Annotated in this window: 51 protein-coding genes and 3 pseudogenes (1 of these 54 running past the window's edge); 29 read left to right on the top strand and 25 right to left on the bottom strand. The window is 70.7% G+C overall.

From position 1 onward, the window contains the following. The 3 genes in view from ABZ807_RS25265 to ABZ807_RS25255 are tightly spaced (at most 13 nt apart) and all read left to right on the top strand, a layout consistent with a single transcriptional unit that may run on beyond the window. A protein-coding gene (locus tag ABZ807_RS25265; protein ID WP_357162747.1) for a hypothetical protein crosses the window boundary here: on the top strand, positions 1–189 show its 3' portion. 411 nt of this gene lie to the left of the window's left edge; the window shows 189 of its 600 coding nt (coding positions 412–600); its start codon lies beyond the left edge, outside the window; its stop codon occupies positions 187–189. Positions 190–199: 10 nt separating this feature from the next. Further along, complete coding sequence (locus ABZ807_RS25260; RefSeq protein ID WP_357162744.1) at positions 200–1,345, top strand: hypothetical protein; 1,146 nt, start codon at positions 200–202, stop codon at positions 1,343–1,345. Positions 1,346–1,358: 13 nt separating this feature from the next. Next, on the top strand, positions 1,359–2,669 hold the full coding sequence (locus ABZ807_RS25255) for a toxic anion resistance protein (protein ID WP_357162741.1): 1,311 nt from the start codon (positions 1,359–1,361) through the stop codon (positions 2,667–2,669). 47 nt (positions 2,670–2,716) lie between these two features. Here the strand turns inward: ABZ807_RS25255 and ABZ807_RS25250 are convergent, their stop codons facing one another. Genes ABZ807_RS25250 through tnpA form a run of 3 tightly spaced genes read right to left on the bottom strand, consistent with a single transcriptional unit; the run spans position 2,717 to position 4,883 of the window. After that, positions 2,717–3,904, bottom strand: a complete 1,188-nt coding sequence (locus tag ABZ807_RS25250; protein WP_357162738.1) for an endonuclease — start codon at positions 3,902–3,904, stop codon at positions 2,717–2,719. A gap of 56 nt (positions 3,905–3,960) precedes the next feature. After that, positions 3,961–4,455 carry a LysR substrate-binding domain-containing protein gene (locus ABZ807_RS25245; protein ID WP_357162735.1) on the bottom strand — a complete coding sequence of 165 codons (495 nt, stop codon included), beginning with the start codon at positions 4,453–4,455 and terminating at the stop codon, positions 3,961–3,963. An 11-nt stretch (positions 4,456–4,466) separates the two neighbouring features. Continuing rightward, complete coding sequence (gene tnpA / locus ABZ807_RS25240) at positions 4,467–4,883, bottom strand: IS200/IS605 family transposase (RefSeq protein WP_357162732.1); 417 nt, start codon at positions 4,881–4,883, stop codon at positions 4,467–4,469. A gap of 23 nt (positions 4,884–4,906) precedes the next feature. Here tnpA and ABZ807_RS25235 point away from each other — a divergent pair, with 23 nt between their 5' ends. Then, entirely contained in the window at positions 4,907–6,139 is a 1,233-nt protein-coding gene (locus tag ABZ807_RS25235; protein WP_357162729.1) for a transposase, read from the top strand. Continuing rightward, entirely contained in the window at positions 6,100–6,894 is a 795-nt protein-coding gene (locus tag ABZ807_RS25230; protein ID WP_357162726.1) for an MBL fold metallo-hydrolase, read from the top strand. The genes ABZ807_RS25235 and ABZ807_RS25230 overlap by 40 nt, the downstream gene beginning before the upstream one ends. Before the next feature lie 59 nt (positions 6,895–6,953). Here ABZ807_RS25230 and ABZ807_RS25225 read toward each other — a convergent pair whose 3' ends face one another. From ABZ807_RS25225 to ABZ807_RS25200, 6 genes and pseudogenes are all read right to left on the bottom strand, one after another. Further along, a complete protein-coding gene (locus ABZ807_RS25225; protein ID WP_357162723.1) occupies positions 6,954–7,181 on the bottom strand; it encodes a TM2 domain-containing protein in 228 nt (75 codons plus the stop codon). Positions 7,182–7,311: 130 nt separating this feature from the next. Then, the gene (locus tag ABZ807_RS25220; protein ID WP_357162719.1) at positions 7,312–7,851 is read right to left on the bottom strand and encodes a DUF1697 domain-containing protein; all 540 of its coding nucleotides are present in this window, start codon (positions 7,849–7,851) and stop codon (positions 7,312–7,314) included. A 109-nt stretch (positions 7,852–7,960) separates the two neighbouring features. Then, positions 7,961–8,095 (bottom strand): annotated as a pseudogene (locus ABZ807_RS25215) (IS5/IS1182 family transposase); the annotation flags it as partial. Between the two features lie 76 nt (positions 8,096–8,171). Then, a pseudogene (locus ABZ807_RS25210) lies at positions 8,172–8,258 on the bottom strand (IS5/IS1182 family transposase); the annotation flags it as partial. A 49-nt stretch (positions 8,259–8,307) separates the two neighbouring features. Then, positions 8,308–8,913, bottom strand: a pseudogene (locus tag ABZ807_RS25205) (response regulator transcription factor); the annotation flags it as partial. Next, positions 8,910–9,830, bottom strand: a complete 921-nt coding sequence (locus ABZ807_RS25200; RefSeq protein ID WP_357162716.1) for a sensor histidine kinase — start codon at positions 9,828–9,830, stop codon at positions 8,910–8,912. The pseudogene ABZ807_RS25205 and the gene ABZ807_RS25200, both read right to left, overlap by 4 nt. On the opposite strand from ABZ807_RS25200, the gene ABZ807_RS25195 reads away from it, so the two are divergent. The 5 genes from ABZ807_RS25195 to ABZ807_RS25175 all read left to right on the top strand — a co-directional run bounded on the left by ABZ807_RS25195 (position 9,817) and on the right by ABZ807_RS25175 (position 13,833). Next, a complete protein-coding gene (locus ABZ807_RS25195) occupies positions 9,817–10,017 on the top strand; it encodes a hypothetical protein (RefSeq protein WP_357162713.1) in 201 nt (66 codons plus the stop codon). The two genes, ABZ807_RS25200 and ABZ807_RS25195, sit on opposite strands and share 14 nt — an antisense overlap. A 72-nt stretch (positions 10,018–10,089) precedes the next feature. Further along, a complete protein-coding gene (locus ABZ807_RS25190; protein WP_357162710.1) occupies positions 10,090–11,535 on the top strand; it encodes a serine hydrolase domain-containing protein in 1,446 nt (481 codons plus the stop codon). A gap of 958 nt (positions 11,536–12,493) precedes the next feature. Beyond that, the gene (locus tag ABZ807_RS25185) at positions 12,494–12,805 is read left to right on the top strand and encodes a hypothetical protein (RefSeq protein ID WP_357162707.1); all 312 of its coding nucleotides are present in this window, start codon (positions 12,494–12,496) and stop codon (positions 12,803–12,805) included. Between the two features lie 196 nt (positions 12,806–13,001). Then, positions 13,002–13,358, top strand: a complete 357-nt coding sequence (locus ABZ807_RS25180) for a hypothetical protein (RefSeq protein ID WP_357162704.1) — start codon at positions 13,002–13,004, stop codon at positions 13,356–13,358. A 136-nt stretch (positions 13,359–13,494) separates the two neighbouring features. Continuing rightward, positions 13,495–13,833, top strand: coding sequence for an Imm51 family immunity protein (locus ABZ807_RS25175; RefSeq protein ID WP_357162701.1), 339 nt, complete (start codon positions 13,495–13,497; stop codon positions 13,831–13,833). Between the two features lie 213 nt (positions 13,834–14,046). On the opposite strand, the gene ABZ807_RS25170 is transcribed toward ABZ807_RS25175, so the two are convergent. Further along, positions 14,047–14,781, bottom strand: a complete 735-nt coding sequence (locus ABZ807_RS25170; RefSeq protein ID WP_357162698.1) for a hypothetical protein — start codon at positions 14,779–14,781, stop codon at positions 14,047–14,049. A 287-nt stretch (positions 14,782–15,068) separates the two neighbouring features. Between ABZ807_RS25170 and ABZ807_RS25165 the strand changes: the two genes are divergently transcribed. Continuing rightward, on the top strand, positions 15,069–16,337 hold the full coding sequence (locus ABZ807_RS25165) for a pectin acetylesterase-family hydrolase (RefSeq protein WP_357162695.1): 1,269 nt from the start codon (positions 15,069–15,071) through the stop codon (positions 16,335–16,337). 539 nt (positions 16,338–16,876) lie between these two features. On the opposite strand, the gene ABZ807_RS25160 is transcribed toward ABZ807_RS25165, so the two are convergent. The 7 genes from ABZ807_RS25160 to ABZ807_RS25130 form a co-directional block, all read right to left on the bottom strand. Then, the gene (locus tag ABZ807_RS25160; RefSeq protein ID WP_357162692.1) at positions 16,877–17,263 is read right to left on the bottom strand and encodes a hypothetical protein; all 387 of its coding nucleotides are present in this window, start codon (positions 17,261–17,263) and stop codon (positions 16,877–16,879) included. Beyond that, on the bottom strand, positions 17,260–18,192 hold the full coding sequence (locus tag ABZ807_RS25155; protein WP_357162689.1) for an AAA family ATPase: 933 nt from the start codon (positions 18,190–18,192) through the stop codon (positions 17,260–17,262). The genes ABZ807_RS25160 and ABZ807_RS25155 overlap by 4 nt, the downstream gene beginning before the upstream one ends. 136 nt (positions 18,193–18,328) lie before the next feature. Beyond that, complete coding sequence (locus ABZ807_RS25150; protein ID WP_357162686.1) at positions 18,329–18,838, bottom strand: hypothetical protein; 510 nt, start codon at positions 18,836–18,838, stop codon at positions 18,329–18,331. Between the two features lie 71 nt (positions 18,839–18,909). After that, a complete protein-coding gene (locus ABZ807_RS25145) occupies positions 18,910–19,425 on the bottom strand; it encodes a heme-binding protein (protein ID WP_357162683.1) in 516 nt (171 codons plus the stop codon). A gap of 40 nt (positions 19,426–19,465) precedes the next feature. Then, positions 19,466–20,191, bottom strand: a complete 726-nt coding sequence (locus ABZ807_RS25140; RefSeq protein ID WP_357162680.1) for a hypothetical protein — start codon at positions 20,189–20,191, stop codon at positions 19,466–19,468. A gap of 2 nt (positions 20,192–20,193) precedes the next feature. Next, complete coding sequence (locus tag ABZ807_RS25135) at positions 20,194–20,973, bottom strand: ABC transporter permease (protein WP_357162677.1); 780 nt, start codon at positions 20,971–20,973, stop codon at positions 20,194–20,196. Continuing rightward, a complete protein-coding gene (locus ABZ807_RS25130; RefSeq protein WP_357162674.1) occupies positions 20,970–21,869 on the bottom strand; it encodes an ATP-binding cassette domain-containing protein in 900 nt (299 codons plus the stop codon). The genes ABZ807_RS25135 and ABZ807_RS25130 overlap by 4 nt, the downstream gene beginning before the upstream one ends. Positions 21,870–22,001: 132 nt before the next feature. Between ABZ807_RS25130 and ABZ807_RS25125 the strand changes: the two genes are divergently transcribed. The 3 genes from ABZ807_RS25125 to ABZ807_RS25115 all read left to right on the top strand — a co-directional run bounded on the left by ABZ807_RS25125 (position 22,002) and on the right by ABZ807_RS25115 (position 25,421). Next, entirely contained in the window at positions 22,002–23,246 is a 1,245-nt protein-coding gene (locus tag ABZ807_RS25125) for a histidine kinase (RefSeq protein ID WP_357162671.1), read from the top strand. Then, positions 23,234–23,923 carry a response regulator transcription factor gene (locus ABZ807_RS25120; protein WP_357162668.1) on the top strand — a complete coding sequence of 230 codons (690 nt, stop codon included), beginning with the start codon at positions 23,234–23,236 and terminating at the stop codon, positions 23,921–23,923. The genes ABZ807_RS25125 and ABZ807_RS25120 overlap by 13 nt, the downstream gene beginning before the upstream one ends. A gap of 73 nt (positions 23,924–23,996) precedes the next feature. Further along, positions 23,997–25,421, top strand: coding sequence for a DUF234 domain-containing protein (locus ABZ807_RS25115; protein WP_357162665.1), 1,425 nt, complete (start codon positions 23,997–23,999; stop codon positions 25,419–25,421). Positions 25,422–25,559: 138 nt separating this feature from the next. Here the strand turns inward: ABZ807_RS25115 and ABZ807_RS25110 are convergent, their stop codons facing one another. Continuing rightward, the gene (locus tag ABZ807_RS25110) at positions 25,560–26,345 is read right to left on the bottom strand and encodes a D-Ala-D-Ala carboxypeptidase family metallohydrolase (RefSeq protein ID WP_357162662.1); all 786 of its coding nucleotides are present in this window, start codon (positions 26,343–26,345) and stop codon (positions 25,560–25,562) included. Positions 26,346–26,669: 324 nt separating this feature from the next. Here ABZ807_RS25110 and ABZ807_RS25105 point away from each other — a divergent pair, with 324 nt between their 5' ends. Together ABZ807_RS25105 and ABZ807_RS25100 are read left to right on the top strand one after the other, a co-directional pair. Beyond that, entirely contained in the window at positions 26,670–27,311 is a 642-nt protein-coding gene (locus ABZ807_RS25105; protein WP_357162775.1) for a hypothetical protein, read from the top strand. 73 nt (positions 27,312–27,384) lie between these two features. Beyond that, complete coding sequence (locus ABZ807_RS25100) at positions 27,385–27,849, top strand: PPOX class F420-dependent oxidoreductase (protein WP_357162659.1); 465 nt, start codon at positions 27,385–27,387, stop codon at positions 27,847–27,849. Between the two features lie 3 nt (positions 27,850–27,852). Here ABZ807_RS25100 and ABZ807_RS25095 read toward each other — a convergent pair whose 3' ends face one another. Both ABZ807_RS25095 and ABZ807_RS25090 read right to left on the bottom strand, forming a co-directional pair. Then, positions 27,853–28,494 (bottom strand): NAD(P)H-binding protein, encoded by a 642-nt coding sequence (locus tag ABZ807_RS25095; RefSeq protein ID WP_357162656.1) that lies wholly within the window; start codon positions 28,492–28,494, stop codon positions 27,853–27,855. Positions 28,495–28,620: 126 nt separating this feature from the next. Continuing rightward, a complete protein-coding gene (locus tag ABZ807_RS25090; RefSeq protein WP_357162653.1) occupies positions 28,621–29,853 on the bottom strand; it encodes a serine hydrolase domain-containing protein in 1,233 nt (410 codons plus the stop codon). Positions 29,854–29,930: 77 nt separating this feature from the next. Between ABZ807_RS25090 and ABZ807_RS25085 the strand changes: the two genes are divergently transcribed. Beyond that, on the top strand, positions 29,931–30,524 hold the full coding sequence (locus ABZ807_RS25085; protein ID WP_357162650.1) for a pentapeptide repeat-containing protein: 594 nt from the start codon (positions 29,931–29,933) through the stop codon (positions 30,522–30,524). A 114-nt stretch (positions 30,525–30,638) separates the two neighbouring features. Next, on the top strand, positions 30,639–31,598 hold the full coding sequence (locus ABZ807_RS25080; protein WP_357162647.1) for a hypothetical protein: 960 nt from the start codon (positions 30,639–30,641) through the stop codon (positions 31,596–31,598). 31 nt (positions 31,599–31,629) lie between these two features. Here ABZ807_RS25080 and dacB read toward each other — a convergent pair whose 3' ends face one another. Beyond that, positions 31,630–33,213: a D-alanyl-D-alanine carboxypeptidase/D-alanyl-D-alanine-endopeptidase gene (dacB, locus tag ABZ807_RS25075; protein WP_357162644.1), complete on the bottom strand. Its 1,584-nt coding sequence runs from the start codon at positions 33,211–33,213 to the stop codon at positions 31,630–31,632. 339 nt (positions 33,214–33,552) lie between these two features. On the opposite strand from dacB, the gene ABZ807_RS25070 reads away from it, so the two are divergent. Beyond that, a complete protein-coding gene (locus tag ABZ807_RS25070) occupies positions 33,553–33,834 on the top strand; it encodes an adhesin (RefSeq protein ID WP_357162641.1) in 282 nt (93 codons plus the stop codon). Between the two features lies 1 nt (position 33,835). Here the strand turns inward: ABZ807_RS25070 and ABZ807_RS25065 are convergent, their stop codons facing one another. Both ABZ807_RS25065 and ABZ807_RS25060 read right to left on the bottom strand, forming a co-directional pair. Next, complete coding sequence (locus tag ABZ807_RS25065) at positions 33,836–34,930, bottom strand: beta family protein (protein WP_357162638.1); 1,095 nt, start codon at positions 34,928–34,930, stop codon at positions 33,836–33,838. Positions 34,931–35,061: 131 nt separating this feature from the next. After that, positions 35,062–35,523: a PepSY domain-containing protein gene (locus ABZ807_RS25060; RefSeq protein WP_357162635.1), complete on the bottom strand. Its 462-nt coding sequence runs from the start codon at positions 35,521–35,523 to the stop codon at positions 35,062–35,064. A 200-nt stretch (positions 35,524–35,723) separates the two neighbouring features. Here ABZ807_RS25060 and ABZ807_RS25055 point away from each other — a divergent pair, with 200 nt between their 5' ends. After that, positions 35,724–36,116, top strand: coding sequence for a cupin domain-containing protein (locus ABZ807_RS25055; protein ID WP_357162632.1), 393 nt, complete (start codon positions 35,724–35,726; stop codon positions 36,114–36,116). Positions 36,117–36,200: 84 nt separating this feature from the next. Beyond that, positions 36,201–37,985 (top strand): glycoside hydrolase family 15 protein, encoded by a 1,785-nt coding sequence (locus tag ABZ807_RS25050; protein ID WP_357162629.1) that lies wholly within the window; start codon positions 36,201–36,203, stop codon positions 37,983–37,985. A gap of 40 nt (positions 37,986–38,025) precedes the next feature. Here ABZ807_RS25050 and ABZ807_RS25045 read toward each other — a convergent pair whose 3' ends face one another. Next, entirely contained in the window at positions 38,026–39,072 is a 1,047-nt protein-coding gene (locus ABZ807_RS25045) for a DNA polymerase ligase N-terminal domain-containing protein (RefSeq protein WP_357162772.1), read from the bottom strand. A gap of 85 nt (positions 39,073–39,157) precedes the next feature. On the opposite strand from ABZ807_RS25045, the gene ABZ807_RS25040 reads away from it, so the two are divergent. From ABZ807_RS25040 to ABZ807_RS25020, 5 genes are all read left to right on the top strand, one after another. Next, positions 39,158–39,943, top strand: a complete 786-nt coding sequence (locus ABZ807_RS25040) for an aldo/keto reductase (RefSeq protein WP_357162626.1) — start codon at positions 39,158–39,160, stop codon at positions 39,941–39,943. An 837-nt stretch (positions 39,944–40,780) separates the two neighbouring features. Further along, positions 40,781–43,960: a hypothetical protein gene (locus ABZ807_RS25035; RefSeq protein WP_357162623.1), complete on the top strand. Its 3,180-nt coding sequence runs from the start codon at positions 40,781–40,783 to the stop codon at positions 43,958–43,960. A gap of 92 nt (positions 43,961–44,052) precedes the next feature. Then, positions 44,053–47,553: a LamG-like jellyroll fold domain-containing protein gene (locus ABZ807_RS25030; RefSeq protein WP_357162620.1), complete on the top strand. Its 3,501-nt coding sequence runs from the start codon at positions 44,053–44,055 to the stop codon at positions 47,551–47,553. Positions 47,554–47,659: 106 nt separating this feature from the next. Next, positions 47,660–54,478 carry a polymorphic toxin-type HINT domain-containing protein gene (locus ABZ807_RS25025; RefSeq protein WP_357162617.1) on the top strand — a complete coding sequence of 2,273 codons (6,819 nt, stop codon included), beginning with the start codon at positions 47,660–47,662 and terminating at the stop codon, positions 54,476–54,478. Next, positions 54,478–55,086 carry a hypothetical protein gene (locus tag ABZ807_RS25020; RefSeq protein ID WP_357162614.1) on the top strand — a complete coding sequence of 203 codons (609 nt, stop codon included), beginning with the start codon at positions 54,478–54,480 and terminating at the stop codon, positions 55,084–55,086. The genes ABZ807_RS25025 and ABZ807_RS25020 overlap by 1 nt, the downstream gene beginning before the upstream one ends. A 122-nt stretch (positions 55,087–55,208) precedes the next feature. Here the strand turns inward: ABZ807_RS25020 and ABZ807_RS25015 are convergent, their stop codons facing one another. Then, the gene (locus ABZ807_RS25015) at positions 55,209–55,691 is read right to left on the bottom strand and encodes a hypothetical protein (protein WP_357162611.1); all 483 of its coding nucleotides are present in this window, start codon (positions 55,689–55,691) and stop codon (positions 55,209–55,211) included. Between the two features lie 269 nt (positions 55,692–55,960). On the opposite strand from ABZ807_RS25015, the gene ABZ807_RS25010 reads away from it, so the two are divergent. From ABZ807_RS25010 to ABZ807_RS25000, 3 genes are all read left to right on the top strand, one after another. Further along, positions 55,961–56,311 carry a hypothetical protein gene (locus ABZ807_RS25010; RefSeq protein WP_357162608.1) on the top strand — a complete coding sequence of 117 codons (351 nt, stop codon included), beginning with the start codon at positions 55,961–55,963 and terminating at the stop codon, positions 56,309–56,311. A gap of 156 nt (positions 56,312–56,467) precedes the next feature. After that, positions 56,468–57,022: a sigma-70 family RNA polymerase sigma factor gene (locus ABZ807_RS25005; protein WP_357162605.1), complete on the top strand. Its 555-nt coding sequence runs from the start codon at positions 56,468–56,470 to the stop codon at positions 57,020–57,022. Beyond that, entirely contained in the window at positions 57,022–57,582 is a 561-nt protein-coding gene (locus ABZ807_RS25000) for a hypothetical protein (protein WP_357162602.1), read from the top strand. Before ABZ807_RS25005 ends, ABZ807_RS25000 begins: the two co-directional genes overlap by 1 nt. Positions 57,583–57,671: the final 89 nt, after the last annotated feature.

Below are 57,671 nucleotides of genomic sequence, written 5' to 3'. Positions count from 1 at the left end.
GACATCCAGCGCCAGCCGGTGCTCTACCACGACCCCGAGCGGCTGCAACGCGACGGCGAGGTGGCGTTCCGGCGCTTCGCCGATTTCGCCCTGGACAGCGTCCGGCTGGTCAACCAGGGCGAGATCGCGCAGTACACCGCCAACCTGGACACCGTCGCCCCACCGAGCCTGCCCGACCTGGGCCGATGAAGGAGTCACGTTGAGATTGCCGAGCATCATCCGGTTCCTGATCGGACTGGTCACGGTGATCGTCGTCTGCGTCGCCGCGGCGGTGCTGTGGAAGCGGTCCGCCGACACCCCGCCCGCCGCCGGCCCACCCACCACCGTCGCCTGTGTGGGCGGCTCGGAGAAGTCCGAGTTGATGGCGGACGCCGAGGTCCAGCGGATCCTGCGCGGAACCTACCGGCTGGACGTCACCTTCCAGCCGCTCGGCTCGTACGACCAGGTGCAGTTGAGCACCGACGTGATCAAGGCCCGCAAGCTGGACTGCCTCTGGCCGTCCAGCGGCAGCGCCCAGGGCGTCTTCGAAGCCCAGCACGCGGGGGCGTTCCCGGACTACCGGGCGGAGAACCTGCTCCAGTCGCCGGAGGTCATCTACGCCGGGCCGCGCGGCACCGACGCGCTGATCCGCAAGGGCATCGTCCAGCGCCGCGGCGAGCGGTACTTCGTGGTGGACATGAAGGGCCTGCTGCTGGACCAGGTGGTCAAGCGCGGCACCTGGGAGGCGATCGGCGCGGCCGACCTGCGCGGCCCGATCACCGTGGCCAGCACCGACCCGGCCAAGTCCAACAGCGGCTTCACCCTGGCCCAGCTCCAACTCAACATCATCGCCACCGCCGACGGCTTCTCCGCGCCCAGCCTCGCCCAGGCCCGTAAGGCGCTGCCGACCATGCGGGCCCTGCACGACGCGCAGGGCCTGCAGTCGCGCAGCTCCGACTCCGGGTTCCGGGAGTGGCTCACCCAGGGCGGCGAATTCAAGGCGCCGCTCTACGCCGGCTACGAGAACCAGATCATCCAGCAGGTGGTGCAGAGCGGCGACAACAGCGCCGCCCTGCTGAAGAACGTCCGGGTGCTCTACCCGGACCCGACCATCTACAGCGACCACCCGCTGCTGGCCCTCGACCCGGCCGCCGGCCGGTTCGTCGACGCCATGAAGGACCCGAAGATCCAGGAGATCGCGTGGAAGCGGTACGGGTTCCGCTCCGCCGTGCAGGTCGGCGCGAACGACGTCGCCGACTTCCCCGGCATCGGCCTGGCCGACCAGATCCGCGCCGCGCCCGCGCCCGCCGCCGACGTGACGCTCGCGCTGCTCAGCTGCATGAAGAACGCCAGCACCTGCAAGTGAAGGGGACCACCTCATGACCGAGGGACTGCAGATCGACTTCGGCAGCATCGTCGGCGGCCCGGCCGACCCGCCCGCCGGCGCCGCCGACGCCGCCATCACCACGGCCCTGGCGACCAGCGCCGAGCCGACCACGTTCGCGTGCAGGGACCTGCTCACCCCGGCGCAGCTCGGCCAGGCCCAGCAGGCCGCCCGGCAGCTCTACCCGACGATGCTCACCAACACCGAGGCGCTGGGCAGCTTCGGCAACCAGGCACTCGACCAGGTCAACGCCCAGGTCAGCCGGATCTTCCGGGAGGTCGGCCGGGTCGACATCCCGGAACTGACCGGCATCATGCACGAGATCAACGACCGGATGCGCAGCTTCCGCCGCAAGTACGACCCCAGCGACCCGAAGGTGCGCGAGACCTTCACCAAGTTCTCCGACGCCATCCGCGGCCTGTTCCGCAAGGGCCGCGACCTGCTGGAGATGCTTTTCGAGGAGGCCCGCACCGTCGAGCAGCAGCTCGACCGGGTCGCCGGGCAGCTCACCGACAAGCAGCTGCAGCTGCGTCGCAACGTGGTGCTCTGCGACGAGCTCTACAAGGCCAACGAGGCGGCCATCGGCCAGCTCGTCGGGGCGATCGCGGTGATGGAGCTGGTCCGCGACGAGGCCCTCGCCGACGCGCAGTCCATCACCGTGACGCCGGGCGCCCCCGACGAGCGGGACCAGCGGGAGCGGCTCTCGGTGGTCACCGAGTTCGTCCAGGCGCTCGAGGTGCGGATCAACGAGTTCCAGCAGCGGCTCTTCGTGGCCTGGTCCACCTCGCCGCAGGTGCGCAACATCCGCACCCTCAACTACGGCCTCGGCCAACGGCTGGCCCTGCTGATCAACCTGACCATCCCGACGATGAAGCTGACCATCGCCCAGTGGGCGCTGCTGCTGCAGGCCAACCAGGCCGCCGACATGCAGCAGGCGGTCGCCGACGGCGCCAACGACGTGCTCTCGGCGTACGCGGCGGCGTCGCGGACGGCGGTGCCGCAGATCGCCCGGGTGATCCAGACGCCGACGGTGCGCCCGGAGACCATCCTGGAGGTCGCCGAGTCAATCGACGCGCAGGCCCGGGGCATCGAGGAGGCGGTCCGCTACGGCCAGCAGAAGCGGGCTGACGTGGTCGGGGCGATCGTCACCGCCAACCGGTCCATGTCGGAGTCCTCGCAGCGGCTCAGCCGTACCGTGGTGGAGCTGGTCACCCGGGCCAAGGAGCCGGTAGCGCTCCCGGCCGGGCCGCAGCTGCCCTCGGCGGTGCTGGAGCAGGCCCCGGCGGTCGTCCCCGCGCCGCGCTGATCGGTGGGGGTCGCCGGCGCGGAGGCCCGCGCCGGCGACCCTCGCCGTCAGCCCCAGATCGCGGTCGCCCACTCCGGGTGGTCGACGAACGGGTTGCGATTGCCCTGCCAGCGCTCGTAGATGCGCTGGTTGCGGCGCTGCTCGAAAGCGTCCGGCGGGTCGAGCTTGTTCCACGCCAGCAGCACCGACTGCCGGCCCAGGTACGGGGCGCTGCCGTTGGCGACGGAGTTGTTCATCTCCAGGTCCGGCCAGCCGTCGTCGCCCTCGTACCGGACCGCCATGTACATGATCATGCGGGCCACGTCGCCCTTCACCGCGTTGCGCGGCTCGAACGAGTCGGCGTCGGTATAGCAGCCCGGGGCCTCGGCGACCGTGCTGCCGTCGGCGTCGAAGTCCTTGTTGCCGCGCAGCGAGTTGACCGAGACGTCCTCGGGGCGCAGGTGGTGCACGTCGGTGCCGGGGCCGGTGGCGGTGCCGAAGTCGCCGTGCGACTTGGCCCAGACGTGCTCCCGGTTCCAGTCGTCCACCCCGCCGCCGTTGCTGGTCTTGGTCTGCGAGCGTCCGGTGTAGAGCAGCAGCACGTTGTTGGCGTTGGCGGGGTCCTGGTCGGTGTCCTTGAGCGCCTCCCAGACCTGGTCGTAGGTGAGCCTGGTCTGGGTCCGGATGATCGAGTGCAGGGAGCTGCGCAGCGCGGTGCCGGTCTTGCCGACCGCGCCGGCGTAGTACGTCGAGTCGTACGGGCCGGCGGTGGAGGTGGGGGTGGGGGAGGCGGTGGGGGTGGGCGACGGCGGGGTGCCACCGAGGCTCATCGCGGTCGGGTTTTTCAGCCCGCCGTGACTGAAGTAGGCGGTCAGCGTCCCCGTCGCGGTGACCTGCTGGCCCCGCAGGCCCGGGTTGGTGAGCAGCCCGAAGCTGCTGCGAAACGCCGTGGTGACCTGGACGTAGAGCATTCGCCCGGTGCTGGTCTCGGTCGCGGTGTCGGCGATGGCGATCGCGGTGTCGGCGGTGAAGTTGGAGGTGATCACCGTGCTGGTGGCGGTGGGTTGACCGATCACGTACCCGGTGACCGTGGCGGTCCGGCCGTCCTGGGCGGCCAGGGCCTGCGCCACGGTCAACGTGGTCGCCGCCGCCGCCGACGTCGCGGCCACCGCCACCGAGGTCAGCAGCGTGACGGCGAGCGCGAACGCCGTGACCAGCCGCCCGGGTCGCGGGCGGGTGATGTTCTTCGTATTCATGGTCGGCGATATTAACGGGCTCGCGGTGAACAGCGGGAGGGCGGCGCGCGAACTTCTCAGTCGGACGTCGCGTCGAACAGCACCGGCCAGGGCCGGGCCGACGGCGCCACCGCGGCCGGCGGCGTGGGCTCGACCGTGGCCAGCACCTCCGCCGCGAGCTGCCCGAACATCGGTGCCGCCGGGTGGGCCGAGCGGCCCGGCCAGGCCGCCGCGGTCCGCTTCACCAGCGGCTGCCCGGCCAGCGGGCGCCAACCGATCCGGGGTTCCCGGCGGGCCAGCGACTCCGGCTCCAGCGCCACCGCGCCCCCGGAGAGCAGCAGACCGAAGATGAACTCCGGATTACTGGCCGGCCGCACCCGGCCCGGCGTGAAACCGTGCCGGCGGCAGACGTCCAGCACGTGGTCGTACCAGCCGGGGGCGGTGGACCGCGGCGCGGCGACCAGGTCCAGCCCGGCCAGGTCGGCCAGGGCCACCTCGCGCGGGCGGGCGAGCGGCGAGGCCCGGGGCAGCAGCACCCCCACCGGTACGGCCACCGGCGGGCCGAAACGCAACCCGACGTGCTCTAACCCGGCTGGTTCTGCTGCTCGATGTACTGGCGCAGCACGGTCAGGGGTGCGCCGCCGACGGAGCCGGCGAAGTACGAGGCGGACCAGAGGCGATTGGCTCGGTGGTAATGGCGTACGAGGTCGGGAAACTCCTGGCGCAATCGACGCGAGGAGACGCCTTTGAGGCTGTTGACCAGTTTCGACAGGGCGACCTTGGGCGGGAAGTTCACCAGGAGGTGGACGTGCTCGCCTTCACCGTTGAACTCCACCAGCTCGCACTCGAAGTCGGCGCACACGGCCCGCATGATCTCCTCCAGGCGGGTCAGGTGCTGGTCGGTGAACACCCGGTGCCGGAACTTCGTCACGAAGACCAAGTGGGCGTGCAAGACGAAAACGCAGTGCCTGCCGGTACGGACGTTCTCAATTTCGACCATAGACCAATGATAGGCTGTCCGATGTGCAGCTTCGGTACAACTGCCGCGTCTGCCCGACGCCCGCCCAGCAGGAAGCGCTGGCGCGGGCGTTCGGGTGCGCGCGGGTGGTGTTCAACGACGGGCTGCGCGCACGCCAGCAGGCGCGAACCGCCGGGCTGCCGTACGTTCCGGACGGCGACCTGTCGAAGCAGATCATCACCCAAGCCAAGCAGACTCCCGAACGGGCGTGGCTGGGTGAGGTGTCCGCAGTCGTGCTCCAGCAGGCCCTGGCCGACCTCAACGTCGCGTACCGCAACTTCTTCGCCTCGCTGTCCGGCAAGCGCAAGGGCCGCAAGGTCGCGCCGCCGCGGTTTCGGTCCCGCAAGGACAACCGGCAGGCCATCCGGTTCACCAGGAACTCCCGGTTCGTGGTGCTGGACAATGGCCGGCTCCGCCTGCCGAAAATCGGGGACGTGCCGGTGCGCTGGTCCCGGAGTCTGCCGGCCGAGCCCAGCTCGGTGACGGTGGTCAAGGATGCGGCGGGCCGCTACTTCGCCTCATTCGTTGTCCAGACCACCGATCAGCCGCTCCCGGAGACAGACTCCGAGGTAGGCATCGACCTGGGGCTGACCCACTTCGCCGTTCTGTCCAACGGGACGAAGGTGACCGCGCCGAAGTTCCTGCGTCGGGCGGCCCGCACGCTGCGCCGGTTGCAGCAGGACCTGTCCCGCAAGCAGCGCGGGACCCAGAACCGCAAGAAAGCCGTCGTCAAGGTCGCCAGGGAGCATGCGCGGGTGGCCGATACCCGGCGGGACTGGCAGCACAAACTGTCCACGACGATCATCCGCGACAACCAAGCGGTGTACGTCGAGGACCTGTGCGTCGTCGGTCTCGGCCGGACCCGGCTCGCCACGTCGGTACACGACGCCGGGTGGGCCAGCTTCACCGGAATGTTGGAGTACAAGGCTGCCCGGTACGGGCGTACCTTCGGCCGGGTGGACCGGTTCTTCCCGTCCACCCGAATGTGCTCGAACTGCGGCCGGATCAACGAGAAGTTGCCGCTCGGCGTTCGATCGTGGGTCTGCCCGTGCGGCAGCACCCACGATCGGGACGTCAACGCGGCCATCAACATGCTCGCGGCGGGACGCGCCGAGAGCCCAAACGCCTGTGGAGCGCAGGTAAGACCGGCATCCGTGCCGGCACCGCGCGGGGAAGCAGGAATCCGCCCGGACGCCGCGTGTTCCACGCGCAGCGTGGAGGGAATCTCCGTCCTCTAGGGCGGAGAGATCGTCAAGACACCGGCCTGTTCACCGGCGCCTTCGACCCGGCCACCCCGCTGACCGTCGACACCGCCCTCGTCGACTCCCTCGTGGACCGGGCCACCACCGTGCTGGTCACCCACACCCACTGGGACCACTACAACGACGTGCCGCACATCGCCGAGCGGACCGGCGCCCGGGTCTTCGGCACGCTGACCGCCTACCACCTGGGCCTGGCGTACGGGCTGCCGGCGGGCCAGCTCAGCCCGGTCTCCGGCGGCGAGATCCTCGAATTCGGCGACCACACGATCGAGGTGGTCAGCTCCCTGCACAGCCGAAACGCCGGCTGGTCCCTGGCCTTCCCCGGCGTACGGGTCACCCCGCCCACCCGGCCCGCCACCATCGCCGACCTGCCCGAGGGGAACACCCTGGCGTACCAGATCCGGGTCGACGGCGGCCCGTCGGTGTTCTTCATGGGGGCCAGCGACTTTGCCGAGCGCAACCTCACCGGCCTGGCCCCCGACGTGGCCATGGTGGCGTTGCAGGCCACCACCTCGACCGCCGACTACGTGCCCCGGCTGATGGCCGCCCTGGACCACCCGAAGGTCGTGGTGCCCGTGCACTGGGACAACTTCGAGACCCCGCTGACCAACCCGCCGACCGTGCACCCCACCGACCGGCGGCGCCTCGACGACCTGGTCGCCGCGGTCCGCCGGGCCTCCCCGCGCACCCGGGTGCTGGTGCCGGAGTACGGGACGGCGTACCACTTCTGACCGGCAACGGCGGCGGGGCCGGGATCACGTGGATCCCGACCCCGCCGACGGCGCTCGGGTCACTTGGCGAGCGGCTGGCCCTGCTTGTCGCGGAACGCGCCGACCAGGATCATGATGAAGTCGATGAAGGTCCAGATCCCGAGGCCACCGAGGGTGACCAGCTGCAGGATGCCGGTGCCGACCTTGCCGACGTAGAACCGGTGCACGCCGAGCACACCGACGAAGAAGCAGAGCAGCAGGGCGACAACCCAGGACTTCTGGGTGCCGACGGAAACAGGAGCGGTCACTGCGGTCCTTTCACAAATGAAACAGTCGCGGGAGCGTATCGAGGGGCACCGACGGAAAGCAAGATCGAAAAGTCCTGATCGGCCGGACGGACGAGCAGCCCGGACCGATGTGGTGCCCCGGCGGCCCCGGTCAGGCCGCTGTCAGGTCCCGCAGCGCCCGGACCGACTTCCAGTTGCGGGTCGTGGCCACCACCCCGAACTGCTTCTCCAGGTAGGCGTTGGTGAACTTCGACCGGCCGTACCCGCCGTCGGGGAAGTGCAGGTGGACCTCCCGACCGGCCACGGTGAACTCGACGTTCTCGCCGCCGGGCACGGTCAGCGCCGCCACCTTCGCCTTTGCTGGCACCGTGGCCAGGAAGGCGACCAGCAGCCGGGTCGGGTCGTCCTGCCGCCCCGCGTACGGGCTGGCGTCGACCACTGCCGCCAGCTCCGCGCCGCTGCGTACCAGCACCGGCACGGTCAACCCCAGCTCGCCGGCGAGCGCCTGCTCGATCCCCTTCGCCAACTTCTCGGTGTCGGCGGAGCCGCTGCCGAACACGACGTTGCCCGACTGGAGGTAGGTCTGCACGTCGGCGTGACCCAGGTCGGCGACCAGGCGGCGCAGGTCGGCCATCGCCAGCCGGGTGGTGCCGACGTTGACGCCGCGCAGCAGCCCCGCGTACCGGATCATGCCGGCTCCCCGGCTGCGTGAGCGGTCGGGATTTCCACACTGGCCACCGAGCCTCCTCACCCGTCTACGTCTGGTGCCGCCCAGCCTAGGCCGTGTTTCCTAGCGGGGGTCAGAGCCATGCGTTGATCGCGGCGAGGTGGAGGGTGGCCTGGTAGCGCAGGGCGCGCTTGTCGAACCTGGTAGCCACGGCTCGGTGGCGTTTGAGCTGGTTGATGCCGCACTCGACAGCGTGACGCTGTCGGTAGACGTGGGTGCGCGCGAATCGCGGCAGATCCGGATACCGGTGGAAGCTGCAGCGACTGCGTGTGGATCGCGTCATGCGCGGGGGCGGCCAATGCCTCGATGCCGTCATGCAGGTAGTCGTAGGCGGTTGACTTGCCGATGCGGTTGTCGCGGGCCAACTGGCTCTCCAGACACGTCGGCCAGACCGGCTTCGTATCCAGCGATCACCAGCTGGGCGCGGTCGCGGGCGGCCAGCTTCGTGAGCAGGTTCCCGATGTGGGTCTTGAGGGTGCCGCGGCTGACGTGCAGCACCGCCTCGATCTCGGAGTTGGACAGCCCGCGGGTGATCAGTGTGAGGACGTCGCGTTCGCGCGGGGTCACGCTGTCCAGCGAGCGGCGGGGCGCGGTCCGGCGGAGGGAGGCGGCGATGAGCCGTCGGGTGACGCTCGGAGCGAGCAGCGCGTCGCCGGCGGCGACCGTGTGGATCGCGTCGATCAGGCGGGCCGGGGTGATGTCCTTGAGGACGAAACCGCTGGCACCCGCGTGCAGCGCCCGATAGACGTGGTCGTCCAGGTCGAAGGTGGTGAGCACGAGGACACGTGCGGCGGGTGTCTCGGTGGTGATCCGAGCGGTGGCGGCGATGCCGTCGAGGTCGGGCATCCGGACGTCCATGAGCACGACATCGGGCCGGCGAGCGGCGGCGAGCGCGACGGCTTCACGCCCGGTGCCGGCTTCACCGGCGACGCTTAGGTCCGGCGCAGCTTCGATGAGCGTGGCGACCGTGCGGCGGAAGCGGGGATCGTCGTCGGCCAGCAGGACGCGGATCGGCTCGCCCGTCATGCCGGAAGCGGCAGGGTCGCGCGGACAGCGAATCCGCCGGCCGGTTCGGGGCCGGCGGACAGGCTGCCGCCGTGCATGGCGACCCGCTCGCGGATGCCCAGCAAGCCGTGCCCGGAAGGGTTCTCGCCGCCCGGCCCCGCACCGTCGTCCACGACTGCCAGCGTCAGCGCGTCGGATGCCACGGTGACGGTGACCCGGCAGTGGGTGGCGCGGGCATGGCGGCGCACGTTCGTCAGAGACTCCCGCAGGATCTGGTACATGGACGCCCGTACACCGGCCGGAACAGACGACAGGTCCCCCTGGTCGATCGTGATGTCGACACCGGCCGCCCGGGTCTGGTCGACTAGCCCGTCGAGATTGGCCGTGGACTCCGGATCTGCGCGCAGATCCTCCAGGACCATGCGGATATCGTTCAGTGCTGTCCGGCTGACCTGCTCGATCATGCGCAGTGCGGCCTCCCGCTCGGTGCCCAGGTGGTTGGCGACCGCCGCCTTCATGGCGATCAGGCTGAGATTGTGGCCGACGACGTCGTGAACGTCCCGGGCGATGCGGAGCCGTTCCTCAGCGATCGCGCGTGCGGTGTGCAACTCCGCGAGTTGTGCGACGTGTCGGCGCCGGATACGGCGGCTCCAGGCCAGTGCCCATGTGGCGGCGATGACCGTGATGCTGTAGACGGCCACGGTCAACGGTGCCGTCGTGAATGACTCCACGTTGCCGCGGGGCGCGACGATCGGCAGCCTGGCGGTGAAGGCGTCCACCGCACCGGGCACCAGGACTCCGCCGAGCGCACCGGCGAGGCCCCAGGCCGCGGCCCGCGCCGAGGACACCGCGACCGGGTAGAGCGCGAACGCCACCGCGTACACCGCGACCTCGGTACCGACCCCGACGACCAGGCTCGCAGCGGTGGCCAGCGCCACCACCACGAACGCCGGGACCGGCCAGCGTCGCCGCATCGCCAGCGGTAGCCCCAGGAAGCTGGCCAGGCACCACACCCACCATCCCGAGATCGGCCGCAGCAGCACGACCGCGGCCATGACCGCAGCCGCGGCCGTTGCGTCGAGCGCGATCAGCGGCCATCGCCGGAACACCATTGATGCAGCGTAGCGACGGAGCGCGGCGGACGCTTCGGACCACGGTCCGATGCGGGACGACGGGCACATTCCCCAGGCTTGGGCGGTGCTCGTTCATGCCCTCATCGCGCTAGCTCTCGCCGTACCGGCGATCCCCGTCTCTGTTCCCGCTCGCGGACCCGTGGTCGACGCCGCCTCGATCGACGCCGTCGTGCGCGCGTATCGTGACGCGACCCGAACACCCGGGGTGGCGGTGGCCGTGACCCACGGTCGCGACGTGGTGCACACCGCCGGTTACGGGCGCACCGCCGACGGCGCGGCCGTCACCGACCGCACAGTCATGGCGGTCGCCTCACTGAGCAAGTCCATCACCGCGCTTGCGATGATGCAGCTTGTGGACGCCGGACGGGTGCGACTGGACGCGCCGGTGCGCGAGTATCTGCCGGAGTTCACGATGGCCGATGACCGGGCGGCCGCAATCACCGTGCGGCAGTTGCTCCACCAGACCTCCGGCCTGTCCGACACGACGTACCGGTCGTTCAGCGGGCCTGCGCTGCACACGTTGCAGGAGGCGGTCGCGTCGATGCGCACGGCGCACCTGGCGGCCGAGCCTGGCACCCGCTTCGAGTACCACAATCCGAACTACCAGGTCGCCGCCCGGCTTATCGAGGTCGTCAGCGGCCAGCCGTTCGACACGTACCTGAAACAGCATGTGTTCGACCCGCTCGGCATGGCCGACAGCAGCACCGGCGACACCGCCGACGACCTCCCCCCGAGTGGTCGCGGCCACCAGATGATCGCGGGCATTCCCGTCGCCCTGCCCGAACCACCCGCCTTCGGCAACGGGTCCGGCGGCGTACTGAGCACCGCACGCGACCTGGCCAACTGGCTCATCGCCCAGAACGACCAGGGCCGCGGCGTCGACGGCACGCCGGTCGTCTCATCGACCGCCATCGCCGAAATGCGCCGCCCGCCGACGGGGAGCTCCTACGCCCTCGGCTGGTATGTAGAAACGACCCCCTCGGGTGTGCCCCTGGTCGAACACACCGGCGGCCTGATCACCATCACCGCATACCAGGCGCTGCTCCCAGCGACCGGGTACGGTGTCGCGGTCCTGGCGAACAGCGGCAGCCAGTACGGTGACGCGGCAGACCTCGGCGCCCAACTCATCGACCTGATCGAGGGCCGACCGGTGTCGGCGCAGACGTCGCCGACGCCGCTTATCGTGACCGATCTCGTACTCCTCCTACTCGCCGTCGGCGTCGTGGTCCTGGCTGTGCGCGGGGTCCGGCGTTCGCGCCGGTGGGCCGACCACCGCCGGCCCGGCCCGGCCGCCGTGGCCCGGCTGGCGCCGTATCTGCTGACGCTGACGCTGACGCTGACGCTCCACCGGGTGGTCAGCTTCCTGTACCGCGGCCAAGACATCTCGTGGCTGCAGACCGTCTACCTCTACCCGGCCTTCACACTGCTGCTGGCGGTCGGGGCGCTGGCGTGCCTCATGGTCGTCGCCGCACGCCTGATCTGGTGGACCCAGCCCGACCGCGCATCCTGACGCCGACCCGCTGCCGGGCAGCCAGGACACCACGTCGTACGTGGCACCGGGGAACGGGAGTTGGCACACGCAAGGGTGTGCGTGCCCCGTGACGAAACGCCATGATGTGTACCGGTGCTGTCAACCAGGTGGCAGCAGACCGCGCGGTGAAACCTAGGAGCCGCTGGCGCGCCAGACGCTGAGCTTTGGAGGCGTATGACGTGCACGACACCCCGCTCGGCGACGGCTCATGGCTCACCGTCGGTGGAGACGGCCGTCCAGTACGCCACAGCATTCGAGGAGTGCCGCTGGATTGAGCCAGCCGCCTGAGCGGGGTTACTTGCGGTTGTCGGCCAAACGTCATCGGCCATGATCAGATGCGCGCTCATCGGCAGATCCGGTCGCTCACCGACGAAGGTCAGCGCCCGGACTGCGGCTACTCCGCACCACGAGTCCCGAGCGGTCAAGTAACCCTGCGCAGCGCTCGGATTGCGGCAGATGTGCGTGTTGCGGGCGGCGCGCATCAATTCGGCGGGCAGGCCAGAAAGCCGGTTGCCGCTGACCGTGACAGCGGTGACGATCTCCCGCGTAGGCAGGATCTGGCGGATGGCCGAGGGGTGATGCTGAGGTGGTTTACCGCCTGGCCGAGTACCGGTGGCCGGTACGTGTCAGCACGGTCGGGTACCGGAACCACCAGTACCGTGTCGTCCGCCCCGCCCGAGTCCCCGGTCTCGCAGGGCTCTACGAAGGGCACCTCGGCGCACAGTTTTGTCTCGACAAGCAGACGGCGACGATGTTCGCAATGGCGTGGGGTCTGGCCGGTCGGTCGCCGCACAGCATCGTCTACCTGCCGCTACGTGCCGCTACCACGCCCGGATGCGGGTGGGGGCGGCCACTCGACCTGGTGTTGCTCCATCACCGTCTCGCGTTGCCGCCGTCGAGGTGGAAGCAGGTCCGCGCCCGCTTGGATCGCGGAGCGGTGGACACGGTCACCTTGCCTGCCGGCGCTTGGCCGAAGCGGCCGGTCGCCGACCATCAACGATCCTGGTACCGCGAGTTTCGCGACGACCTCCGGTGGGAAGTCGCCGCCGACACGTTGATCCTGACCGGCAGCCGGGAGGCGTTCGAGCTACAGGCAGACGATGTCCGCGGGCTGGCCGAGGAGTGTCCAGCGCATCGTGCCCGGACTCCCGACACGCACTGCTGCGCCGAGATCGTCATGGGCAGAACCCGGCACCACCCCGACCGGCGCTACCCCTTCGCAGAACTACACGCCGAATACTGCCGATGAACGCGTCCCCGCAGTTCGCCCGGCCGCGCATGACCAGCGGCAGTTGAGTACGCCTTGACTACGGGGTCGTCGGTGGTCCCGTAACCTCATGCCGGCGCGGGCTCCCGATTTGCCGTTGCCTGGGTACGCTCTGGCCTTGACGGTCTGTCGCGAATTCCGCTTCCGCGGTGATGGCGCGGCCGCCTATCCTCGCGCCATGGCCAGGATCCGCAAGCGGAGGATTCGCGTCGACGATGTCGATTACCGATGGATGGTCCGTCACGTCGACCCCGGTCACGTCGTAGTCAAGGTCTGGCATATCGCAACCAGGCGGGGCACCCAATTGGAGGTCCGGGTGGCCTTCGACGACCCGTGGCTCAACTATGGACCGATCATCACCGCGCCTTCGGACCGGGTGGCCGAGGTGTTCGCCCTGGCCCCGGTCACGCCGCAGTTGGTCGCGGGACTGATCCAGGCGGCGCTCCCCGCAGGCTGGCAGGTTCATGGTGACGGCGGGCCGCTGCGCTTCATGCTCACTCGGGACCGTGAACGGCTGGAGCCCGTGCCCGGGTGACTACCCAACTGACAGGCACGTGACGCGACCACGCGGAACGCGGCATGAGTGAGCGGATGTGCCGCGTCAGGGGTTCCTGCGGTCGAGAGGGCAGTGCGAACTTGTGGCAGTCGCACCGGCCTGCCACCATCCGCTGATGGATTCGATCGACGTGACGGAGGTTGCGCCCGGTGAACATCGCCTCTACCTGGTGGCCGGGACCACCGACGTGGATGACGTGATCTCCGAACTCGGCCACGAGCCCAACGGCGCCTTTTGGGAAGGGATCGTCGAACTGCTCGTCATGACTGAGACTCCCGCCCTTGACGGGCGCTTCTCGTCCGATGCGGAGGCCGGTGCCTTCCTCGCCTACAGCAGCGATCGCGCCGCACTGGACGACCTGGCCGTCCGGCTGCATGCGGTTGCGGCCGACGGCAGTCGTGTGCGGCAACTCGTGGAACTCGCCAAGACTCACGGCTTCGAGTTCGACGACTGAACCGGCAGGATCCGCCGCTGCATCCTGAAGATTCTTCGGCACTACCGGGCGGCTTCGAACGCCCGGCCAGCGGCAGAAGCGGACGTCCAACACCCTTGCCAGTCTTCTGCCGAGCGCATCCCGTCAGGCTTACCGGTCGCACGAGGTGCCGGCGGGCACATCTGACCACCGCCACCTCGCCGGCGAGTGCGAGGGAGCCGGTGTCCGTCGTCGTCAAGGGTGGGATCCCGTCCTTACCGTGGTCTCGGCGGCGGCCAGCAGGGTCCTGAGCCGGGTGTGCGGGAAGTGCTCGCCGGTTTCCGTCGGCGGTGTCACCCGGGTGCTGTAGAAGTCGGTGTCGTGGTCGTCGTCCTGTTCGGCCCACGCGTTGCCTGCTTCGTCGTGGCGCCAGACCACCTTCTGGCCGCGGAAGTCGGCGCGTTCGAGCCAGTCGGCGCCACTGGGCCAGTAACCGTCCCAGTCCGGGGGCCGTAGTGCGGCGTACGCCGCGTTGACGCTGGCAACGGCACGGTCCACGTCGTCGTCGTCGAAGACCGCGGTGAATCGGCACAGCAGAGTCATCGGCACCCCGGGGTGGGTCAACTGCGGGTCCCGCACAGCGATCGCCTGGCAAATCAGATCGAGTTCCGACCAGCGCAGCGCGTACGGGTGCCAGTGCGCCAAATCGTCCCAGCCCAGTTCGGCCGGCTCGGCGGAGTCGGGACCGGTGATGCCGAACTCGTACGCGCCGAGCCGGGTGTCGACGCCGAGCAGGACTCGGTGACCGCCTCCGACGTCGAAGGCGACGTCGAGCGCCGTGTCCTGCTCGTCATCGTCATCGTCATCGTCGAGCAGGTCTTCGAGGGCGCCGAGCCGGTCGGCGCCCGGGCCATCCTCCGCGGCGAAGGTGTACCGCGCCCAGAACACCGGATCGTGCAGAGACTCGCGCAGGGATACCGGAATGCTCACCGCGGAATCATCGCCCGCCGGCACGACATCCGTGAGGCCGGGCCGGCTGCCGTGACCGAATGCACCCGGATACTTTCCGCTCGTCCGCTCGTCGGCACAACCGATCGTCCGCGCAGCCCACGCTCGCTCGGCGGCATGTGCGGATGTTGGCGTGGGCGCCGGTGCTGGCGATGTGGCGCGCGGTGGGGGAGGGCGCCGTGCGGACTACATCGGAGGGATGACGCGGGCCGGAGAATACATCCGGTGACCGATGTGCCGCCGAGGGGGTCTGCCTAACCTCATGTTCCATGACCGAATACCTGAGCCGTCGAGGGATCGCCGTGCTGCTCGCCGTGGGCGTGGCGGTGTCCGCCGCCGCCTGCGACGACGCGCCGACCTCGACCAACGCCGTCGCCACAGCCTCCGCCGGCGCCCCTGACCAGGCGGCGGCGCTCGCAGACGCGAAGAAGTTCGCCGCCTGCATGCGTGAGCAGGGCATCACCGACTGGCCCGACCCGACGGTCCAGCCCGACGGCGGCATCTCGCTCGGCATGCCCGCTCAGTCGGACTCCAAGGTGAACGCGGCGCGCGACGCCTGCCAGCACTTCCTCGGCACGGCCGGGCCGAACGCCGCACCGCACGCCGACCGCGACGACGCCGCCGCGGCGGGCTGGGAGACAAAGACGCCGGGCGGCGACTGCGAGTGCGCTGACGGGTCGAAGTACAACTTCTACGTCCGGACCAGCGACCCGAAGAAGCTGGTGTTCTTCCTGGACGGGGGCGGGGCGTGCTGGTCGGCCGCGACGTGCGCGAAGGACAGCGGCAACCAGTACCAGACCACAGTCGAGCCGCCGGACCAGGGCGGCATCTTCGACGCCAAGAACGCGCGCAACCCGTTCGCCGGTTACTCGTTCGTGTACGTCCCGTACTGCACGGCGGACGTGCATCTCGGCGACGCCGACACGACGTACGCCCCCGGGCTGACCATCCATCATCACGGGTACGCCAACGGCACCGCCGCCCTCGCCCAGCTGGTCAAGTCCTTCCCGCAGGCCACCGACGTGGTCGTAATCGGCGGCAGCGCCGGCTCGGTGTCCGCCCCGCTCTACGCGGGCCTGGTGGCCGATCGCCTGCCCACGGCACACGTCACGTCGATCTCGGACTCGTCGGGCTCGTACCCCGACGTACCCCAGATGAACAAGGTCCTGACCGGCAAGGCCTGGAACGCGAAGGCCCTCCCCGCCGACCCGAGTATGCCGGGGTTCTTCATCGCGACCGCCGAGCGCCACCCCGACATCGTCTTCGCCCGCATCGACCACTCGCAGGACGAGAACCAGAAGTTCCACCTCACGCTCGCCGGCACCCCGTCCGACGACGTCGCGACGCTGCTCCGGACCACCGAGGCGCAGATCGAGAAGGCCGGCGTAACCCTGCACACGTACACGGAACCCGGTGACGACCACATGGTCGTGGACAACGAGGATTTCTACACCGAGAATGTGGATGGCGTGGCTCTGTCAGACTGGGTCGCCGGGCTGGTCGCCGGGAAGCCCGCAGCCGATGTCGGCCGTGGCTGACCATTCGGCGAACCCCTTCGCGATGCTCTGACCTTTACCGGGCCAGTCTGGCCGCGTGACAAGAATCAACGACCAATCTGGCCCTGTGATCGTCACCGCCCTCGAAGCAGGTCCGCGATGGTGTCAGCCCGCCAGCGGACCTAGGTGGACCGGAAATCGCGCACTTGCAGGTTTACGACCCCATGTACCAGCTGACCGGGCTCATGGTTTGGCGGCCCGGCGAGGACACCTTCGCTCGCCTCGATTGGTCGTAACTACGACGCGCTGTTCTCGGCAGATGCGGAAGCCGAGCGGCTCGCGGTACTCGGGGGCATCCGCCACGTACGGTTACCGACCGTGGCCGTCGCCAGAGCCCACAGTCGGCAAGGTGGCCGATCGCTGGAGGCAGGCCGACCTGGTGCAGGGTCTGCGCTTCGAGCCGTACCTGGCTTTGTACTTGTGCCGGTACGCCGACAACGCGCCGACGGCCCAGGCCAGGGCTTACTGGTCAGCCCGCTATGAAACACGGCCTAGGCCTCGCGTCCCCGCTCGGCACCGCCTCAGAGTTGGCGGACGGCGGCGGAGTTCAGCCGGAAGCCGACCGTCCGGTCGACGAGCCGGTCCACCAGTTCGGCCTTGCGCAGCCCGGCCACGCCGCGCAGCCCCAGCCGGGCCGCCAGCGCCCGCAGGTCCTTCGCCGGCCACGGGGTCAGGTACGCCGTACCGTCCGCCCGGCTGGTCATGGCGGCGAGCGCCGTCACCGCCCCGTCGAGATCGGCGGCCGGGTGTGGCGCCGGCGGCCCGGCGGCGGTGACGGGAGGCGCGACGGGCAGGACCGCCAGCCGGGCGCGGCCCTCGGCCAGCGCCGCGACGTCGGCGGCCGGCAGGTCGGCCAGCAGCTCGGCGACCCGCGTCAGCACCGAGGCGGCGAGAGTGCCGTCGGTCACGCCACCACCTCCGCCGGTTGCAGGTGCGCCATGAACTCGGTGGTGATCTGGCGCAGCTCCTCCTGGACGGCCGGCGCCGTCACCCGGTTGCGCAGCACCGCCGGCACGCCGCGCGGGGTGTTGGCGGCGAACAGCGTGACGTTCTCCCGCAGCATGGTCGGGAAGACGGGCAGGCCGAGCTCCCGCACCTGGTCCATGTAGCCCTGGTGGGCGGCGATCGGCCGCTGCGCCATCAACTGGATCATCGTGAAGACCACCCCGGCGATGCCGGGGGCCACCTTGTGGTGCCGGCGGATGGTGGCGAACCGCCGGGAGTCGGCGTTGTACCGGTCGACCAACTCCCGGACGTTGCCGCAGAGGTAGTCGATGCCGAGGGTGGAGAGGTAGTCGGCCTTCGCGGGGATGAGCAGGTGGTCGCTGGCGATGATGGCGGACTGGGTGACCACGTTGAAGTTCGGCGGGCAGTCGATCAGCACCAGGTCGTAGCCGCCCAGCGCCTCGTCGTGCAGCCCCTCGGCGAGCGAGCCGCGCACCCGGAACAGCTCCACGTCGTACTCGTCGCCGTCGGCCACGCCCCGGGCCAGCGCCAGGTCGATGTCGGTGAGGCCGAGATGCGAGGCGATCAGGTCGAGTCGCCCCGCGCCGGTGAGGTGGGCGTTGGCCGGGCCGGGGGAGACCACCAGCTCGCCCAGGGGCACCGCCGGGGTGTCCCCGCGCAGCCCGTCGTACCAGCGCTTGACGGTGCGCCCGTCGCGCAGCCGCTCCCGCCAGTCGTCGGGGTCGTAGAAGCTGAAGGTCAGGCTGGTCTGCGGATCGAGGTCGATCAGCAGCACCTTCATCCCCCGGTTGGCCAGCTCCGCACCGAGGTTGGCGGTCAGGGTGGTCTTGCCCACCCCGCCCTTGTAGTTGATCACGGACACCACGTACATGCCGCCGGCACCTCCCCAGACGGGAACGGTAGCGGGCCGGGTGGATCGGCAGTAGACCGCCCATGACGGAAGCCGATACCGTCGGCCGATGCGACCGGTCAAGGCCAGGAAGGATCAGGCACCGGGTGCGCCGGGGTCAGGACTCCCGGTACGCGGGCAGGCCCAGCGCGGATCGGACCTCGTTTGCCTCCCGGGAACCGCTGTGTGCGGCGGCTGCCCGAATCTCGCGCATCAACTCCTCGGGGCCCGTCGTCCGTCCCGCCCGCCGCCAGTGCTCCAGCGCCATGTCGTTCTCGGCGAGCAGCGACGCCATCGGCGCCCGGGCCTCCACCGGCCAGGGCGTCTCCCGCAGCCCGACCGTGTGGGTCGCGTTCTTCGTGGCCACCTCGGCGGCCAACTCCCGTACGGTCCGCCACGGCTTCCCGGCCTTCGTTGCGTCCTCCAGCTTCTCCAGCGCCACGTTGTACGGCCGGACGATCCGCAGGTAGCGCTGCTGCGCCTCGGCCCGGCCAAGCGGAGCTGGAGTGGTCGGGCCGGCGGCCGTGCCGCCCCGCCACGCGGGCACCTGCTCCTGCCGCTCCGTCCGCTCGCCGGCGCAGCCGGTCAGGACCATGAGCAGGGCAAGTGTTGTCGTCCAGCGACGCACGGGGCGGTCCTCCGGGTGACGGGGGCGGGAACACCGGAGTGTAGGGCGGTACGGCCTTCTCCGCGGCCCGGTCACTCGGCGACCGGAAGCACCACCTCGTTGCGGCGCAGGAACCAGGGCTTCCACGGCGGGTCGAAGCGGGCGTAGCGGATCCCATCGACAGGGGTCAGGCCCGCCGCCGTGACCGCCCGGCCCAGCGCGGTGGCCCGCTGGCCGAACGCCTTCTCGCTCCACCGGCCGGAGAAGCGGACGGCGGCGGCGAGCTGGGCGGGGATCTCCCGGACGGTGATCCGGGGATCCTCCGGCTCGGGTGCGGTGGCGGCGGTGAGCGCGGCCGGCAGCACGAACCGCACCAACCAGCAGCCGGGCCGTTCGCCCTCCTCCTGCACCACCGGCGCGGTCATGCCCACCTTCCGCCGGGACCGGTTCGCCCCGGAGAGGTACGCGGCCAGCGGCCGGAACGCCGCGTTACCCGCCTCGAGGAACGCCCCGTCGACGCGCATCTCGGCGGCCAGGTGGGCCGAATACCGGCGCAGCTCGAAGCCGGGGTGCCTGGCCACCACCCGGTACGGCTGCTGCTCGGTCATCGACCACGCTCCCGGGCGTCAGGGCTCCTCCCCAGCCACGCTACCGTCCGTCACCGGTTTCCTCCCGGTGAAGCGGAAGCCGGGCCAGCCGCCAGTACTGACGCCCGTCCTCGTCGCGCACCACCACCCCGAGCCGGGCCAGTTCCCGGCGCAGGTCGCCCGCGTCGTCCCGGCGGTTCGCGTCGACCGCCCGCTGGCGGGCCCGCAGCAGCGCGTCCCCGCCGGCCGGCAGCCCCGGCAGCCCGTCCACCCACCGCCGGTACGCGTCCCGGTGCGGGTCGGCCTCCGTCCACGGCCAGCCCTGCCCGGTGAACGCGGCGCGCAGCCGCTCAGCGCCCAGGTCCGACTTCTCCCGGGCCAGTTCCGCGCCGTCCGGGTCGAGCAGCACCAGCGCCTTCCCGTCGACGAAGACGGTGGCGACCGAGGCCCGCGCGAGGTCCCGGCCGTGGCCGTCGCGGTGCAGCCGCACGCCGATCCGGTCGACCGTCACGGTGAGCCGTTCCCGCGTCCCGACGTACGCGACGAGCAGGCCGGCCAGCGCCGGCACCGCCATTCCACCAGCGAACGCCTGCTGTTCCGGCAGCCCCGCCAGCAGCACGAACCAGTGCTGGAACGGCACCCACGGCAGGTCGGCCAGCCAGCCGGCCACGACGGTCAGCGCCGCGCCCAACCCCGCGCCGAGCAGCGGGAACCCGGCCCACATCACCACCAGCTCCCCGACTCCGCCGTCGACGACGATGGCGTCGCCGGGCCCCTCGGCGCGCACGGTCACGCCACCTCGCGCCGCAGCGTGCGCACCAGCCCGGCGGCGAGCGGCACGGCCACCCAGACCAGCAGCGACACCGCGAGGCGCCCCCACTGACCGGCGGTCACCTCGGGGCCGAACAGCGGCTCCATGGTCGCCGAGGTGTCCAGCCAGCGGGCCAGTCCGCGTAGCGCCGCGACCATCGCGGCGAGGATGGTCCACACCGTGGGCAGCAGCAGGTAGGACACGATCGCCAGCGGGGTGTTCAGCAGCAGCAGGCCGAAGGCCGCGCCCATCAGCACGTTGGCGACCTGGAGCACGGCCGCGTGGAGCAGCAGGGACCAGTCGAAGGCCCAGCTGCCCGCCCCGCCGGTGACCTGGGCGACCAGCATGCCGACGGTGGCCACCGCCAGGCTGACCACCACCGAGGCCAGCGCGGCCAGCACCAGCGCGGCGAGCTTCGCGACGACCACCCGCTCCCGTCGCGGCACCAGCGCGAAGGTGGTCAGCGCCGTGCGCTGCGACCACTCGGCGGTGATCGACAGGATGCCCAGCACCGGCAGCAGCAGCCCGATCGGCAGCAGCGACGGGGTGAAGAACCCGGTGAAGGTCTGCGCGTCGTCGTCGAGGACGAACAGCTGCACGGCGACGATGGCGGCGGCGATCAGCCCGATGGCGGCCAGCAGCCAGCGGCCGGCCCGGGTGTCGGCGAGCTTGCGCAGCTCGACCCCGGTCAGCCGGGCCAGCGATGGGCCGGCCGGGGCGGGGCGGACGGTGAGGGCGGGTGCGGTGGTGGCGGTCACTTGACGGCCTCCTTCGTCGACGTGCCGGCGGTGAGGGTGAGGAAGAGCTGTTCGAGGCCGCCACTGCCGGCGGGGCGCAGCTCGGTCAGGACGAGACCGGCATCCGCGGCGGCCTGCCCCACCGCGTCGGCCTCGGCCCGTACCACGAACCCGCCGTCGGTGCTGGCGGTGGCGGGCAGGCCGGCCCGGTCCAGGGTCAGCCGCAACGCGCGCGGGTCCCGGGCGCGGACCAGGGTGCCGGCACCGGCCAGCAGTTCGTCCTTGCCGCCCTGGGCGACGATCCGGCCCCCGCCGATCACCACCAGGCGGTCGGCGACCGCCTCGACCTCACGCAGCAGGTGCGAGGAGAGCAGCACGGTGCCGCCCCGGTCGGCGAAGTCGCGCAGCAGGCCGCGCATCCAGAAGATCCCCTCCGGGTCCAGGCCGTTCGCCGGCTCGTCCAGCACCAGCACCCGGGGGTCACCCAGCAGCGCCAGCGCCAGGCCGAGCCGCTGCCGCATCCCCAGCGAGTACGCCCCGACCCGCCGCTTCGCCGCCGCCGCGTTCAACCCGACCAGGTCGAGCTTGGCGGCCACCTGCCGCCGGTCCACGCCCATCGTCCCGGCGGCCAGGGTGAGCGCCTCCCGACCGGTCCGCCCCGAATGCTGCGCCGAGGCGTCGAGCAGGACGCCGATCTCCCGCCCCGGGTTGGCGAGTTGCCGGTAGGGGCGGCCGGCGACGGTGGCGCCGCCCGACGTCGGCGGGGTCAGCCCGCAGATCATCCGCATGGTGGTGGACTTGCCGGCGCCGTTCGGGCCGAGGAAGCCGGTGACCGTGCCCGGCTCGCAGCGGAACGAGACGTCGTCAACGGCGGCGTGCGGGCCGTACCGCTTGGTGAGGTGTTCAACCGTGATCATGCCGTTGAGCCTGCCGGGGCCACCCGGCGCCGCGCTGCGGCCGGTGGTCGAGAGCCGGGTACACCTGTGGCCACGGCGGTCGTCGACTTTGGTAGCTGTCGGCGGGGCCGGACGGCTATCTAGCATTGGTGGGTGAGCACTGTCGTCGTACCCGAACATCCCTGGCTGTTGCCGGGGGCCCTGACCCCCGCGGCCCCGGTGATCCGCCGGACGCCGCGGGACTGGCTGGTCGACGGGCTCGCCTTCCTGCTCTCGCTGAGCTGGGTGCTGCTGTCCTACGGCGACTCACTCGGGCCGGCACCGGAATTGGCGCTGAACGCCGGGCCGTCCTGGCTCAACGAGGTCGACCTGGTGGTGGGCGTCTGGGCCACGGCGGCCATGTGGCTGCGCCGGCGCTGGCCGGTCGCGCTGGCGGTGGCCGCCCTGCCGCTCGCGGTCTTCTCGGTCACCGCGGGGGCGGCCCTGCTGGTCATCCTGTTCACCGTGGTGGTGCACCGGCCGTTCCCGGTGGCGGCGCCGTTGGTCGGTGCGCACCTGCTGCTCACGCCCGTCTACCTCAGCATCCGACCCGACCCGGGCCTGCCGTTCTGGGCGGCGATGGTCTGGACGGCGTCGTTCGTCGGCGGGGTGCTGGCCTGGGGGATGTTCGTCCGGGCCCGCCGCCAGCTGGTGATCTCGCTGCGCGAGCGGGCGCACCGGGCCGAGGCCGAGCAGCACCTGCGGGTGGCCCAGGCCCGGCAGCTGGAACGCACCCGGATCGCCCGGGAGATGCACGACGTGCTGGCCCACCGGATCTCGCTGCTCAGCCTGCACGCCGGGGCGCTGGAGTTCCGGCCGGACGCGCCGCCGGAGGAGGTGGCCCGGGCGGCCGGGGTGATCCGTGCCAGCGCGCACGCCGCCCTGCAGGACCTGCGCGAGGTGATCGGGGTGCTGCGTGCGGAGACCGGCGGGGAGGACACGGCGACGCCGGAACGCCCCCAACCGACCCTCGCCGACGTGCCGGCGCTGATCGTCGAGTGCCGGGCGGCCGGCGTGCGGGTGAGCACCGAGGACCTGGTCACCGACGCCGGGACGGTGCCCGCCGCGGTCGGGCGCAGCGCGTACCGGATCGTGCAGGAGGGGCTGACCAACGCCCGCAAGCACGCCCCCGGGGCGGTGGTCGGGGTCCGGCTGGCCGGCCGGCCGGGCGACGGCCTCACCGTGGAGGTCCGCAACCCGTGGCCGGTGGGGGATTCCCCGGGGCCGTCGATCCCGGGGGCCGGCACCGGCCTGGTGGGCATCGCCGAGCGGGTCACCCTGGCCGGTGGCCGGCTGGCGCACGGGCGGGACGAGGCGGGGGACTTCCGGCTCGCGGCCTGGCTGCCGTGGCCGGCGTGACCGGCGGGGACGCCGCACCGGTCCGGGTGCTGATCGTCGACGACGACGCGCTGGTCCGGGCGGGGCTGTCGATGATCCTCGGCGGGGTGCCGGACATGCGGGTGGTCGGCGAGGCCGCCGACGGCGCCGAGGTGCCGGCCGCGGTCGCGGCGTACGCGCCCGACGTGGTGCTGATGGACATCCGGATGCCCCGGGTGGACGGGCTGGCGGCGACCGAGGCGCTGCGGGCGCTGCCCCGGCCGCCGGAGGTGCTGGTGCTGACCACCTTCGACGCCGACGACCAGGTGTTGCGGGCGTTGCGCGCCGGGGCGGGCGGCTTCCTGCTCAAGGACACCCCACCCGCCGAGATCGTCCAGGCGGTGCGCCGGGTGGCGGCCGGTGAGGCGACACTCTCCCCGGCGGTCACCCGCAAGCTGATCACCCACGTGACCGGCGCCGGGCCGGCGGGTCCGGATCCCCGGCGGGAGCGGGCGCTGCGGCTGCTCGGCGGGCTCACCGAGCGGGAACGGGAGGTGGCGCTCGCGCTCGGCCGGGGCTGGACGAACGCGGAGATCTCCGGCGAGCTGTTCATGAGCGTGGCGACGGTCAAGGCGTACGTGTCGCGGCTGCTGACCAGGCTGGAGCTGAACAACCGGGTGCAGGTGGCGCTGCTGGTGCACGACGCGGGCCTCGTCTGACGGCCGATCTCCGCCTGTCAGGCATACAATCATTTCTGGTTGTATCACCGATGAGAGTATCGGGGCTGAGTGCATGGACGGTTTCGTCGGCCGTACGCGGGAGTTGGCCGTGCTCGACGGGATGCTCGGCAAGGTCCGTCGCGGCGGCCGGGCCGGCCGGCCGGGCCGTGCCCTGCTGATGCGCGGGCGGCGCCGGGTCGGCAAGTCGCGGCTGGTCGAGGAGTTCGTCGACCGCGCCGAGGTGCCGCACCTGTTCTTTACCGCCTCCGCCCAGCCCACTGTCGCCGCGGACCTCGCCCTGTTCGTGGCGGCGGCCGCCACCTCCTCGTTGCCCGGCGCCCACCTCTTCGCGGCCCAGCGCCCGATGACCTGGGACGCCGCGCTCACCCTCCTCGCCGCCGCGTTGCCGACCGACCGGCCCAGTGTCGTCGTCCTCGACGAGATGCCCTACCTGATCGCAACCGATCCCGGCTTCGAGGGCACTCTGCAGAAGGTCTTCGACCGGGAGTTCTCCAGGCGTCCCGTGCTGCTTGTCTGCGTCGGTTCGGACCTGGCGATGATGGAGGCCCTGAACGACTACGGACGGCCGTTCCACCAGCGGGCGACCGAGATGGTGATCCCGCCGCTGAGCCCGGCTGACGTCCGCGACATGCTCGGCCTCACCCCGGCTGAGGCCTTCGACGCGTACCTGGTATCCGGTGGGCTGCCGCTGATTCTCGACGAGTGGCCCGGCGGCGCCTCGCTGAGCGACTACCTCGCCGACGCGGTCACCGACCCGACTTCCGCGCTGCTGGTCAGCGCGGAGCGGGCGTTGGCCGCCGAGTTCCCGACGCAGTCCCAGGCAGGACTGGTGCTGCGGGCCATCGGCTCCGGCGAGCGGACCTTCTCCCTCATCGCCCGGGCTGCGGGCGATCTGCCGCAGGCGTCGCTCAACCGGGCGCTGCGCCTGCTGGCCGACAAGCGCATCGTGGACGTGGCGGTGCCGTTGTCCACTCGGCCCTCCAGGGAGACGCGCTACGCCGTCGTCGACCCGTACCTCCGCTTCTGGTTGTCGTTCCTCGGGCCCCACCTGCCGGAGATCGAGCGCGGCCGGGGCGACCTGACCCTGGAGCGAATCAGGACGTCGTGGACGTCGTGGCGGGGCCGCGCGATCGAGCCGGTGGTCCGGGAGTCGCTGCGCCGACTACCCGCCGGCCACCTGCCGGACGGCACCGCGGTGGTCGGCGGCTACTGGACGCGTACCAACGACCCGGAGATCGATCTGGTCGGTGCCGATAGGGGGCCGGTCGCTCGCCGGATCACCTTCGTCGGCTCCGTCAAGTGGCTCGAGAACCGGCCGTTCGACACCCACGACCTGGGGCGGCTCCTCGCGCACCGGGCCCGGATGCCCGGCGCCGACGAACACGTCGAGCCGGTCGTGGTGTCCCGCGGGGGCACGGCTGTGGACGGCGTCCGGGCCCTGTCGGCGGGGGATCTCCTCACCGCCTGGCACGATTGAACTTTCGTCCGGTTCGGGCCGTACCACTGGCCCAGGATGCGCTGCGGCGATCAGCCGCAGTCGCTGCCGAGCTGCGGGAGGCCTGCCGTGCGAGTTGGTGAGCAGTCGACGGAGACGCACGGGCCCTACTGTGCGGGCTCAGTCGCCGCTGCCCACCCCGCAGTCCGGGGCGGACCAGGCGGTGTGGTTCGCCGTCCGGTCGCTGGTGTTCTCCCGCCGCGAGTCCCCGTGCACGTGGGTGGCGTGGCCGGGGTAGCCGGGGCCGAAGATCCCGCTGAACCCGTGGCTGCGGGCCGTACGGGCGATGGTGCACAGCGACGTCGTCCGGGAGACCACGTCGGCGGCGTTGCCGTAGAGGTGCTGGCTGTCCGACGCGCCGCCGACCTGGCGGTTGCAGGCGGTGCTGCGGAAGCCGCTGTTGACGGTCAGGTCCTTGTCGCCCAACCCCCGGCGCAGCGCCTCCAGCTTCCACATCGTCCGCACCGCGTTGGCCTTGGTCTGGTCGGCCGACAGCGGGCCGCCGCTCCACCCGCCCCGGCCGCAACCGTCGTCCAGCTCCTGGTAGCTGAAGTGCGCCGGCGTGCAGTCGTTGTCCTGCAACTGGTAGAGCTTGGCGAAGGTCTGCGGTCCGGCGACGCCGTCGCTGCGCAGCCCGTACGCCGACTGGAAGCGCTTGACCGCCGCGGCGGTCTCCGGTCCGTAGCGTCCGTCGATGCGCACGATTCCGCCGTAGCCGGCCCAACCGGCGACCCGGATCTGCAACTGGCGCACGTCGTCGCCGGAGCGCCCCTGGTAGAGGTCGCGCTGCCAGGTGTAGCAGCCGTCCGCGTGGGCCGCTGGCGCGGCGACCACCGAGGCGATCGCGGCTCCCGGCAGCGCCAGGGCGAACGCGACAACGGCCCGCTTCAAGGTGTTCACACGCACGGAAGTCCTCCCGGTAAGAGAGCGATTGAATGTTGATCGGGGGTCATCGGCCGGAACGTCCCGCCCTGTTCACCCTGACACCTCGAGTGCCGATTGGTGGCGATTAACGAGAATCGTCCTCATAGCCGGCTCTGCCTGGGCATTAGCTGCGAATTACCCGGAACTGCGAAACGCCCGTTCGGCGCAGACGCAGTGGGACGGAGAGAGACGACGCGGCCGGCATCGAACGTGACGGGGAGGAGCTGCGCGACACACTCCGGGTGATGCCGCGCCGTGATCCCGGCCCGGTAACGTCGGCGCCAGGTGGTGACCGGGGAGGTGGACGTGGCGCGTGGTGGCGTCTTCTGCATCGAGGGGCAGTGGCACCGGGACCTCAACGAGCGCGGCTCCGTGCTGCCCACCCTCGAACTGCTGGAACGGCTCGGCCGGATCCGCTTCATCCACAAGGACGCCGCCACCCGCGACGAGCTCTACTACTTCCTCGACCGCTGGCTGCTCAAGCAGTACGCCGACTACCGGGTCGGCTTCTTCGCCATGCACGGCGAGCCGAGCCGGCTCTGCCTCACCGACTGGGATTCCGTCGAGCTCGCCGACGTGGCGGAGCGGATGGCCGGCCGGTGCGAGGGGCGGCGGCTCTATTTCGGCAGCTGTTCGGTGCTGCGGGCCTCCGATGCCGTGCTGCGCGACTTCCTCGACGTGACCGGAGCGGCGCTGATCTGCGGATTCACCCGGGAGGTGGACTGGGTCGAATCGGCCGCCTTCGAAACCGTGCTGCTCGACGTGCTCGCCAACGGCCAGCGGCACAACGCCGCCGAGCTGCGGATGGGCTCGGCCCAGTGGGCGCCGCTGGCGGCGTACCTCGGTTTCCGGGTGATCTACGCCAACGGCCGTGCCTGGCGGCCGACGGCCCGGCCCCGGGTCCCCGCCCAACCCGCTCCCGGCCGGGTCGCCGGCCGGGCCCGCTGACCCCGACCCCGGGCCGCCCCGCCGCCGGGGCGCGCGCCCCCACGGCCTGGTAGATGCCTGGTAGAACCGACGCATGGCACGCACCATCGCGAGCAACACCCGGGTCGACCGGGACGCCCTGATCGAGTTCATCCGCCCCCGGCACAAGGTCCTGCTGATGACCACCCGGTCCGACGGCCGGCCGCAGTCCTCCCCGGTCTCCTGCGGCGTGGACGCCGAGGGCCGGCTGGTGATCTCCACCTATCCGGAGCGGGCGAAGGCGACCAACATCCGTCGCGACCCGCGGGTCTCCGCGTGTGTGCTGTCCGACGACTGGAACGGGCCCTGGGTGCAGGTCGACGGCACCGCCGAGGTGCTCGACCTGCCGGAGGCCCTGGAACCGCTGGTGGAGTACTTCCGCGGCATCTCCGGCGAGCACCCGGACTGGGACGAGTACCGGCAGGCGATGGTGAGGCAGGGCAAGTCGCTGATCCGCGTCACCATCGACAGCTGGGGGCCGGTCGCCACCGGCGGCTTCCCGGCGCGGCTGGCCGACTGAAGCTCAGTACGCGGCGGTGAACCGCATGTTCTCGAAGCGCGGGTTCTCGATCTCGTCGACGATGGCCACCGCCAGGTCCTCGTAGGTCAGCACCGAGCGCCCCCGCTCGTCGACCACCGGGTGTTCGGTGCCGGTGCGGTAGCGGCCGGTCCGCTCGCCCGGATGGAACTCCACCGGCGGCGGGGAGAGGTACGTCCAGGTCAGCCCGTCGGCCGACGCACGGTAGAGGGCGAGGGCGTCGGCCTGGCCCAGCGCCGCGTCCCGGTACTCGTCGGGGAACTCCGGCTCGTCGAGGAACCGGGTGTCGTTCGGCGTCAGCAGCGTCGCCCCGCCCCCGACGTGGATGAGCCGGGGCGGGTTCGGCACGTCCCGCAGCGCGGTGACCAGGGTCTCCGCCGCGTCCCGCCAGAGCGCCCGCTCCCCGCCGCCGATCGCCACCACGATCACGTCGGCCTCGGGGGCCAGCTCCCGGACGCTGCGCGCCGAGGTGGCATCCCCGGTCGTCACGTGGACCCCGGCCGGCAGCCAGGTGACCGACTCCGGGCGGCGGACCGCCGCCGTGACCCGGTGCCCCCGACCGGCCGCTTCCGTGACGATCCGCGAGCCCGCGGTGCCACCGGCGCCGTACACGACGATGTTGCTCATGCCGGCACTCCGCTGCGCTTCGTGCCGCCACGAGGCACCACCGCGCTGAACCTGACGATTCGCTCGCTGCGCTCGCTCATGCCGTCCAGGCTATGGACCGGCTCGGCCGCCCGTCGGCGGAACGGCTCAGTCGAGCAGGGCGGAGTAGACCAGCTGGCGCAGCTGCGAGCGCAGCGGGTACGCGCTCGACGGCATCAGCTGGGTGAACAGCAACGCGGTGACGTCCTCAGCCGGGTCGACCCAGAACGCCGTGCTGGCCAGGCCGCCCCAGTAGTACTCGCCGACGCTGCTGGGCACCCGGGCCGGCACCGGGTCCTGCACGACGGCGAAGCCCAGGCCGAAGCCGATGCCGTCCAGCACCGTCTCGGCGAACCCCTCCGGCTCGAACGACGCCAGGTCGCCGCCGCCGGGCAGGTGGTTGCGGGTCATGTAGCGCACCGTGCGGGGCGCGAGCAGGCGTACGCCGCCCAGCTCGCCGCCGCGCAGCAGCAGCTGGGTGAACAGGTGGTAGTCGGCGGCCGTGGAGACCAGCCCGCCGCCGCCGGAGAGGCAGTCGGGGCGGGTCAGCGCGGCGGCCCCGATCCGGTCGGCGCGGACGGCCCGGCCGGTGCCCGGGTGCGGGGTGTACAGGGCGGCGAGCCGCTTGGCGTCCGGCTCGTCGACCCACCAGCGGGTGTCGGTCATGCCCAGCGGGGTGAGGATCCGCTCGGTGAAGAACGCGTCCAGGCTCTGCCCGGAGACCACCTCGACCAGCCGGCCCAGCACGTCGGTGGAGACGCCGTAGCTCCAGCCGGTGCCGGGCTGGAACATCAGCGGCAGCCGGGCCATCCCGGCCGAGGCGCCGGCCAGGTCCAGCCCGGGCGGCACTCCCAGGTCGTAGCCGGCGGCGCGGTAGAGCGCGTCGACCACCGAGGTCTGCGCGAAGCCGTACGTCAGGCCGGAGGTGTGGGTCAGCAGGTGCCAGACCCGGATCGGCTCGGTCGCCGGCACCGTGTACGCCTTGAGCGCCGAGCCCTTGTCGAAGACCCGGACGTCGGCGAACTCCGGCAGCCAGCGGCTGATCGGGTCGTTCAGCTCGAAGTGGCCCTCCTCCCACAGCATCATCGCCGCGACCGAGGTGATCGGCTTGGTCATCGAGTAGATGCGCCAGAGGGTGTCCCGCTCCACCGGCGCGCCGGTCTCCACGTCCCGCAGGCCGTACGTCGCGGAGTGCGCGATCTCGCCACGGCGGGTGACCACGATCTGCCAGCCGGCGAGCCGGCCGTCGTCGACGTACCGGCCGAAGTGTTCGTCGATGCGCGCGAGCCGCGCGGGGTCGAAGCCGATGAGGTCCGGGTCGGTACTGCGTGCCACGCTCACGTCGCGAACCTACTAGTCGGTATGCCGCCGGCGGAAGGCCCGCCGCCGCTGTCGGTGCCGGCGCATAGGGTGGTGCGATGCCCGAGCCGACCGAGGACGCTACCTTCCGCCACCACGACTGGTACGCCGAGGAACTGCTCGACCGGCACTTCGTCAACTGCGTCTTCCACGACGTCGACCTCACCGAGGCGGTCAGCCGGGGCGCCTCCTTCACCGGGTGCACCTTCGGCAACGTGCGGTTCAACTCCTCCCGGCACGTCGACTCCGCCTTCACCCGCTGCGTGTTCCGGCGGTGCAACTTCTTCGAGGCCGAGTTCACCGGCTGCAAGCTGGTGGGCAGCACCTTCGACCAGTGCGACCTGAGGCCGTTGCGGGTCGAGGGCGGCGACTGGTCGTTCGTCGCGCTGCCCGGGGCCGACCTGCGCGGGGTGAGCTTCACCGACGTGCGGATGCGTGAGACGGACCTGACCGGGGCCAACCTGACCGGGGCCACGGTGACCGGCGTCGACCTCTCCGCCGCGCAACTGCACGCGGCCCGGCTGAGCGGGGCCGACCTGCGCGGCAGCGACCTCACCGCGCTGGACCCGACGGCGGTCGAGCGGGCCGGCGCGGTGATCGACCCGGAGCAGGCGTTGGTGCTGGCCCGGGCGCTCGGGTTCGAGATCCGCTGAGCCGCCGCTCAGGCCACCGGCGCCGCCGGCTGACGGCGCGCTCACCCCGGCGGGGGAGGGGCACCCCTCCTGCTCGTGAGTCGTCGCGTCCCGACCGGCGGCAGGGTGGAGGCCATGACATCGGCCCTGCCGTCCGCCACCCGCCGCACCGCCCTCCCGTACGCCGTCGGGGCGTGGGCCGCCGGCTACGGTGCCCTCCGCCTGGCCTGGGCGGTGACCGGCGCGCCGGAGTTCCCGCCGCTCGGCACCGACCTGGTGGTCTTCACCGGCTGGTGGGCGGTGGCGCTCTGCGCCGCAGCCGGGCTGGTCGCGGCCGGCCTGGCGACGGCCCGCTCGTGGCGCCCAGCGCTGGCAGTCGGTGGCTGGGCGGTCTGCGTGGCGGTCGTGGCCGCCTGCGCGCTGCTCCTGCTCGACCTCGTGGGGCTGCTGATCCTGCACCCGTTCGCCGGATTCACCGTTGCCGGCTTCGCCAGCCGGCTCGGCGCGCTGACCGGCGCGCTGCTGCTGCACGCGGCGCTGGTGGAGCATCGCCGCCGGTTCCGGTCGGACTGCCGGGAGTGCGGCCGGACCGGCCCGGTGGCCGTACCGGGGACGGGTGCGCCCGGCTGGGCGCGCGCTGGGGCCTGGCTGGCGGTCGCCGGTTGCCTGGTGCGGCTGGCCGCCCAGGCAGCGGCCGGCTTCGGTGAGGTGCCGCTGGCGCAGGGCGCCTCGATGGTCGCCTTCGAGGTGGGTTTCCTGCTCGCCGGGGTGCTGCTGCCGCTGGCCCTGGTGCACTCCTGGGGACGGATCTGGCCGCGCTGGGTGCCGCTGCTGGCCGGCCGGCGGATCCCCCGCCCGGTGCTGCTCGTCCCGGCCACCGTCCTCTCGGTCGGCCTGGTCGGCTACTTCGGCGTCGGCCTGGCCCAGCTCGCCGTGGAGACCCTCACCGGCACCTTCAACGGTGAAGGGCACTACTCGCTGGCGTTCTTCTGGGTGGCCGAGCTGGGCTACTGGGTCTGGGGTTGGGGCCTGGGGGCCGCCGCGCTCGGGTACCACCTGCGCACCCGGCGGCCCTGCTCGGACTGCGGCCGGTGAGGGCCCCACAGACGCGGGGCCCTCACCGCGCTCAGCAGGCGATCGGCTTCACCCAGGAGCACTCCAGGCCCTCCGGCGGGCGCGGCGCGTCCGGCGCCACCGGCGGCGCCACCCGCGCGGTGGTCACGCTCTTTTCGGTGTACGACGCCAGCGCGATGGCGATCTGGTCCTCCAGCCCCTTCACGGACGAGGCCAGGTAGTTGTTGAGCACCACCGAGAAGGCCAGCACCCGGCCGTCGGCGTCGGTGACGTAGCCGGAGAGGCCGGAGACCCCGGTCAGGCTGCCGGTCTTGGCGTGCACGTTGTTCGCCGCCGGCGTGTTGCGCATCCGGCTGCGCAGCGTCCCGCCGACGAAACGCTCGGCGTTGCCGGCGATCGGGAGGGCGGCGTACCAGTCGTCGAACCAGGGCTCGGCGCGGACCGCGGCGAGCAGGGCGACGAACTCGGCCGGCGGGATGAGGTTGCGCCGGGACAGCCCCGAGCCGTCGCGCTGGCGCAGCGTGCCGGTGTCCATGCCGGTGTCGGCGACGTACCCGCTGATCGCGGTCAGCCCCGCCGACCAGGTGCCCGAGCCGGAGATGACCCGGCCGATCTCCTTGGTCAGTACCTCGGCGTGCCCGTTGTTGGACAGCTTCAGGAACGGCACCATCAATTCGGCCAGGCTCATCGAGTCGTGCCGGGCAACCGGCGCCGCGTCGTCGGGGGTGGTCCGGCCGAGCACGGTGTGCCCGAGCACCCGCACCCCGTGCCGGCGCAGCGCGGCCCGGAAGACGTCGGCGGCGTACCCGGTGGGCTCCCAGACGGTCATCCAGTCGCTGGACGAGTCGTCGCCGACCGCGATCTGGCCGGTGACCACCACGGTGTTGGTGCCATGCTCCCGTTCGAAGGCGATGGTGGTCTCGCCCCCGGCGACCGTCTCGGCCCGGTTGTCGATCTGCACGTAGCCATTGGGCGGCGTCATGGTGACCGTCGGCGGCGCGCCCGCGGTGGCCGCCGGGGCGGCGTGCACGATGACGTTGCCGGCGTCGTAGTCGGTGTCCGGGGCGACGGTCAGCGCGGAGACCTGCGCCGCGTAGTAGTACGACTCGTCGTCCCACGTCCAGTCCGGACCGAGCCGGGTCCGGTCGTAGCGGGTGTCGTCGGCGACCAGGTTGCCGGTCACCACCCGTACGCCGTTCGCGGCCACCTCGGCGGCGAGCGCGTCGTAGTCGGCGGCGAGCATCGTCGGGTCGCCGCCGCCGCGCAGGTAGAGGTCGCCGGAGACCAGCCCGGCCCGGCGCTGCCCGCTGGTGCGCACGTCGGTGGTGAACCGGTGCCCCGGGCCGAGCAGTTCCAGCGCCGCGGTCGAGGTGAGCAGCTTGGTGTTGGAGGCGGGGATCAGCCGGCGGTCGCCGTTGCGGTCGTACAGGGTCTGCCCGGTGGCGGTGTCCACGACGACCACCCCGGCCTGCGCGCCGGTGAGCCGGGCGTCGGCGAGGATCGCGTCGATGGTGGCGTGCAGCCGGGTGGCCGCCGGGGTCGGCGACTCGGCGGTGGCGGGGAGGGCGCCGGCGGCGGCCACGGTGGCGGCGAGCGTCGCCAGCGCCAGGCTACGGGTAAAGAGACGACGATGCATGCCGTGACGCTGCCATGAAGATTTCCGCCGGGCAAGAGCCTGTGCCGAAGGTTTTCTTCCGGATCTCAGTCCCGGTCCAGCGCGGCGGCGGTGCGGCGGGCGTGCTCCTCGGCCCCAGCCTACCGACGACCGGGGCGCTGAGGAGCGGAAACGCCGGACGTGCGGGGCGCTCCCACAGAGCACGCTCTATTTGACGGACGCCCGCCCAGGGGGCACCGTGGATGAGGGGGCCGCGTGATGCGCCCCGATTCGCCGGGCAATGACCGGTTTGCCGCAGGTGCGCGCTTCATCACTCCGCGCGACGTCCCGCGCTTCCGAGAACCCACGAGGAGTTCCGCCATGCTCACCATGACCGACAACGCCATGCTCGTGATCCGCGACCTCGCCGTCCAGCAGGACGTCGCCGAGGACGGCGGGCTGCGCATCGCCGCCGACACCGACGCCGGCTCACTCACCATCGAGCTGGTGCCGGAACCGGTGCGGGGCGACCAGGTGGTCGACAACCAGGGCGCCCGCATCTTCCTCGACGCGGACGCCGCCGAACTGCTCAACGACACCTCCGTCGACGCGGTGGTCGACGACGAGGGCATCGTGCAGTTCGGCTTCACCGAGAAGGAGTGACTCAGCCGGCCCGGCGCGCCTCGCCGCCCCGGTGCGCCCGGGTGGCACGTCCGCGTTCCTCCCCGCCGCGCCACGGGCCGGGGGGCTGATCCCGGGCCGGTCGAGTGAGCGTGGCCAGCACGTGCGCCAGGTGGTGCGACGTGCTCCACGCCGTCCAGTTGGTCGGCGAGCCAGCGCCGGCCACCCGCCGCGCGCGGCGCAGCAGCTCGTGGTCGCCCCAGGAGAAGCCGGCCCCGGCCGGCGGCCAGTGCGGCGCCGCCACCAGCGTGCGGCACAGGTCGGCGAAGCGCTCGTCGCCCCGACCACCCCGCCGCGACCAGCGGTAGACCCACCAGGCGCCGTCCGCCGTGTACCGCACCGTGGGGAACCGGTCACCCGGCCCCTCCCCGCCGGGCGACGCGGCGGCGACGCCGTAGTCGCCGTACCCGACGCCGAGCTCGGCGAGGCGTTGCCAGAGCAGCCAGTCCCAGCGGTCGAGGCGTACCGGCTCGTCGGTGGGCAGGCGGGACAGCGTCGGCGGCATCCCGCCGGCCGCCACGGTCACCGTGCGCCAGGCGTGCCGGCGTGCCCAGTCCGCCAGCCGCCGCACCCGTGGCTCGGTCGCCCGCAGGTCCGCCGGGCAGCAGACGTCGCCCGCGTCGATGAGAAGGTCGCACTGCTCGGGCACCAGCCGGCCGTCCCGCCAGATCCGCTCCGCCGCCGCGGTGGTCGCGTCCGGGCCGGCCCGGTCCTGTCCGGCCCGCAGCCGGACCACCGCCCGCCGGGTGTGCGCCTGCGCCGCCACCCCGTGCGCCACCAGCCGCCGGTCGCTGTCGGCCAGCCCGATCACCGGCACCACCGGTACGCCCCACCGGACCAGCTCGGTCTCCGGCCCGTCGGGCAGGGCGGAGACGTCGACCGCCGGGACGAGCCCGGCCGGCAGCCGGCCGAGCAGGTCGAGCACCGCAGCGTCGACAGTGGAGAATTCGAGGACCGGAGCGAGCAGTGGAGCCGCGGCGCTGTCCAGATGGGCCAGCGCCTCCAGCTCGCCCCGTCGGCTGGCGAGGATGGGGCGGTAGACCGGTTCCGCCACCCGACCCTGCTGGGCGGGCACCATACTTCAATGTAGTCAGACATTCGTCGCCGTCACAGGGGCAATCGGCCGGTGGTGCCGGGCCGCCGCCGCGCCGGCCTCCGGTCCACCCGCCCGCCCCTGGTCGGGGACCGGCGGGCGAACCGGGCGTCGGTTCAGTCGTCGTCGCCGTGCCGGCCGCCCCCGTGGTCGTCGCCGGGCCGGTCGTCCCCGCGCCGACGGTCCGGGGCCGTCCGGTCCTCGCCGGCCTTCTGCCGGATGCGCAGCACCGCGCCGGTGACCTGGTCGACGTGCACGTCCCAGCCGGTGGCGCCGGCCGCGATCGCGACACTCCATACCGGACGCCCGTGCTCCTGCTCGGCCTCGACGTCGACGACCCGCCCGCGGCCCACGGCGGCGAGGGCGACCGCCCCGGCCCGGTCCCGGGCGACCCGCCGGCTGTCCGGCCGTGCCGGGGCGGCGAAAGCACTGTCATCTGCCGAGGGCGTGTCGTCGACGGCCGCCGCGGCGAGGTTGGCGCTCGGGGCGCGGACCTCACGGTCGGGGGCCGTGACGCCGAGGGTCTGAACCGGGCCCGGACACGGGCGCACGGCGCCGCCCGACCCGTGGGTCGTCACGTCGCCGCGCTCCGGCCGTCTCCCGCCACCGCAGCCATCCGGCGGTACGCCAGCGGGGACCTGGCTCGACCGCCGCGCGAACGCGGCCGTCAGGGTGCTCGATGCCCGTTGCGCGGGGCCTCAAACCTCGGGCGGGTGGGGAATTCCACCATCTGCCAGTCCCGGCGTGACGAGGGCTCGGGCCGGGTATGAGCCGGTCCATGGAGCATTTCACGATCGCGACCGTCGCCCAGAAGAGCCCCGACTTCCGGCGGGTGCTGTGGACCGGTGCGAAAACCCAGCTCGTCATCATGACCATTCCGCCTGGCGGCGAGATCGGCGAGGAGGTCCACGAGGGGATCGACCAGATCCTGACCTTCGTCAGCGGCACCGGCGAGGCCCGGGTCGCGGGGGAGACCAGGGAGGTCGCCCAGGGCGACCTGGTGGTCGTGCCGGCCGGCACCAGGCACAACTTCGTCAACACCGGCCCGAACCCGCTGGTGCTCTACACCGTCTACGGGCCGCCGGAGCACGCCGACCAGGTGGTGCACCGGACCAAGGAGGAGGCCGACGCGGCGGAGGCGGCCGGCGAGGACGAGCCCCCGACGTCCTGACGGACCCGGCGGCGGCGGGCCACCGGCCCCGCCGGCCGGCCCGTCGACCGGTCTGAACCCGGCCGCTCCGGGTACCCCGAGCGGGTGGACCAGTCGACGATCTCCGACTACGGATTTCTCTCCGACTGCCGTTCCGGGGCGTTGGTCGGCCGGGACGGCTCGGTCGACTGGTGGTGCCCCGACCGCTTCGACGCTCCCTCGGTCTTCGGCCGGCTGCTCGACCCCGAGGCCGGCCACTGGCGGCTGGCGCCGCTCGGGCCGTCCCGGGTGGAGCGCGCGTACCGGCCGGACACGCTCGTGCTGCGGACCGTCCACCACACCCCGGAGGGGAGCGTCGCGGTCACCGACGCGCTGGCGGCCGAGGTGGGTGCCCGCGGTCACCAGCTGGGCATGAACTCTCCGGCCGTGCTGCTGCGGGTGGTCGAGGGGCTCAGCGGCCGGGTCCGGATGGGCCTGGACTTCGCGCCCCGACCGGAGTACGGCCTGCTCACCCCGTACGTGCACGAGAAGCCGGACGGTGCGGTGGTGGCCGTCGCCGGCCCGGTCGCGCTCACCCTGCGAAGCGGCGGGCCGGCCCTGCGCGCCGGCCGTGACCGGGTCCGGCAGGAGTTCGAGGTGGCCGCCGGGCAGTGCGTCGGCTTCGACCTGGCGTACGCGCCGCTGTACGGCGATTCGCCCGCCCGGCTCGACCCGCTGACCGCGCTCGCCGAGACGGTGCAGGCGTGGGAGGCGTACCGGGAGAGCCACGGCTACGACGGCCCGTACGTCGAGCAGGTGCGCCACGGCGCCACCGTGCTCACCGGCCTGACGTACGCCCGCAGCGGCGCGGTCGCCGCCGCGCTGACCACGTCGCTGCCGGAGCGGTGCGGCGGCGACCGCAACTACGACTACCGCTACTCATGGCTGCGCGACTTCGCCATCACCATCCGGGCGCTCTGGGTGGCCGCCTGCCCGTCCGAGGCCAACCGGCTCTTCGCCTGGGCGGCCCGCTCGATCGGCCGCGTCGGGGACCAGCCCGTCCCGGTGCTCTTCGGTCTGGAGGGGGAGCGGGACATCTCCGAGCACGAGCTGGGCCACCTGCGCGGCTATGCGGGCAGCCGCCCGGTGCGGATCGGCAACGACGCCTGGCGGCAGCGGCAGCTGGACGTGCCCGGCGAGGTGATCTCGGCGGTCTGGCGAATGCACGAGCATCTCGGCGAGACCTTCGACGAGGAACTGCGGGAGATGGTGATCGGGCTGGCCGAGCAGGTCGCCGCGACCTGGCGGCTGCCGGATCGCGGGATGTGGGAGACCCGGGACGTCGACCGGCACTACCTGTCGTCCAAGGTGCTGTGCTGGGTGGCCCTGAACCGGGCGATCGAGCTGGCGCCCCGGCTGGGCGAGCGGGCCGACGCGCCCCGCTGGGCGGCGATCCGCGACGAGATCCGCGAGACCGTGCTGCGGGACGGCTGGAACGACCGGATCGGGGCGTACACCGGGGCCTTCGGGTCGACGGAGCTGGACGCCTCGGCGCTGCTGCTGCCGATGACGCAGTTCCTGCCCGCCACCGATCCCCGGATGCGCTCCACCATCGAGGCGGTCGAGCGGGAGCTGGGCACCGACCAGGGCCTGCTGCGACGCTGGGGCACCGACCCGGCCGGCTTCGTGCTCTGCTCGTTCTGGCTGGTGGAGTGCCTGATGATGGCGGGCGAGGAGGACCGGGCCCGGCGGCTGTTCGAGCAGATGCTCGGGCACGCCAACGACGTCGGCCTCTTCGCCGAGCAGGTGGACCTGCGCACCGGGGCGCAGTTGGGCAACATGCCGCAGGCGCTGTCACACATCGGCCTGATCAACGCGGCCTGGCGGTTCAGCGATCCGATCTCCCCCTGACCACCCGCTCGCCGGCCCGGATCCAGCCGCTCGCGCGCCGTCAGCTCGCCTCGATACTCAGCCAGCGCCGGCTGCGTCCCCCCGGCTCGTAGACCGAGTCCAGCCGCTTGGCCACCACCCCGGGCAGCCCCTGCCCCCGGGCCGTCTCCAGCGCCTCGGCGCCGGTGCCGGGGAACCACGGCGGAGTCTGCCAGCGTGGTCCGGCCAGCGCCAGACCGTCCAGCAGCTCCCGCCGCTGCGCGTACGGCACGTCCGTGCTGGCCACCCCCTCCAGCCAGAGCAGGTCGAAGAGCAGGAACTGCGCGTCGGGGCCGGCCCGACCCGCGCGGGCCGGGCGGACCCGGCCGGCGGGGTCGATCCGGACCAGCACGCCGTCCAGCACGGCCTCCGTCGGGGCCAGCGCCTCGGCCATGTCCCGCAACCAGGGGTACGCCCCGGTGACGTCCTCGCCGGTCTCCGACAGCAGCCGCAGCCGGCCGCCCGAGACGTACGCCATCGCCCGCACCCCGTCCCAGCGCAGCTCGTAACCCCAGTCCGCGCCGTCGGTGGGCAGCCGGCCGGACGGGGTGGGACGCATCGGGCGGACCAGCTCTGGCATGCTCGTCCAGCCGGGCGGGGGCGGATCGGTACGGCGCACCATCCAGTCCCGGCCGTCCCGGCCGCCGGTGGCGAAGAGGACGTACCGGCCGCTGGTGCGTTCGCCGCGCAGCACCACGATCACCTCGTCGTCGCGCCACTTCTCACAGCGGTAGGTGCCCCGGTCGTGCACGGTCATCGTCCCGCCGCCGTACTCGCCGGCCGGGATCTCGCCGTGGAAGTCGAGGTACTCCATCGGGTGGTCCTCGGTGCGCACGGCCAAGTGGTTGCGCCCGGTGTCCCGGGGCAGGCCGCGGGGCACCGCCCAGGAGGCGAGCACGCCCTCGCGCTCCAGCCGCAGGTCCCAGTGCAGCGAGCGGGCGTGGTGCTGCTGGATCACGAACCGGGCCTCGCCGGCCCTCCTGCGCCGGCGCGGCCGCTCCGGCGGCACCGGCTCCGGGGTGCGGGCCGCGTCCCGCTTGCGCCGATACTCCTCCAGCCGGTCCGCCACACCGGCATTCTCCGGCAAACCGCCCTGCTCCGCCGGTTGCCCGATTCCCGGCATGTCACCGGCGATGACGGGTAGAACGGTCGGTATGGACCACCTCGACCAGCCCACCGCGCTGCTGCCCGGCGACGTCCGGATGCCGCTGCTCGGCTTCGGCACCTGGCAGGCCACCGGCCAGGCCGGGTACGACGCCGTGCTGGCCGCCCTCGACGCCGGCTACCGGCACATCGACACCGCCACCATGTACGGCAACGAGGAGGAGGTCGGCCGGGCGGTCAAGGAGAGCGGGTTGCGCCGGGAGGACCTATTCATCACCACCAAGCTGCCGCCGGACCGGGTGGGCCGGGAGCGGGAGACCATCGAGGCGAGCCTGCGCGCGCTCGACACCCCGTACCTCGACCTCTGGCTGATCCACTGGCCGCCGTCGTCGCCGGCCGACAGCATCCCGGTGTGGCGGGAGCTGCTCGCCGCCCGGGCCGAGAACCTGACCCGGGCGGTCGGGGTGAGCAACTACGGCACCGCGCATATCGACGAGCTGATCCAGGCCACCGAGGAGAACCCGGCCGTCAACCAGATCCGCTGGAGCCCGTCCCTGTACGACCGGCAGCGCCACCTCGAGCACCGCAACCGGGGCATCGTGCTGGAGGGTTACAGCCCGTTCAAGACCAGCGACCTCTCCGAACCGGTGCTGACCCGGATCGCCGCCGCGCACAACGTGTCGCCGGCGCAGGTGGTGCTCCGCTGGCACATCGACCACGAGATCGTGGTGATCCCGAAGTCGGTCACCCCGGACCGGATCCGGGCCAACGCCGACATCTTCGATTTCTCGCTGACCGCCGAGGAGATGCGCGACATCGACGCGCTCGGCAGCTGACCGGCGGGGCCTTCCGGCCGTACCAAATGATGGGACGGCCCGTCCGGCATCCGGTCGGGGGGCTGAACCATCGTTCATGAATGGTGAATAGATCTCAGCCGGCCACCGGGGCGCGCTGGCCGGAGCGCCCACGACCACACCGCTAATCGCCTTTCGCTCTCGCCCGCGAGCTGCGTCGTCGCTGCCCCTTCGGGGTCGACGCCGCGTCCCACCGAACGTCTCGGCCGCTCCTCCACCGCTTCGTCGTGGATCACGCCCGGCTTCCCGGCGGATAGTTCCGCGGGGTGGGGTCCACCGATTTCCTGCGGGTCGCGACGGATGTGTCGATCGGCGCTGGGCACTGACTCTCGACGCGCTGAGCAGGCGCGACGTGGCCCGCGCGCCGCCGGGCCGGCTGGGCCGTCCCGAAATCCGACGCGCTTTCGCGGTGCCGGGAGCGGCGCCGGCCCGGACGCATTCTCACCGGCGACTGTCTGCCGCTCCGTCGATGTCGGCTACGCAATTCCTGGCGTTTCCCGTTGGCTTCCCGGTGTTCCCGAGACCTCGGTCCGCCGGTGATCCGCACCCGGCTGGGCCGGCGCATTTCCGTTGGCCGGACGGGTGTTTGCGGTAGCTGGCCGGCGGCGCATTCCGATCGATCGGCGGATAGTGGATGGGCCGACCGGCGACCTGCCGTACCCGCCTTCTGAACAGGCGAAACTCCAACGCGTAATCGCCGTTCCCGGAAAGTCCGCATTGCCGCTTACGTCCTCACTGGTTGTGACGCTCCTTGTGCGGAGAGCGGGCTGCTCCCTACAGTCCCGACCGACAACCTGGAGACACACGGGGGAGGGTTTCGTGGCACGTCGCAAGACTGCCACCGTTCGTTCATGCCTTGCGGCAGGAGTTGCCGTGCTGACGGCGGTCGCATTGGCTGGCATATCGGGCGAACCGGCGGAATATCTCGCCGCGGGGCCCGATGGCGTGACGGGTGGCGCAGAGAACAGGTCTGACGAGGCGGTGTCCCTGCGGGCCGCCCGCGAGACCGGCAAGCCGGTGCAGATCAAGAGCCTGACGTCGGAGACGACGGAGGTCTTCGCGCTACCGGACGGACAGTTCCGGGCGGACATCGCCACGGGCATGCAGCGGTTCCGCCAGGGCGGTGACTGGGTCCCGGTGGACCTCACCCTCAAGGCGGCGGCCGACGGGTCCGTCGCACCGGTGGCACACCCCAACGACCTGCGGATCTCCGGTCAGGCCGGCCCCGGCCAGCACGAGTTGGCCGCCGTCGGCGCCGGCGCGGAACGAGTGGCGATGGGCTGGTCGGGCGCGCTGCCCGCGCCGGTCCTCGCCGGCAACCGGGCCACCTACGTGGACGCCCGGCCCGGCGTGGACCTCGTCGTCGAGGCGACCCGGACGGGCTTCGAGCAGTTCCTGGTCGTGAAGACCAGGGAGGCCGCCGTTCAGGTGGAGACGGTCACCTTCCCGTTCACCGGACCCGGCGTTGCCGGATCGAACCGCGGGAAGGACGGCTCGATCGCGATCACCGACCGGGCCGGCAAGCAGACGGCCCGCATCCCCGCGCCACTGATGTGGGACGCGAAGAAGAACGCGATCACGGGTGGCCCCGCCGCCGAGAAGCCGGTCCGCACCGAGCTGGCGAAGCGCGGCGACGCCGTCGAGCTGACCCTGGCCCCCGACCGGGCCTGGCTGCGCGATCCGGCCACCGCGTACCCGGTGACCATCGACCCCACGGTCAACCCGGGCACCACGTTCGACACGTACGTGCGGGAGACGGTGACCACCGACAAGAACCAGGAGGCGGATCTCCAGATCGGCCTGCTGGCGACCACGCCGGCCACCCTCACCCGGTCGTTCCTCACCTGGGACACCACGGTTCTGGCCGGCAAGCAGATCAACTCGGCGACCGTCTCGTTCTGGAACTTCTGGTCGCACACCTGCACGGCGACTGCCTGGGAGATCTGGACCACGGGCACGTCGACCTACACGACGACCTTCACCAACCAGCCCACCTGGGAGGCCTTCGACGCGAAGTCCACGGCCACCCTCGGCGGGTCGACCTGCGCCGACGGCTGGGCCAACATCGACGGCAAGAGCTTCTTCCAGCGGGCCGCCACCGCGAACAAGACCCGCGCCGGCATGGGAGTGCGGGCCACCGACGAGACGGCGACCGCCGGCTTCAAGCAGTTCCGGTCCCGCGAGGGCGCCGCCGCCGCCGAGGACCCGAAGGCGTCGGTGACCTACAACTCCTGGCCGACCGTCACCTCCCGGGCCACCGTCCCGACCACCAGCTGTGTGACCGGCTCCAGCCGTCCGTCGGTCAACACCCTCACGCCGCAGCTCAAGGCGACCGTCTCCGACGGTGACGGCACCGCCATGACGGTCACCTTCGAGTGGTGGGCGATGAACGCCGACACCCCGATCGGGTCGGCCAGCTACAGCAGCGTCGCCTCCGGTGCCACCGCTGCCACGACCGTACCGGCCGGTGCCTTCGTCGACGGCGGCATCTACCGCTGGCGGGTCAAGGCCGCCGACGGCGTCTCCGGCAGCGACGTCTGGTCGTCGTTCTGCGAGATGCAGGTCTACACCACCGTCGCGCCGGTCACCGGCTGCACCAGCGGCACGGAGAGCGACTTCAACGGTGACGGCGTCTCCGACATCGCCATCGCCGACCCCGAGATGACCGTCAACGGCCTGGTCCGGGCCGGCCAGATCCACGTCGCCTACGGCGGCGGGACCACCGTGCACACGCTGCACGAGGGCGTCGCCAAGGTGCCTGGCGCCTCCGAGGCGGGCGACCGCTTCGGCACCTCGATCTCCAGCTATGACGCCAATAACGACGGCTGCAGCGACCTCGCGGTCGGCGTGCCGAACCAGAGCATCAGCGGCCAGACACAGGCGGGCGCCGTCTACGTGCTGCTCGGTTCACCAGCGGGTCTGGCGCAGGGACCGTCCTCGTTGGTCTACCACCAGGACGTCACCAACGTCCCCGATGCGGCCGAGTCGTTCGACTGGTTCGGCCACGCGGTGGCCGGGAGTCGGACCGCCAGCGGCGAGCCGTACCTGGTCATCGGCGCACCCGGTGAGTACCTTGCCGCCGGCGCGGTGACGGGCATAGTCCACTACATCCGCGGCAACGTGAACCTGGCGCTCAGCCAGGGCGGCGGCGGCATCCCCGGCGCGGCGGAGACCGACGACCGCACCGGCTATGCGGTCGCCGCCTCCAAGTACCACTGGGCGGTCAGCTCTCCGGGTGAGGCGATCGGCACCGCCGAGTTCGCCGGGGCAGTGAACGTCTTCAGCCACACGCTGACCAGCGGGCTGCCCACGCTCGCCGCAGAGCTGAACCAGGATTCGACGAACGTCTCCAACGTCGCCGAGGCCAACGACAACTTCGGCAAGTCGATCTCGATCGCCCCGTACCGGCCGGTCGGCAAGCCGGCCGGGACCGCGGACTCGCTGGTGGTCGTCGGCGTGCCGGGTGAGGACATCACCGTCTCGGGGACGAACCTGACGGACGCGGGCCTGGTGCACCGCTTCCACGTCACCGCCACCAACACCTACACCGAGCTTCCGGAGATCACCTACTCCTCGGAGGACGGCGACTACCTGGGCGAGAAGGTCGTGGTGGTCAACACGGCCCCGGCGAACGAGGGCACCAACTCGACGATGTTCATCGCGATCGGTGTCCCGGGCGAGGACGCGGGCACCTCGACGGTCGACTCCGGCCGGGTGCGGGTCTTCCCCGCGCTGGCCAATCCGATCGGGACGCCGGTCACGATCGAGCGCAACGGGTCGAGCCTGCCGGGCAGCATCCGGGCGAACGAGATCGTCGGCACCTCGCTCGGGGCCACCTCGCAGCGGCTGCTGGTGGCGACCCCGTACGGCACTGACGCCGTCTACGGCTTCACCTGGTCGAGCCTGGCCGGCGGGTCGACGGCGCCCACGGAGACCTGGCAGCCCGGCGTGAACGGCTTCCCGGCCAGCGTGAGCACGTTCGGGGCGGCGGTCAACTGATGAAACACATAAATTTGCACAGCTCAACGGGGGAGGAGCCGACGGTGGCCCGTCGTACGAGAAAGCGGGGCCGGCTCTTTACGCTCGGCCTTATGGTCGGCCTCGCCGGCCTGCTGTCCAGCACGGCCTACGTCGAGCAGCGGGCTTCCGAGCCGGCGCCGACGCCGGTCGCCGCGGTCGAGGAGAACCCGGTCCGGGACACCGAGGCCGAGGCGCTCCTCGCGGCCGCGTCGCTCAACCAGCCGGTCGAGGTGCTCGCGGAGCGGAGCGAGTACCGCGACGTCTTCGCCCAGCCCGACGGCACGAGCATCGCCAACGAGTACAACCAGGCGGTCCGGGTGCTCCAGGGCGACAGCTGGGTGCCAACCGACGCGACGCTCGTCGCCCAGCCGGACGGCACCTTCACGCCCACCGCGACGCTGCTCAACATGCGGCTCTCCGGCGGCGGCGCCACGCCGCTGATGGTCGCCGAGCGTGACGCCCGGGTCATGACGCTGACCTGGCCCAACCCGCTGCCGACGCCCACACTCAATGGGGCCCAGCTCATCTACCCCGAGGTGTTCCAGGACGTCGACCTGGTCGCCAACGTGACCGTCGAGGGCTTCTCGCACGTCCTGGTGCTCAAGACCCCCGAGGCGGCGAACCTGCCGGAGCTGCAGACCCTCAAGCTCGGGGTGACGGGTGAGGGCCTGGACATCCAGGAGACCGCGGACGGTGGCGTCGTCGCCCTCGACCCCGCCACCGGCAACCCGGTGATGGAGGCCGACGCTCCGACCATGTGGGACAGCGGTACCCAGGAGGGCACCCCGCCGGACGGCGGCGAGCTGCGTTCCTCCGCCACGACCGACGCGGAGACCACCGTCGGTGACGACCCGAACGCGGCCTCCGCGCAAGGGCCGGGGGACACTTCCCGGGTCGCCCAGGTGGGCCTCGACTACGCCCAGGGCACCCTCCGCCTCACCCCGGACCCGGCGATGCTCGCCGACCCGGACACCACCTACCCCGTGTACGTGGACCCGGTGTGGCAGAGCAGCACCAACAGCGCCTGGGCAATGGTCGACAGCGGCTATCCCAACGAGGAGTACTGGAAGTTCGACACCAAGCGGCACGAGCGCATCGCCCTCTGTCCGAACTACTGCAACAGCTCCAAGGTCAAGCGCCTCTTCTACCAACTTGCCACGCCGTACGCCGGCAAGACGATCCTGTCGGCGACCTTCCGGGTGACGTTGCAGCACGTCTACAACTCCACCGCCCGGGCGGCGGCGCTCTACCTCATGCCGGCCGGGATCAGCACCTCCACCAACTGGAGCAACCAGCCCGGTGGCTCCAGCTGGTCGACTGCCACCCACCTCGACACGAACTCCCCGACCAGCGTCCAGTCGACCTGCACCTCGACCAACCAGAACACCGAGTGGGACGCCAAGGTCGCGGTGCAGCAGGCCGTGGCGAAGGGCTGGAGCAACGTCACCCTCGGCATGAAGTCGGTCAACGAGAGCGACTCCAGCCACACCAAGCGGTTCTGCGACAACGGCGTGCTCTCGGTCCGGTACAACCGGGCTCCACTGATCCCCAACCTGTCCGACCTGACCATGTCGCCCGGCGGCCCTTGCGTCTACGGCTCCGGTATGCCCCTGGTTCCTGAGGTGCCGCGGCTCGACGCGATCCTGCGTGACCCGGACCACTCGTCCTCCAACACCGAGCAGGTCCAGGCCGAGTTCAAGGTGACCTACACGGCAAACGGCACCCCCACCACCCTCACCTACAAGACCCCGTTCAAGGCCAGCGGGTCGAAGTTCAGCTACTACGTGCCCACGACCATCCCGCAGAACGTCGCGATCTCCTGGGAGGTCCGAGGCAGTGACGGCGTGAGCTCGGGCCCGTGGAGCTCCGACGGATCCCGCAACCCGTGCCAGTTCACGTACGACGCCAGCAGCCCGAAGATTCCCGATGTCGACTCGCCGGAGTACCTCCCGGGCGACAGCCTGGACACCACGGCGGAGTGCAAGGACGACGACGAGTGGCGGGGTTCCATCGGCGTCGAGGGCAGTTTCACCTTCACTCCGGCGGACAGTGACGTCGCCGAGTACGAGTACTACTTCAACGACGAGCCGAAGGTGATCGTGAAGCCTGCCGCCGCCGGTGGCGCGGTCACGATCAGGTGGGCGCCGAAGAAGGAGGGCCCGAACCAGCTCTTCGTCAAGGCCATCGACCTGGCCAAGCGGGGCAGCTCACCTGCCACCTGCACCTTCCGGGTGGGTAAGCGGCCGCCGGTTGCACAGTGGCCGATGGCCGACGCGGCGGGTTCACCGCGTGGGGACAACGTCCGCGGCTCGAACGACGCGACGGTCGGCGGCGGCGTCACTTTCGCCACGGACAACAACCTCGGCCAGTGGGACCGGGCCGCCATCTTCGACGGCACCTCCAACGCCTACATGGTGACCGACAAGGCGGTGGTGGCCGACACCTCGCAGAGCTTCGCCATCACCGGGTGGTTCCGGGCCGACGACGTCAACCGGCGCCAGGTGGCGGTCAGCCAGGACGCCACCGGCGAGCCCGGGTTCAGCCTCGGCGTCGACCAGGGCACCTGGTTCTTCCGGATGCCGACCAACGACGTCATCAACCTGGGTGAGTGGAAGGTGACGGCGGGCACGGCCACCACCGACTGGACCTTCGTCACGGCGATCTTCGACGGCCCGAACAAGAAGATTTCCCTCCAGGTCGGTGCTGGCGCCCCGGTGGTCAAGGACCGGCGCTCGCTTGTCCGGGCGCGTGGTGCCCTCCAGCTCGGCCGCCACACCTACAAGGGGGGCGGGTACTCCGACTTCTGGAAGGGGGGCATGGCGGACGTCTCCATCTTCGACCGCCCGATCGTCACCGAGGACACCACCGGGCTGCAGAAGCAGTTGCTGGCCCGCAAGGGGTACTGGCAGGTCAACGACCAGGTCAGCAAGCAGAGCCCGGAGGTGGGCGGCGGGACGCCGCTGCTCCTGAGCCAGGAGAGCATCCTGGCGAGGACCCCGACTCCGATCGGCCGGTTCGTCGGCACGGGCCACCTGCGGCTGACGGGCAAGGCGGACCAGTACGCCGAGACGTCCAGCGCGCTCATCGACCCCACGGGCAGCTTCACCATCACCGCCCGGGTGCGGCTCACCAGTAGCTCGGTCGGCCACGCGATGACTGCCTTCTCGATCAAGGGCACCAACAACACGGCCGTCGTCGTCCGTGCCAACAACGACGGCGAGTGGGAGCTGGCCGCAACCGCGGACGACAAGACGGGCGCCCACTTCGCCACGGTGCAGACCGATGTCCCCGCGTCGCGGACGGGGGCGGGTAACCACCTGGCCCTGGTCTACAACGGCTACACCCGAGAGCTCGCACTCTGGGTCGACGGCCAGTCGACGGAACTGCCCGCGCTGGGCACGCCGTTCACGCCGACGTCAATGACCAGCCTGCAGTTCGGCCGGGCCGTCCTTGACGGTGCTCCGACCGAGCACCTGTCGGGCCTCCTCGACGAGATCCGCGTCTACGACGGTGTTGCGGACAAGATCAAGATCGACAAGATCCGCGTCATCGGCGAGAACCGCAACATCTGAGATCCCCGGCGTCGGGGCCGTCCTTCCGGGACGGCCCCGACGCCTCCTGCTCTCGGTCCCGATCGATTTTCTCCTTTCTGTCCGAATCGACCCCTGGGGAGGGTGGATGTTCTCCCGAGTCCTGGTCGCGTCCGGCGCTTTGCGGCGCCGGGTGGTGCGACCGGTGTCCTGGGCGATGGCCGGTGTGATGAGCGTGAGTCTCATCCAGGTGGCCACCGCTCCCGCCTCGGCCGCGGCGGAGCGTAAGCGCCCGACGGCCACCGACGTCGGCAAGACCGTGCCCAACCGTGCCCCGCTCGGCGTGAAGCCGCGCAAGGGCAACCCGGCGGCTGATGCCGCCACGACCACACCTGCCAAGGTCACCTGGCCGGCGGCGGGCGCCACCGAGATCGCCGTACCCGCTGCGCCCGCAGCTGTGCCGGCGCAGGCCGGCGCGCGAGCCGGAACCCCGGCCACCGGGCCGGCTGCTACCGGCAAGGCCGGCGGCCTCGCCGTGTCGGTGTCGGCCGTGGTCGCTTCCGCCCCGAAGGCGGGCGCCAAGGCGGCAGCGCCGTCGTCCACTCCGGCCTCCGCGCCGGGTAAGGTCCGCATCGAGGTGCTCGACCGCAAGGCCTCCGAGCGGGCCAGGGTCGACGGCCCGCTGGTGCGGGTCAACCGTGCCGACGGCCAGCAGACCGCCGGCGACATCCAGCTCGGCGTCAGCTACGACGGCCTGGCCGGCCTGTACGGCGGCGACTTCGGAGCCCGCCTCAAGCTGGTCAAGCTGCCGGAGTGCGCCCTCACCACGCCGGAGAAGGCCGGGTGCGCGCCCGAGCCGCTGCCGACCGTCAACGACGGTGAGCACAAGACCGTCTCGGCGACGGTCAGCGCCGCAGCGACGAGCACGACCTTCGCGCTGACCGCGAGCGAGTCCTCGTCCCAGGGTGACTACGGCGCGACCAAGCTCGCCCCGTCGTCCAAGTGGTCGGTGGCCCCGTCCACCGGTGGCTTCTCCTGGAGCTACCCGGTGCGCACGCCCCCGGTCCCGGGCGGCGGCGCGCCGGGCATCACCCTGGCCTACTCCTCGCAGTCGGTCGACGGGCGCACCGCGGCGACCAACAACCAGGGGTCCTGGGTCGGTGAGGGCTTCAACTACGAGCCCGGCCACATCGAGCGCCGCTACAAGTCGTGCTCGGAGGACGGCCACGACCAGTACGTCGACCAGTGCTGGGCGTATGACAACGCCACCATCCTGCTCAACGGCAAGTCCACCGAGCTGGTGAAGAGCGGCAGCACCTGGAAGTTCGCCACTGACGACGGCTCGAAGGTCGAGCGGTTCACCGGCGCGGTGAACGGCGACAACGACGGCGAGTACTGGGTGGTGACCACCACCGACGGCACCGAGTACTACTTCGGCAAGAACCGGCTGCAGGGCTGGGTCAGCGGCAAGGAGGAGACCAACTCCGTATGGACTGTTCCGGTCTTCGGTGACGACGCGCTGGAGCCCTGCAACAAGTCCACCTTCCTGGAGTCGTACTGCGACCAGGCGTGGCGGTGGAGCCTCGACTACGTCAAGGACCGCTACGGCAACGTCAGCTCGTACTACTACGCACGGGAGACGAACCACTACGCCCGGGCGAAGAACACCGACGTCAACGGCGTGCCCTACCACCGCGGCGGCTACCTGAAGCGGATCGACTACGGGCAGCGGCACAACGCCGTCTACACCACCAACGCCCCGGCACGGGTGCAGTTCGCGGTGAAGGAGCGGTGTCTGCCCACCGGCAACATCGACTGCGACCCGCAGGACCTGAACACCACCACCGCGCCGTACTGGCCGGACGTGCCGTTCGACCGCAACTGCAACGCGAACATCAAGTGCAAGCTGGACCAGATCAGCCCGACGTTCTGGACCCGGGCGCGGCTGACCGGCATCACCACCGAGATCCGGGAGGGCACCGGCTGGACGCCGGTGGACAACTGGAAGCTCGACCACCTGCTCACCGACAACGGTGACGCCTCCCGCACGCTCTGGCTCAGCAAGATCACCCACACCGGCATGCACGGCTCGGGCGCCGACGTAGCCATGCCGTCGGTGGAGCTCGGTGGTCTGCAGCTGCCGAACCGGGTCGACAAGTCCGACGACAACATCAGCCCGCTGGTCCGGTTCCGTCTCGCCACGGTCTGGACGGACACGGGCGGGCAGATCGACGTCAACTACGCCACCCCGGACTGCACCGCGAGCACGTTGCCGACCGAGGGCAACAGCACCAAGCGCTGCTACCCGGTGAAGTGGAACCCGCTTGGCACTGGCGACCCGATCACCGACTGGTTCTTCAAGTACGTCGTGGACAAGGTGATCGAGACCGACCGGACCGGCGGCGCGCCGGACATGGTCACGAAGTACGACTACCTGGACGGCGCCGCCTGGCGTAAGGCCGACCCGGACGGGATCTCCGACCCGAAGGACCTCACCTGGAGCGAGTGGCGGGGCTACGGAAAGGTCGTCGTCACCGTCGGCAACGGCCAGACCCAGACCACCAAGACCGAGTACCGCTACCTGCGCGGCATGCACGGCGACAAGCTGCCGAACAGCACCGACACCCGGGACGTCCGGGTGACCGACTCCGACGGCGTCGAGCACATCGACTACGACCAGTTCTCCGGGCACCAGCTGGAGAGCACGGTCTACGACGGGGCGGCGGCGGTCAGCCGGAACATCGCCACGCCGTGGCGGCACAACACCGCCACCGAGTCGCACAGCTGGGGCGACAAGAAGTCCTGGTTCACCAACACTTCGGTGACCCGTAGCTTCGTCGCGCTCGCGGCCGGCGGCTGGCGGGAGACCAAGAACATCTCGAGCTTCGAGACGACGTTTGGCCGGGTCACCCAGACCGAGAACCTGGGCGACGTCGACGTCACCGGTGACGAGGCGTGCAACCGCACCACCTACGCCGACAACGCCACTGGCTACCTCTACAGCCTGGTGGCGCGGACCGAGTCGGTGTCGGTGGCGTGCTCTGTCACCCCCGACCGCAAGACGCAGGTCATCTCCGACACCCGGACGCTCTACGACGGCAAGGCCTTCGGCGTGGCCCCGACCCTGGGCAACCCGACCAAGTCCGAGCGGTTGAAGAGTCACGACGGCACCACGGCCACCTACATCACGGCCGCGTCGGGCACCTTCGACTCGTACGGCCGGCCGCTGACCGCGACCGACGCGATGGGCAACACCACGACCACCGCGTACACCGAGACGAACGGCCTGACCACCAAGGTGGTCGAGACCAATCCCCTCACCCACGTCACCACGACCGAGTACGCCCCGGCGTGGGGCAGCCCGGTCAAGCAGACCGACCCGAACAGCCTGGTCAGCCAGTTGGAGTACGACCCGCTCGGCCGGCTGACCAAGGTGTGGATGCCGGACCGGACCGGCGCGGTCGGGCTGGACCCGAGCATCAAGTACACCTACCTGATCCGCACCGACAAGCCAGTCGCCGTCAAGACGGAGAAGCGGCAGAACGACGGCTCGTACAGCGTCGAGTACAAGCTGCACGACGGCCTGCTGCGCCCGCGCCAGGTGCAGACCGAGGGGCCGAACGGCACCCGGATGATCGCCGACACCATCTACACCCCGACCGGCCAACTCGACCGGACGTACGCGACCTACAACGCTGGAGGTGCGCCGACCGACTCCATCTTCCCGGTCACCATTGGGGAGGTCGACGGTCAGACGTTCTACGTCTACGACGGCGCGGACCGGGTCGTCGCAGAGATCTTCTCCGTGGCCGGCAACGAGAAGTGGCGGACCACCACCACCTACGGCGGTGACCGGGTCTCGGTCGACCCGCCGCAGGGTGGCACGCCCACCACAACGATCACCAACGCCCTGGGGCAGACGACCCAGCTGCTGCAGTACAAGGGCACCGGTCCGTCCGGCGCGTACGACAAGACCGAGTACGCCTACACCCCCTCCGGCAACCTGGCCACAGTGAAGGACCCGGCCGGAAACGTCTGGAAGCACGAGTACGACCAGCTCGGCCGCAAGGTCAAGTCGATCGATCCGGACGCCGGCACGACGACGGTCACCTACGACAACCTGGACCGGGTCACGAGCACCACCAACGGCGTGAACCAGACGATCAGCACCAAGTACGACGAGATCGGCCGGACGACCGCCAACTACAAGGGGGCGGCCGACACGGGCGTGCTCCTCAGTAGCTGGACCTACGACCTGGAGATGCTGGGCAAGCTCTCATCGAGAAGCCGCTGGATCGAAGAGGCTGAGTACGTCACGTACTACACCGCCTACGACGAGTTCTACCGGCCGCACGCCACCTACTACCAGGTGCCCGAGCACGCCGGTGCCGAGCTGGCCGGGCTGTACACCTTCTCGGCGGAGTACAACAGCGACGGCACCGTCGCCTCCGTCGGCATGTCGGAGGGCGGTGGCCTGCCCTTCGAGGCGATCGCCAACACCTACGACAGCCTGGAGCGCCTGACCGCCAGCAACGGTGACGCGCCGTACCTGACCGACGTGGACTACTCGTACACCGGCGAGGTCATCCAGACCGAGTCGGCGCTGGGCGCCAACAAGGTCTGGTCGACGTACCAGTACGAGCCGGGCTCCAAGCGGCTGGTCAACCAGCGGCTGGACCGCAGCGGCGCGCCGATCATCGACATCGACGCCCGCTACACCTACGACGCGTCCGGCAACATCCTCCAGATTGCCGACACGCCGTCGGGCACCCGGGACGTGCAGTGCTTCACCTACGACTACCTGCGCCGGATGGAGCGGGCCTGGACGTCGGCGAGCACCGCGACGGACCCGTGCGCAGGCGGACCGTCGGTGACCGGCGTGGGCGGGATAGCCCCATACCACCACGCCTACACCTTCGACGTGGTGGGCAACCGGAAGACCGAGTCGCAGTACGCCCCAGACGGCAGCGCGCTGATCCAGCGCACGTACAAGTACCCCACCGCGGGCACGGCGCAGCCGCACACCCTGCGCGAGATGACCGAGAGCACTCCGCAGGGCGACAGGCTCTACACCTACGACTACGACGCCGCCGGCAACACGAAGCGGCGGACCAAAGTCGGTGAGGACCAGACCCTGCTCTGGGACGCCGAGGGCAACCTCGAGTCGGTCACCGACGCCGCCGGCAAGAAGACCAGCTTCTTCTACGACGTCAACGGCTCCCGGATGCTCCGCAAGGAGCCGAACGCCACCACCCTCTACCTGCCGGGTATGGAGATCCGGCTCAACCACACCACCAGGGCGACGGACGCCACCCGCTACTACTCGTTGCCGGGTGGCGGCACGGTCGTCCGCAAGCTCAACGGTCTGTTCTACGTCGCCTCCGACCACCACGGCACTGGCCAGGCGACGGTCGACGAGACCGGCGCGGTCCTACACCGGCGGAGCACGCCGTTCGGTGAGGCCCGTGGCAACCAGCCGACACCAGGGCAGTGGCCGACGGAGAAGGGCTTCGTTAACGGCAACCAGGACTCGACCACGGGCCTGGTGAACATCGGCGCCCGCGAGTACGACATCGTCACGGGCCGGTTCGTCTCCCTCGACCCGATCATCGACATCAACGACCCGCAGCAGATGCACGGGTACGCCTACGCTAACAACAACCCGATCTCGTTCTCCGACCCAGACGGCCTCAAGGCCTGCTCGGACGACGCCTGCGGCCCGGGCGCCGACTACGAGGACATGTACGGCAACTACCACAAGGTCAAGGGGCACAACGACGGCTGTGGTGGCTGCTCTGGGGCGTACGACCCGGACGAGCCGACGATCAACGTCCACAACAATCCTCGCGCTACCGAGGCGGACCGGGCCCGTGCAGCTGCTGCCGCTGCTGAGCGGGAGCGGCAGGCGCGGATCGCGCGGGCCAAGCAGAAGCTCCTCGATGCGGCCAAGGCCTTGGCAAAGATTCTCATGGACGAGTTGGGCATCACCGACGCGCTCGACTGCTTCACCAAGGGTGACATGGGAGGTTGTCTGGCCACCGCAGGCAACATCGCCAGTTCGATGCTTGGTGGTGTCCTCGGCAAACTCGCCGCCAGGTACGGCGCCCCATGGAAGTGGAAGAAGCTCGCCAACCTGACCAGCAGGGTAAAGGGGCTTCTGGGTGACCTCATCGACGGAGCGAAGAACCTCCTGAAGAAGGGGTGTCACAGCTTTACCCCAGGCACCCTCGTTCTGCTTGCCGACGGTTCCGTGCGCCCGATTGAAAAGCTGAAGCCGGGCGACCGGGTGCTGACTGCGAACGTCAGTAAGGCGAAGTTCGAAGCACATACCGTCGTAGCGACTCATGTGAATCAGGACGTCCTACTGGCCAACCTGATTCTCTCTGTCGATGGCCGGCGTGAGTTGGTGGAAACGACTCAGAACCACCCCTTCTGGAGTGTCAGCCGGGGTGATTGGATCGAGGCTTCACAGCTTAAAGTGGGGGAGCGCCTCCTCGCTGCTGACGGTCGTCAGGCAACGGTGCGGGAAGTGGTCTCCTACACCGGCAATCAGAAAATGCACGACCTGACTGTCGAGTCGACCCATACCTATCACGTTGTTGTGGGCGGCTCTCCCATCCTCGTTCACAACTCCTCGGCCTATGCCTGCGAAGTTAAAATCAGCAGAGCTACTCACCCGGAATCCGCCCAGCATATCGAGGATGCTCAGGCTGCGGGGCACCCGGACATCGTCACGATTAACAGGGCTGGAGCCTATCAGAATCGGAAGGATTCGCTCAGAGGGCACAAGAAGGTGCCGGGCAAGCAGCTCGACGAGTATCCTCCTGCTATGTTTGAGGAAGGCGGTACGGGGGCGAGCGTTCGCGCCATCGATGGGTCGGACAACGGCGGCTCCGGCGCGCGGATCGGTAACCTGCTGCGGGCATATCCGGACGGCACTCTTGTGAAGATATCGGTGGTCGACTAATGAGCAACGCTCTTAAGCGTTTGGTGCAGTTGGGTACGCCTGATCTTGGAGACTCGGCTGATCCTGACTCCCTGCCAGACGTGTTGGCGCCAATTCTGATGCGCACGAACGGCTTTTATGCATTCGAATCCGCCCTGCTGGTAAGGCCGGCAGGTGGAGGGATGGGTAGTCTTGAATGGTGGAATAATGAACTGAATTGGCGCGAAGCGTATCCGCAGCTGAGTCGGGATTCCGTCTTCTTTGCCGAAGATGTATTCGGATTCCAGTTCGTGACGTGCGGTGAGGGGTTCTACTCGTTCGACCCAGAGACTGCCGAGCTCGAATTTGTCGGCGATACCGCAGAAGCGTGGGCGGCGGCGATTCTTGATGACTACGAAGTCATGACGGGCCATGCCGTGGGTCATGATTGGCAGCAGTTGAATGGTCCGTTGAAGCGAGGGCATCGACTCGCTCCCGCGCTGCCCTTTGTCCTAGGAGGCGAATACCGGGCTGAGGTGCTGCGGCAGAAAGCGGACTGGGAGCTGGCGGCATTCAGGGCGGATGTTTACAATCAGATCAAAGATCTGCCAGATGGTGCGCAGGTGAAAATCCGAATGGATGACAACTAGCCCAACTTGGATCTCCTGTAATGAACGCCCTCGTCGCCCTGCGTGCGGCGAGGGCGCTTCATTACGTGTTGCGGGCACCATTCTGTCCCGGGCCGGTTCTGGTAAACCCTCTCAGGGGTTGATCAATTCGGCTGCCACCGCTTTACAACCGCTGTTGCGGTCTGGGGAGCGGGCCAGACCTCAATCAGCACCTTTTCCATCGTTGACGGATCCTCGTCGGAGGATTCCGCAAGCTCCTCGGCAATTCCCAGATTAGATCTCGAAACTCGAACCCGCAGCCAGCCTGGCGGGACGGTGATTCTCTCTGCTTCCGGTGCGAAGTCCGTGCACCCCATCACAATCAAGCGGCCCGACTCGACGAGGATGCTTGCCTCCGTCACATGATCATATATCTCGGAATTGTTTGGCGGGGCCTGCGTCAATGTATCGATTGTGACCGACACAAGGACGTTGACGGTTGTGCCCACACCAAGCGCGTCACGTGCTACTGCAATCTTGTCAGTGGTCGCTTGAGGGGTCCAGGCGCTACTAAATTCGGTGGTTGAACCCTCGTCAAAGAGGTGAAGTTGATGGTAGTCCGCAAACAATTCCAGGTGCGTGGCCATGCCGTACATCATCGCTCCTGCTCTCTGAGTGGGCTAGGCCGAGGAGCGTTCCTCCCTAACTTGGCGAAGTGCTGCGAGAGAAGGACGTTCAGGAGACATGCGCCGGCATCCCCTGCTCACCGCTGCGGCCGCTGCGGGGGAGGTGGGTGCGGCTCCGTCAAGATCGCGGAATGCCCTGGTTGGGTAGGAGTCGGCGCAGGTGCCGGATCCGCGGGGTCGCCGTGGCCGGCGGTATGCGCTGTGCGGGTTGTGGCGGTGGCGGGTGTGCCGTGCTGGCCGGTGCCCAGTTGCTGGTCGCGATCGATGAGTGGGTTGCTGACGCTCCGGTAGAGGTCCTCGCCGCGTTGGGACTGCGAGCTGACCCGTGGATGTCGCTGCAGCCACCGGGTGACGCGACGGTGCGGCGGATGCTGGCCCGCGTCGACGGCGACGCCCTGGATGCGGCGATCGGTGGCAGGCTGCTGCGGGTGAACCCACCCACGCCGGCGCCGGCCATTGAGGGACGACTGACCTTGGAAGACCTCGGGGCTCCGCCCCGAACCCCGACCCTCCTCAGAGATGCCGACGAGGAGATCCGCTTGAGTTCCGCAGGATCGGTCCTGAACGGAAGCAGATGCTGAGGCTTGTGGGAGCCCGTCGAAGGCCCGTTCCGGCGGAGCTGTTGCTCCAGGGGGCGTCGTACGGTGCGTGAGGGGTGGTGGGAGGTCGGCGGTAATCATCGGACCGGTGGTGACACAAGCCAGGGTGAGAGTTCGTCAACCAGGCGGGAGTCTTGGATGGGTCCACCGGGAAAACGCGATGAGGATTGGTTCACCAGGGTCTACGCGGCCGATTACGGACAGGTGGTGAAGTACGGCCAGCGTCGGCTTGCCGATCCGGATGCGGCGGCTGAACTCGCTCAGGAGGTGTTCGTCATCGCCTGGCGGCGTCGCCGCGAGGTTCCGGACCGCAGCCTGCCCTGGCTGTACGGGGTGGCTCGTCGCCTGCTTGCGAACGAATGGCGAGCTCGGAGAGCTGCGCCGGATGTACTACCGATGACCGACGCTGACCTTCTGCAGAAGCCGGGCTCGTCCGGCGCCGACGCGACTGTGGGCGTCGCCGATCTCCAGGCCGCTCTAGTCACCCTCGCCGACCTCGACCAGGAAATCCTCCGGCTGGTCGGTTGGGAGGAACTGACAGTTTCCGAGGCCGCTCAAGTCCTCGGCTGTACCCGTACCACCGCCGCGGTGCGTTTGCACCGCGCCCGTAGGCGCCTCAACGAAGCGATGTCATACCGAGCTGTACCGCCGGCGCAGCAGCCGGTGTTGGCGAGTCCTCGAAAGGTCATGTGATGTTCGGAGAAGAGCGAACGCGTACCCTCCTCGGTCCGGCTGACCCGGCCCGGCACAGCACCATCGCACCGCCCCGGCTTTCGGCACACGATCTGATCGTCCGCGCGGAGGCTATCGCCGAGCCGGTCGCCCATCGCCGCCAGGCACGCCCGACCCGCAGGCTGGTTCTGACGGCCGGGACGCTGGCCGCAGCGGTCGGCGCCGCAGCAATCACCCAAAACTTCGGCCCGTCCAGCCCGGACACCTCGCAGATCGCCAGCCCGCCCGGGGCGGATCCGGGGGCGGTGCTCGTGCCGGTGGCGTACGGCTCTGGCGCCCGTGATGCTGGGAACCAGCTGCGCGCGTTGGCGAGCAGGCTCGTCGATGCGAAGTACGACAACCGTACGGGCCGGTACATGTACCACCACACGAAGACGTGGGGCGACCCAGTGATGACGTCTCCTGACGGTCGCCACCACGTCGCTTTCGCGGCCGATAGCAAGGTGTGGCAGGCGGCCGACGGGACCGGTAACCAGGTCACGATTCAACTTGAGCCTCAGTATCCGGACCAGGAGTGTTAGCCGTCACCGAAGGTGACGACGAGTTGGCTCTTGCCCGTCATTGATCTTGAGGGAGTCTCTGGCGTGACCCGGTGGGGTTGCGCTTGTTC

The organism is Micromonospora sp. NPDC047548, from assembly GCF_040642975.1.
Classification (GTDB): domain Bacteria; phylum Actinomycetota; class Actinomycetes; order Mycobacteriales; family Micromonosporaceae; genus Micromonospora.
The sequence above is the reverse complement of the archived record's forward strand: the minus strand, read 5'-3'. Positions and strand labels throughout refer to the sequence as shown.

Bases quoted from the DNA above. Each gene is read 5' to 3' on its own strand.
- ABZ807_RS25255 (WP_357162741.1), top strand. From the start codon at position 1,359: ATGACCGAGGGACTGCAGATCGACTTCGGCAGCATCGTCGGCGGCCCG.
- ABZ807_RS25250 (WP_357162738.1), bottom strand. From the start codon at position 3,904: ATGAATACGAAGAACATCACCCGCCCGCGACCCGGGCGGCTGGTCACG.
- tnpA (WP_357162732.1), bottom strand. From the start codon at position 4,883: ATGGTCGAAATTGAGAACGTCCGTACCGGCAGGCACTGCGTTTTCGTC.
- ABZ807_RS25220 (WP_357162719.1), bottom strand. From the start codon at position 7,851: ATGATCCGGTACGCGGGGCTGCTGCGCGGCGTCAACGTCGGCACCACC.
- ABZ807_RS25180 (WP_357162704.1), top strand. From the start codon at position 13,002: ATGGCCAGGATCCGCAAGCGGAGGATTCGCGTCGACGATGTCGATTAC.
- ABZ807_RS25175 (WP_357162701.1), top strand. From the start codon at position 13,495: ATGGATTCGATCGACGTGACGGAGGTTGCGCCCGGTGAACATCGCCTC.
- ABZ807_RS25165 (WP_357162695.1), top strand. From the start codon at position 15,069: ATGACCGAATACCTGAGCCGTCGAGGGATCGCCGTGCTGCTCGCCGTG.
- ABZ807_RS25155 (WP_357162689.1), bottom strand. From the start codon at position 18,192: ATGTACGTGGTGTCCGTGATCAACTACAAGGGCGGGGTGGGCAAGACC.
- ABZ807_RS25145 (WP_357162683.1), bottom strand. From the start codon at position 19,425: ATGACCGAGCAGCAGCCGTACCGGGTGGTGGCCAGGCACCCCGGCTTC.
- ABZ807_RS25130 (WP_357162674.1), bottom strand. From the start codon at position 21,869: ATGATCACGGTTGAACACCTCACCAAGCGGTACGGCCCGCACGCCGCC.
- ABZ807_RS25115 (WP_357162665.1), top strand. From the start codon at position 23,997: ATGGACGGTTTCGTCGGCCGTACGCGGGAGTTGGCCGTGCTCGACGGG.
- ABZ807_RS25100 (WP_357162659.1), top strand. From the start codon at position 27,385: ATGGCACGCACCATCGCGAGCAACACCCGGGTCGACCGGGACGCCCTG.
- ABZ807_RS25095 (WP_357162656.1), bottom strand. From the start codon at position 28,494: ATGAGCAACATCGTCGTGTACGGCGCCGGTGGCACCGCGGGCTCGCGG.
- ABZ807_RS25085 (WP_357162650.1), top strand. From the start codon at position 29,931: ATGCCCGAGCCGACCGAGGACGCTACCTTCCGCCACCACGACTGGTAC.
- ABZ807_RS25080 (WP_357162647.1), top strand. From the start codon at position 30,639: ATGACATCGGCCCTGCCGTCCGCCACCCGCCGCACCGCCCTCCCGTAC.
- dacB (WP_357162644.1), bottom strand. From the start codon at position 33,213: ATGCATCGTCGTCTCTTTACCCGTAGCCTGGCGCTGGCGACGCTCGCC.
- ABZ807_RS25070 (WP_357162641.1), top strand. From the start codon at position 33,553: ATGCTCACCATGACCGACAACGCCATGCTCGTGATCCGCGACCTCGCC.
- ABZ807_RS25065 (WP_357162638.1), bottom strand. From the start codon at position 34,930: ATGGTGCCCGCCCAGCAGGGTCGGGTGGCGGAACCGGTCTACCGCCCC.
- ABZ807_RS25055 (WP_357162632.1), top strand. From the start codon at position 35,724: ATGGAGCATTTCACGATCGCGACCGTCGCCCAGAAGAGCCCCGACTTC.
- ABZ807_RS25040 (WP_357162626.1), top strand. From the start codon at position 39,158: ATGGACCACCTCGACCAGCCCACCGCGCTGCTGCCCGGCGACGTCCGG.
- ABZ807_RS25030 (WP_357162620.1), top strand. From the start codon at position 44,053: ATGGTCGGCCTCGCCGGCCTGCTGTCCAGCACGGCCTACGTCGAGCAG.
- ABZ807_RS25025 (WP_357162617.1), top strand. From the start codon at position 47,660: ATGTTCTCCCGAGTCCTGGTCGCGTCCGGCGCTTTGCGGCGCCGGGTG.
- ABZ807_RS25020 (WP_357162614.1), top strand. From the start codon at position 54,478: ATGAGCAACGCTCTTAAGCGTTTGGTGCAGTTGGGTACGCCTGATCTT.
- ABZ807_RS25015 (WP_357162611.1), bottom strand. From the start codon at position 55,691: ATGGCCACGCACCTGGAATTGTTTGCGGACTACCATCAACTTCACCTC.
- ABZ807_RS25005 (WP_357162605.1), top strand. From the start codon at position 56,468: ATGGGTCCACCGGGAAAACGCGATGAGGATTGGTTCACCAGGGTCTAC.
- ABZ807_RS25000 (WP_357162602.1), top strand. From the start codon at position 57,022: ATGTTCGGAGAAGAGCGAACGCGTACCCTCCTCGGTCCGGCTGACCCG.